At 36.1% G+C, this 57,671-nt stretch carries 46 protein-coding genes (2 of these 46 cut by a window edge); 38 read left to right on the top strand and 8 right to left on the bottom strand.

The genetic code is table 11. The features are described 5' to 3' along the window. The 23 genes from ruvA to NOX80_RS05785 all read left to right on the top strand — a co-directional run. Nucleotides 1-93: the 3' portion of a Holliday junction branch migration protein RuvA gene (gene ruvA / locus NOX80_RS05675; protein WP_256552346.1), read on the top strand. The gene continues 489 nt to the left of window position 1, outside the view; only the last 93 of its 582 coding nucleotides appear in the window; its start codon lies off the left edge, out of view; it ends in the stop codon at nt 91-93. Nucleotides 94-96: 3 nt separating this feature from the next. Then, a complete protein-coding gene (gene sov, locus NOX80_RS05680; RefSeq protein ID WP_256552347.1) occupies nt 97-7,314 on the top strand; it encodes a T9SS outer membrane translocon Sov/SprA in 7,218 nt (2,405 codons plus the stop codon). A gap of 61 nt (nt 7,315-7,375) precedes the next feature. Then, nucleotides 7,376-7,756, top strand: a complete 381-nt coding sequence (gcvH, locus tag NOX80_RS05685; protein ID WP_256552348.1) for a glycine cleavage system protein GcvH — start codon at nt 7,376-7,378, stop codon at nt 7,754-7,756. After that, on the top strand, nt 7,749-8,123 hold the full coding sequence (locus tag NOX80_RS05690; RefSeq protein WP_256552349.1) for a VanZ family protein: 375 nt from the start codon (nt 7,749-7,751) through the stop codon (nt 8,121-8,123). Before gcvH ends, NOX80_RS05690 begins: the two co-directional genes overlap by 8 nt. A 53-nt stretch (nt 8,124-8,176) precedes the next feature. Continuing rightward, nucleotides 8,177-8,920, top strand: a complete 744-nt coding sequence (deoC, locus tag NOX80_RS05695; RefSeq protein ID WP_256552350.1) for a deoxyribose-phosphate aldolase — start codon at nt 8,177-8,179, stop codon at nt 8,918-8,920. A gap of 50 nt (nt 8,921-8,970) precedes the next feature. Beyond that, complete coding sequence (locus NOX80_RS05700) at nt 8,971-11,028, top strand: capsule assembly Wzi family protein (protein ID WP_256552351.1); 2,058 nt, start codon at nt 8,971-8,973, stop codon at nt 11,026-11,028. Nucleotides 11,029-11,074: 46 nt separating this feature from the next. Beyond that, nucleotides 11,075-11,617, top strand: a complete 543-nt coding sequence (locus NOX80_RS05705) for an SRPBCC family protein (protein ID WP_256552352.1) — start codon at nt 11,075-11,077, stop codon at nt 11,615-11,617. Nucleotides 11,618-11,747: 130 nt separating this feature from the next. Further along, nucleotides 11,748-12,662 carry a heme o synthase gene (cyoE, locus tag NOX80_RS05710; RefSeq protein WP_371926080.1) on the top strand — a complete coding sequence of 305 codons (915 nt, stop codon included), beginning with the start codon at nt 11,748-11,750 and terminating at the stop codon, nt 12,660-12,662. Between the two features lie 6 nt (nt 12,663-12,668). Beyond that, nucleotides 12,669-13,268 (top strand): cytochrome c oxidase subunit 3, encoded by a 600-nt coding sequence (locus NOX80_RS05715; RefSeq protein WP_256552353.1) that lies wholly within the window; start codon nt 12,669-12,671, stop codon nt 13,266-13,268. A gap of 44 nt (nt 13,269-13,312) precedes the next feature. Continuing rightward, a complete protein-coding gene (locus tag NOX80_RS05720) occupies nt 13,313-14,290 on the top strand; it encodes a cytochrome c oxidase subunit 3 (RefSeq protein WP_256552354.1) in 978 nt (325 codons plus the stop codon). A gap of 24 nt (nt 14,291-14,314) precedes the next feature. Then, a complete protein-coding gene (locus NOX80_RS05725) occupies nt 14,315-14,665 on the top strand; it encodes a cytochrome C oxidase subunit IV family protein (RefSeq protein WP_256552355.1) in 351 nt (116 codons plus the stop codon). 80 nt (nt 14,666-14,745) lie between these two features. Further along, nucleotides 14,746-15,396, top strand: coding sequence for a hypothetical protein (locus tag NOX80_RS05730; protein ID WP_256552356.1), 651 nt, complete (start codon nt 14,746-14,748; stop codon nt 15,394-15,396). A gap of 53 nt (nt 15,397-15,449) precedes the next feature. Then, entirely contained in the window at nt 15,450-16,076 is a 627-nt protein-coding gene (locus tag NOX80_RS05735; RefSeq protein ID WP_256552357.1) for an SCO family protein, read from the top strand. Nucleotides 16,077-16,081: 5 nt separating this feature from the next. Beyond that, a complete protein-coding gene (locus NOX80_RS05740; protein ID WP_256552358.1) occupies nt 16,082-16,621 on the top strand; it encodes a DUF420 domain-containing protein in 540 nt (179 codons plus the stop codon). Continuing rightward, entirely contained in the window at nt 16,611-16,847 is a 237-nt protein-coding gene (locus tag NOX80_RS05745) for a hypothetical protein (RefSeq protein WP_256552359.1), read from the top strand. The genes NOX80_RS05740 and NOX80_RS05745 overlap by 11 nt, the downstream gene beginning before the upstream one ends. Before the next feature lie 292 nt (nt 16,848-17,139). Next, nucleotides 17,140-19,035 carry a T9SS type A sorting domain-containing protein gene (locus tag NOX80_RS05750; RefSeq protein WP_256552360.1) on the top strand — a complete coding sequence of 632 codons (1,896 nt, stop codon included), beginning with the start codon at nt 17,140-17,142 and terminating at the stop codon, nt 19,033-19,035. Between the two features lie 30 nt (nt 19,036-19,065). Continuing rightward, the gene (locus NOX80_RS05755; protein ID WP_256552361.1) at nt 19,066-29,685 is read left to right on the top strand and encodes a SpvB/TcaC N-terminal domain-containing protein; all 10,620 of its coding nucleotides are present in this window, start codon (nt 19,066-19,068) and stop codon (nt 29,683-29,685) included. Between the two features lie 3 nt (nt 29,686-29,688). Then, nucleotides 29,689-30,168, top strand: a complete 480-nt coding sequence (locus NOX80_RS05760) for a hypothetical protein (protein ID WP_256552362.1) — start codon at nt 29,689-29,691, stop codon at nt 30,166-30,168. A 73-nt stretch (nt 30,169-30,241) separates the two neighbouring features. Further along, nucleotides 30,242-31,390, top strand: coding sequence for an IS4 family transposase (locus tag NOX80_RS05765; RefSeq protein WP_256552363.1), 1,149 nt, complete (start codon nt 30,242-30,244; stop codon nt 31,388-31,390). Between the two features lie 400 nt (nt 31,391-31,790). Then, nucleotides 31,791-32,078 (top strand): hypothetical protein, encoded by a 288-nt coding sequence (locus NOX80_RS05770; RefSeq protein WP_256552364.1) that lies wholly within the window; start codon nt 31,791-31,793, stop codon nt 32,076-32,078. Between the two features lie 299 nt (nt 32,079-32,377). Continuing rightward, nucleotides 32,378-32,743, top strand: coding sequence for a hypothetical protein (locus NOX80_RS05775; protein ID WP_256552365.1), 366 nt, complete (start codon nt 32,378-32,380; stop codon nt 32,741-32,743). 240 nt (nt 32,744-32,983) lie between these two features. Next, nucleotides 32,984-33,415: a hypothetical protein gene (locus NOX80_RS05780; RefSeq protein WP_256552366.1), complete on the top strand. Its 432-nt coding sequence runs from the start codon at nt 32,984-32,986 to the stop codon at nt 33,413-33,415. A gap of 183 nt (nt 33,416-33,598) precedes the next feature. Beyond that, the gene (locus tag NOX80_RS05785) at nt 33,599-34,078 is read left to right on the top strand and encodes a hypothetical protein (RefSeq protein WP_256552362.1); all 480 of its coding nucleotides are present in this window, start codon (nt 33,599-33,601) and stop codon (nt 34,076-34,078) included. A 183-nt stretch (nt 34,079-34,261) separates the two neighbouring features. Here the strand turns inward: NOX80_RS05785 and NOX80_RS05790 are convergent, their stop codons facing one another. Further along, complete coding sequence (locus NOX80_RS05790) at nt 34,262-35,602, bottom strand: IS1182 family transposase (RefSeq protein ID WP_256552250.1); 1,341 nt, start codon at nt 35,600-35,602, stop codon at nt 34,262-34,264. A gap of 443 nt (nt 35,603-36,045) precedes the next feature. Here NOX80_RS05790 and NOX80_RS05795 point away from each other — a divergent pair, with 443 nt between their 5' ends. From NOX80_RS05795 to NOX80_RS05840, 10 genes are all read left to right on the top strand, one after another. Beyond that, nucleotides 36,046-36,690 (top strand): hypothetical protein, encoded by a 645-nt coding sequence (locus NOX80_RS05795; RefSeq protein WP_256552367.1) that lies wholly within the window; start codon nt 36,046-36,048, stop codon nt 36,688-36,690. Nucleotides 36,691-36,933: 243 nt separating this feature from the next. Then, nucleotides 36,934-37,659: a DUF4347 domain-containing protein gene (locus NOX80_RS05800; protein ID WP_256552368.1), complete on the top strand. Its 726-nt coding sequence runs from the start codon at nt 36,934-36,936 to the stop codon at nt 37,657-37,659. A gap of 5 nt (nt 37,660-37,664) precedes the next feature. Beyond that, on the top strand, nt 37,665-38,384 hold the full coding sequence (locus NOX80_RS05805; RefSeq protein ID WP_256552369.1) for a hypothetical protein: 720 nt from the start codon (nt 37,665-37,667) through the stop codon (nt 38,382-38,384). Between the two features lie 218 nt (nt 38,385-38,602). Continuing rightward, entirely contained in the window at nt 38,603-38,974 is a 372-nt protein-coding gene (locus tag NOX80_RS05810; RefSeq protein WP_256552370.1) for a hypothetical protein, read from the top strand. A 24-nt stretch (nt 38,975-38,998) separates the two neighbouring features. Beyond that, nucleotides 38,999-39,421, top strand: coding sequence for a hypothetical protein (locus NOX80_RS05815; RefSeq protein ID WP_256552371.1), 423 nt, complete (start codon nt 38,999-39,001; stop codon nt 39,419-39,421). 206 nt (nt 39,422-39,627) lie between these two features. After that, entirely contained in the window at nt 39,628-40,713 is a 1,086-nt protein-coding gene (locus NOX80_RS05820) for an RHS repeat-associated core domain-containing protein (protein WP_305880320.1), read from the top strand. Nucleotides 40,714-41,483: 770 nt separating this feature from the next. After that, nucleotides 41,484-42,089: a hypothetical protein gene (locus NOX80_RS05825; RefSeq protein ID WP_256552372.1), complete on the top strand. Its 606-nt coding sequence runs from the start codon at nt 41,484-41,486 to the stop codon at nt 42,087-42,089. An 8-nt stretch (nt 42,090-42,097) separates the two neighbouring features. Next, nucleotides 42,098-42,565, top strand: coding sequence for a hypothetical protein (locus tag NOX80_RS05830; protein ID WP_256552373.1), 468 nt, complete (start codon nt 42,098-42,100; stop codon nt 42,563-42,565). Between the two features lie 419 nt (nt 42,566-42,984). After that, nucleotides 42,985-43,431, top strand: coding sequence for a hypothetical protein (locus NOX80_RS05835; RefSeq protein ID WP_256552374.1), 447 nt, complete (start codon nt 42,985-42,987; stop codon nt 43,429-43,431). Between the two features lie 464 nt (nt 43,432-43,895). Next, the gene (locus NOX80_RS05840) at nt 43,896-44,309 is read left to right on the top strand and encodes a helix-turn-helix transcriptional regulator (protein WP_256552375.1); all 414 of its coding nucleotides are present in this window, start codon (nt 43,896-43,898) and stop codon (nt 44,307-44,309) included. A 21-nt stretch (nt 44,310-44,330) separates the two neighbouring features. On the opposite strand, the gene NOX80_RS05845 is transcribed toward NOX80_RS05840, so the two are convergent. Then, entirely contained in the window at nt 44,331-45,071 is a 741-nt protein-coding gene (locus tag NOX80_RS05845; protein WP_256552376.1) for a zeta toxin family protein, read from the bottom strand. Continuing rightward, nucleotides 45,061-45,303 (bottom strand): hypothetical protein, encoded by a 243-nt coding sequence (locus NOX80_RS05850; protein WP_256552377.1) that lies wholly within the window; start codon nt 45,301-45,303, stop codon nt 45,061-45,063. The genes NOX80_RS05845 and NOX80_RS05850 overlap by 11 nt, the downstream gene beginning before the upstream one ends. 322 nt (nt 45,304-45,625) lie before the next feature. On the opposite strand from NOX80_RS05850, the gene NOX80_RS05855 reads away from it, so the two are divergent. Further along, nucleotides 45,626-46,006, top strand: coding sequence for a hypothetical protein (locus NOX80_RS05855; RefSeq protein ID WP_256552378.1), 381 nt, complete (start codon nt 45,626-45,628; stop codon nt 46,004-46,006). A 147-nt stretch (nt 46,007-46,153) separates the two neighbouring features. On the opposite strand, the gene NOX80_RS05860 is transcribed toward NOX80_RS05855, so the two are convergent. Beyond that, on the bottom strand, nt 46,154-47,545 hold the full coding sequence (locus NOX80_RS05860; protein WP_256552379.1) for a DUF4403 family protein: 1,392 nt from the start codon (nt 47,543-47,545) through the stop codon (nt 46,154-46,156). A gap of 142 nt (nt 47,546-47,687) precedes the next feature. On the opposite strand from NOX80_RS05860, the gene NOX80_RS05865 reads away from it, so the two are divergent. From NOX80_RS05865 to tsaB, 3 genes are all read left to right on the top strand, one after another. After that, a complete protein-coding gene (locus tag NOX80_RS05865) occupies nt 47,688-49,121 on the top strand; it encodes a TolC family protein (protein WP_256552380.1) in 1,434 nt (477 codons plus the stop codon). Nucleotides 49,122-49,127: 6 nt separating this feature from the next. Continuing rightward, a complete protein-coding gene (locus NOX80_RS05870; protein WP_256552381.1) occupies nt 49,128-50,447 on the top strand; it encodes an efflux RND transporter periplasmic adaptor subunit in 1,320 nt (439 codons plus the stop codon). A gap of 145 nt (nt 50,448-50,592) precedes the next feature. Beyond that, nucleotides 50,593-51,267 carry a tRNA (adenosine(37)-N6)-threonylcarbamoyltransferase complex dimerization subunit type 1 TsaB gene (tsaB, locus tag NOX80_RS05875; RefSeq protein WP_256552382.1) on the top strand — a complete coding sequence of 225 codons (675 nt, stop codon included), beginning with the start codon at nt 50,593-50,595 and terminating at the stop codon, nt 51,265-51,267. On the opposite strand, the gene NOX80_RS05880 is transcribed toward tsaB, so the two are convergent. The 4 genes from NOX80_RS05880 to NOX80_RS05895 form a co-directional block, all read right to left on the bottom strand. Then, the gene (locus tag NOX80_RS05880; RefSeq protein ID WP_256552383.1) at nt 51,254-52,027 is read right to left on the bottom strand and encodes a mechanosensitive ion channel family protein; all 774 of its coding nucleotides are present in this window, start codon (nt 52,025-52,027) and stop codon (nt 51,254-51,256) included. The two genes, tsaB and NOX80_RS05880, sit on opposite strands and share 14 nt — an antisense overlap. A gap of 12 nt (nt 52,028-52,039) precedes the next feature. Next, nucleotides 52,040-54,085 (bottom strand): thioredoxin domain-containing protein, encoded by a 2,046-nt coding sequence (locus NOX80_RS05885; protein ID WP_256552384.1) that lies wholly within the window; start codon nt 54,083-54,085, stop codon nt 52,040-52,042. 18 nt (nt 54,086-54,103) lie between these two features. Further along, on the bottom strand, nt 54,104-54,304 hold the full coding sequence (locus NOX80_RS05890; RefSeq protein ID WP_256552385.1) for a dodecin family protein: 201 nt from the start codon (nt 54,302-54,304) through the stop codon (nt 54,104-54,106). Between the two features lie 81 nt (nt 54,305-54,385). Continuing rightward, a complete protein-coding gene (locus tag NOX80_RS05895; protein ID WP_256552386.1) occupies nt 54,386-55,285 on the bottom strand; it encodes a NifU family protein in 900 nt (299 codons plus the stop codon). Nucleotides 55,286-55,418: 133 nt separating this feature from the next. On the opposite strand from NOX80_RS05895, the gene NOX80_RS05900 reads away from it, so the two are divergent. Continuing rightward, nucleotides 55,419-57,671 carry the 5' portion of a T9SS type B sorting domain-containing protein gene (locus NOX80_RS05900; protein ID WP_256552387.1) on the top strand. Its footprint extends 3,924 nt past the window's final position, so the window shows 2,253 of its 6,177 coding nt (coding positions 1-2,253); it begins with the start codon at nt 55,419-55,421; the stop codon falls past the right edge of the window.

The following is a 57,671-nucleotide window of genomic DNA, read 5'->3' on the forward strand; positions in this document are numbered from 1 at the left end:
AAATCAGCTGAAAAAGTAGTTGATAAAATTGTTAAAGATAATCCTGAGGCTTCAGTAGAGTCAATCATTAAACTAGCTTTAAAAAACTTATAATTCTTGGAAACATTTTACTCTCATGATTTTTTTAAGAAGATAAAGACCGGATTCACGATTTTGGTTTTATTCTTTTGTTTTTCTGTACAGGCTCAGGTAGATGAAGAAGAACAAGACTCGATTAAAACCGGATCTTCGCTGGGAAAACTTAATATCTCGAATCCGAAAAGTATTTTGGAAGCTTATACTTATGATCCGGTAACCAACCGATATATTTATACCAAAACATTTGACGGTTTTAATATTAATTATCCGATCATCCTGACACCGCAAGAATATGAAGAACTGGTGTTAAGGGAATCCATGAGAGACTATTTCAAGAAAAAATCCAGTGCTATCGACGGTAAAAAAGAAGGAAGTGAAAGTGCGAAAAAAGACTTATTACCGCGATATTATGTAAACTCAAGTTTCTTTGAAGCGATTTTCGGCGGAAACACTATCGATGTTAAACCGTTAGGGTCTGTTGAAGTTGACTTAGGAATGCGATATACCAAACAGGACAATCCGGCATTCTCACCAAGAAACCGTTCTACTTTTACATTTGACTTTGATCAACGAATTAGTTTGAGCTTACAAGGGAAAGTGGGGACGCGTTTAAATGTAAATGCCAATTATGATACCCAGTCGACTTTCGCTTTCCAGAACCTGATTAAACTGGAATATACACCAACGGAAGACGATATTATTAAAAAGATTGAAGTCGGAAACGTAAGCTTACCATTAAATAGCTCGTTAATCCGTGGTGCGCAAAGCCTTTTCGGGGTTAAAGCACAATTCCAGTTTGGAAAAACAACAATTACCGGGGTTTTCTCCGAACAAAAATCACAAACTAAAACCGTTACAGCTCAAGGCGGCGGAACCATTCAGGAGTTCCAGTTATTTGCTTTGGATTATGATGCCGACCGACACTATTTCCTATCACAATATTTCCGTAATCGATATGACGATGCGTTAAAACAGTATCCGCAAATCAACAGCCGTGTACAAATTACCCGTGTTGAAGTTTGGATTACAAACAAACAGAACCGAGTAAGCGGAACAGATAATAACCTGCGAAATATTATGGCAATACAGGATTTAGGGGAAGCACAACAATTGGGTGTGAATGACACTGAAATCATTGGTATTCCTTCAGGTGGATTCTTTAACCAGCCACCGGGATCTCCGGTAGACAACAAAAATAATAAATTCGATCCGGGAGCAATCGGAACGAATTACCTGAATTCCGGTATCCGTGAAATCGTAAACGGAAGTGCCGGTTTCAATATTCCGGCATATAATGCCGTGGAAGGTAAAGATTACGCCAAACTTGAAAATGCCCGTAAGTTATCGCCAAATGAATTTACTTACCATGCACAGTTGGGATATGTCTCATTAAACCAACGTCTGGCTAATGATGAAGTTTTGGCTGTTGCGTACCAATATACCATCGGGGATAAAGTTTACCAGGTAGGGGAATTCGGAACGGATGGTATTGATGCTACCCAAGTTCAGAACGGAATTCCGTCAACACAAAGTCTTATCGTAAAATTATTAAAAAGTAACCTGACCAATGTGAATCAGCCGATCTGGAACTTGATGATGAAAAACATCTACCAGATTCCGGGTGCATACCAGTTGTCGCAGGAAGATTTCCGTTTCAATATTTTATACACCGATCCGTCTCCGTTAAACTATATTACGCAGGCCGGACCGGGTGGAGCAACACAACCGGCGATTCCGTTACCGGGTGATGTTGAAAATACACCATTGATCAAAGTTTTTAATGTCGATCGTCTGAATTATACCAATGACCCGCAGGTTGGAGGTGACGGATTCTTTGACTTTGTTCCGGGTGTAACTGTTGATCAGCAAAACGGACGTATTATCTTTACAACGGTTGAGCCGTTTGGAGATCACCTTTTTGAAAAACTTCGATCTTCCGGAACTGAAAATTATAACGGAAGTTATGATAGTGGTATTGATTATAATGCCAATCAGCGTAAATATGTATTCCGAAACCTGTATAAAACAACTCAGGCCGGTGCTTTACAGGATAGTGATAAAAACAAATTCCAGTTAAAAGGTAAATTCAAATCATCCGGTGGTGACGGTATTGCTATCGGTGCTTTCAATGTACCTCAGGGATCTGTTGTAGTTACAGCCGGTGGTCGCCGATTAGTTGAAGGTGTGGATTATACGGTGGATTACCAAAGAGGTCGTGTGCAAATCCTGGATCCGTCATTACAGGCGTCCAGTATTCCGATTGAAGTATCATTGGAAAATAACGCAATCTTTGGTCAGCAGACGCGTCGTTTTTACGGTTTGAATGTGGAACATAAATTTTCAGATAAATTCTTGATTGGAGGTACTTTCTTAAGATTATCCGAACGACCTTTTACACAAAAATCGAACTACGGACAAGAATCAGTTAATAATACGATTTACGGTTTAAATACGAATTTCTCAACTGAAGTTCCGTTCTTTACCCGTTTAGTGAATAAACTTCCGAATGTAGATACAGATGTTCCGTCTAATTTATCATTCCGTGGAGAAATTGCTTACCTGCAACCGGGAGCTTCTACTGCCGATCAGTTCAACGGTGAAGCAACTACCTATATTGACGACTTCGAGGGATCGCAAACCACTATCGATATGCGTTCGGCACAAGCCTGGTCATTAGCAAGTACACCGGTAGGTTACGGAGATGAATTGACAGCGCCGGATTATGGTTACCGAAGAGCAAAATTATCATGGTATTCGATTGATCCTACATTCTATGCTTCTTCACAATTACCGGCCGGTTTATCGGTAGATGATATTTCATCGAACAGAACCCGTAGGATTTATAGCCAGGAATTATATCCGGTTACCGATATCGCACAAGGACAAAGTACAGTGATAAATACATTGGACTTAACATACTACCCGAGAGAAAGAGGACCTTATAACTTTAGCCCGTTAGCCAATCCTGCAGATAACTCATTAGGAAATCCGCAAAATAACTGGGGTGGTATTATGAGAGCGATCAACTCAACTAATTTCGAACAGTCTAACGTTGAATATATTCAATTCTGGATGATGGACCCGTATTATGGATCTGATGTTCAGGGAATCACAACTAACGAAGGAAAACTAACATTCAATATTGGTGAAATTTCTGAAGATATCTTAAAAGACGGAAGAAAATTCTATGAAAACGGACTTGGTCCTAATCAGGTTCTGGTTCAACCGCAAGGACCATGGGGGAATGTTCCGGCTTCTCAGTCGTTAATTTATGCTTTCGATACAAACGAAGGAAACCGTACAGCTCAGGATGTCGGATTTGATGGATTAAACGATGGAGAAGAAGCTGCAAAATTCCCGGCATTTGCCAGTAATCCCGATCCGGCTGCGGATAACTATCAGTATTTCTTAAATGCTCAGGGTGACATTATCCAACGTTATAGAAATTATAACGGTGTACAAGGAAACTCACCGATTGCCGTATCTGACACTAACCGTGGTTCAACAACATTACCGGATGTGGAAGATATCAACCGGGATAATACAATGAATACAATTAACGCGTACTGGAAATTCGAAGTGCCGGTTAAATATTATCCGGGAGAAGTTCCGGTAGGTCAGGACTTTATTGCCGATGTACGTGAAAATAATAATGTTGACTTAGCTAACGGAGGTACAGGAAAAGTACGTTGGATTTTATATAAAATTCCAATTCTTGAAGCTACAGATGCGAATCGTGAGGGTTCTATTTCCGATTTCCGTTCCATCCGTTTTATGAGAATGTTTATGTCGAACTTCTCCGATCAGATTACACTTCGTTTCGGAGCTTTAGATTTAGTTCGTGGTGAATGGAGACGTTATTTAGGAACATTAGATCCGAATGAAACGGAACAACAAAACGAAAATGATAATACCGGATTTGATGTGGTTGCCGTAAACATTCAGGAAAACGGAAACCGCTTACCAATTCCATATGTAACACCTCCGGGTGTAACTCGCGAACAGTTATACAACAACAATACAATTATCAACCAGAACGAACAATCGTTGTCGTTACGAGTGTATAAAAAAGATACTGGCTTACCGGGAGCAGGTGGTTTGGAACCGGGCGATTCAAGAGCAGTATTCAAAAATGTAAGTGTGGACATGCGTCAGTTTAAAAAACTAAGAATGTTCCTTCACGCAGAAGCACTACAGCCACCGGCAGAAACTCAGCCGTTAATGGCAGACCAAATGGTAGCTTTCATTCGTTTTGGTAATGACTTTACGCAAAACTTCTATCAGGTTGAGATTCCGTTAAAACCGACTGCTTTTTCAGCGCGTTCGGCTGAGGAAATCTGGCCTTCGGATAATCAAATCGATTTAAGACTGGAATTGCTAACCAAATTAAAAGTGTTGGCATTGCAAGGAAACTTACCGGTTCCGGTTGATCCGTTAACAGGTATTGCGTTTGTAAGAGAAGATGCTTTAGATCCTTCACTATCCGGAAAACCGAATATGCTGACATTAGGTATTAAAGGTAATCCGAACTTTGGTCTGGTACGTACGTTAATGGTCGGAGTAAAAAATATCAGTACGCAGGAAGTAAGAGGAGAAGTTTGGTTCAACGAATTGCGTTTGTCTGAAATGGATAATAAAGGAGGTATGGCTGCTATCGCAAACTTAGATACCAACTTTGCCGACCTGATGAATATTTCCGCTACCGGTAGAATGAGTACCATCGGTTTCGGAACTTTAGAACAAGGACCAAACGAAAGAAGTCGTGAAGACGTAAAACAATATAATATCGTAACCAACATTAATTTAGGAAAACTATTACCTAAAAAATGGGGTATTAACTTACCGTTTAACTACGGTGTGGGAGAAGAGATTATTACACCGGAATACGATCCGTTTAATCAGGATATTAAATTACAGCAATTGTTGGATGTAACAGCCGACGGTGCTGAAAAAGATAACATCCGTAACCGGGCAATCGATTATACTAAACGAAAAAGTATCAACTTTATCGGAGTGAAAAAAGACCGGGCACCGGAACAAAAACAACACGTTTATGATGTAGAAAACTTAACGTTGTCCTACTCATTTAACGAAATGGAACACCACGATTTTGAGGTGGAAAGTTTAGTGGATCAACAAGTGAAGACATCCGCTGATTATGCTTATACGTTTAAACCAAAAGCAGTAGAGCCATTCAAGAATACCAAATTCATGAAGAAAAGCAGCTATTGGAAAATGTTGAGCGACTTTAACTTTAACTTCTTGCCGACAAATATTTCATTTAGTTCTACGATCTTACGTCAGTATAACAGACAACAGTTCAGACAAGTTGACGGTATTGAAGGAATCGGAATTGATCCGTTGTACAGAAGAAATTATTTCTTTAATTATCAGTACGGATTCAACTATAACCTTACAAAATCACTACGTATCAATTACAGTGCGTCGTCTAATAATATTGTTCGAAATTATCTGGATGAAAATAAAATACCGGATCCGAATAATACAATCTGGGATAGCTATTTCGATATCGGAGAACCGAATAACCATACGCAACAGTTGAATGTTAATTACGATTTACCGTTAAATAAATTACCATTCCTGAGTTTTGTAAAATCAACTTATACGTATACCGGTGATTATAACTGGCAACGTTCGTCTGATGCATTCTCATCTATCGATGGTTATGATTTAGGAAATACAATCCAGAATGCCGGATCACATCGATTGAATACGGTATTATCAATGGATAGCTTCTATAAATATATCGGGTTAACAAAACAACGTAAAAAAGTAGCACCGAAAGCTCCGGCTCAGGCACCGAAAGCTCCGGTACCGGGACAAAAAATTACGCAGATGCAACAGGCTCCGGAAGACAAACCGAATATCATTATCGATGGTTTGATCGGATTGGCGACCAGTGTGAAAAATATCCAGATCAATTATACCGATAACGGAGGTACTGTACTTCCGGGATATTTACCGAAAGTAGGATTTTTCGGAACGACACAACCGTCCTTAGGCTTTATTATGGGTAGCCAGTCGGATGTGCGTTATGAAGCGGCTAAAAACGGATGGTTAACCAATTATCCGGAATTCAACCAAAGCTTTACGCAGGTAAAAAATAAATTATTAGATATTACAGCTCAGGTAGAACCGTTTAATGATCTGAAAATTGACTTAAACGCAAACCGTACCTATTCGCAGAACTTCTCCGAACAGTACGATGTGGATGCATTCGGAAATTACAATGCCCGTTCACCTTATGATTTCGGTAACTTCTCAATTTCAACAGTGTTGATTAAAACGGCTTTCTCCAGAAGTGATGAAACCGGATCAGATGCTTTTAATGATTTTAGAGATAACCGATTGACGATTGCAAGACGTTTGGCAACGGAAAGAGGATTGGATCCGAATAATACAACTGCCGACGGATATCCGGTTGGATTCGGAAGAAACAGTCAGGCAGTATTGTTACCGGCTTTCTTAGCAGCGTATACCGGAACGAGTGCCTCAAGTGTGTCGACAGGTATTTTCCGTGATGTGCCGATTCCGAACTGGAATATAAAATATACCGGATTAATGCGTTACGGATTCTTTAAAGAAAACTTCAAACGTTTCTCGTTACAACACGGATACCGTGCGTCATATACTGTAAATTCATTCCGTTCGAATTTTGAATATGATGCAGATCCGAATGCATTAAATCCGACGACAGGAAACTATCCGGTAAAAACCATTGTAGCGAATGTCAACTTGGTGGAACAATTTAATCCGTTGATGCGTGTGGATTTTGAAATGAAAAACTCATTCAAAATTCTGGCAGAAATGAAAAAAGACAGAAGTTTATCATTAAGTTTTGATAATGGTTTGCTGACAGAGGTTAAAGGAAATGAATACACATTAGAGTTCGGATACCGATTTAAAGATGTTACAATCAACTCGCGATTAGCCGATAATCCGATGGGTGTGATTCGAAGTGATATCAATTTAAAAGCCAATTTAACGCTACGTCAGAACGAAACCATCGTACGTTATCTGGATTACGATAATAACCAGTTGGCCGGAGGTCAGGATATCTGGTCGTTAAAATTAACAGCGGATTATATGTTCAGTAAAAACCTGACAGCGATTTTCTATTATGATCACTCGTTCTCACAAGCGGTAATTTCAACATCGTTCCCGATGACGAATATCCGTTCCGGTTTCACATTGCGTTATAACTTCGGAAATTAATAAAGAAAACATTTTAAAGTTACCGCTAATAAATATACATTTGTCAATAAAAATAAACACAATGAATATACCATCTAACTTAAAGTACACAAAAGATCACGAATGGGTAAGCCTTGACGGCGAGATTGCAACGGTTGGAATTACTGATTTTGCACAAAAAGAATTAGGAGATATCGTTTATGTTGAAGTAGAAACATTAGATCAGACGCTAGACAAAGACGAAGTTTTCGGAACCGTTGAAGCGGTTAAAACTGTATCCGACTTATTCTTGCCTTTAGCAGGTGAGATTGTTGAATTTAACGATGCTTTAGAGTCGGAGCCGGAAAGTGTAAACTCTGATCCTTACGGAGCTGGATGGATGATTAAAGTAAAAATCAGCAACCCGGCAGAAGTAGATGGACTTTTGTCAAGCGAAGATTATAAAGCCTTAATTGGTGCGTAAACTTAATCTTTCATTAGCATTAATCTGGTCCTTACTGATAGGAATTGCCTGTTTGATCACTTTTAATGCCGATGTAGGAGGGAAACTTCCGTATAAAGATAAGTTTGTACATTTTGTTTTTTATTTCCTGTTTACAATTCTGTGGTTTCGTACAATCGATGAAATCGTACCGCGGCAAGCACTGTTAAAGAAATTGCGTAACGTGTTTCTTTTGGGTTTTGTTTATGGTGCCGGCATCGAAATATGCCAGGGATTGTTTACCAAAACAAGATCCGCGGATATATTTGATGTCTTAGCGAATAGTGTTGGAGGATTAACAGCAGTATTATTACTGTATTATTACAGAAATAGAAAACGTAATGGCTAAATTAATTAGAAGATAGTAATCCCACTTTTGTGGGATTTTTTTATTTTTATACCATGGATATTAGAAATTACTTAGACTCGACTTATTTAAAAACCGCCGAACAGGCTGGTGTTTCAGAAACGGAGAACAGAAAAATAGTAGCCGACTATGTGGCGGAAGCGATTCAGGAAAAATTTAAACTGATTATGATTCGTCCGGATAGGGTAGCTATGGCTAAAACGATGATTACAGAAGCCAAATCGGCTGTAACTATCGGAACGGTTATCGATTTTCCTAACGGAAACGGAACATTGGAAGAGAAGTTAAATGAAGCGGAACAAGCTATCCGGGACGGAGCTGATGATCTGGATTTTGTGCTGGATTATGAAGCATTTAAAAGAGGTGAAACGGATAAAGTAAAGAAAGAAGTTTTGGAATGCACCCGTTTAGGACTTGCGAATGCCAAAATTGTAAAATGGATTATTGAAATTGCGGCTTTAAATGACCATCAAATCGTACAGCTTTCCGCATTGGTTAAGAACATCGTAATTGCTAACTTTAAGGAAAATCAATACGAGTCTGTTTTCGTGAAATCATCAACAGGATTTTATAAAACGGATGATGGAAAACCAAACGGAGCAACGGTACCGGCTATCAAACTAATGTTGGAAAATGCTTTTCCGTTACCGGTAAAAGCGGCCGGTGGTGTGCGTACCGAACAGGAAGCAATCGAAATGATCCGTCTTGGAGTAAAACGAATCGGAACTTCTTCTGCTAAAACAATTGCAACAGGAGGAAAATCAAATAGCGAATATTAAAGTAGCATTACATGAGGTATTTAGGGTGTGTTCTAATGCTGTTCCTGGGAATGGCAAATTCTTTCTCACAAACCCAAAGTGAGCAGTTTCCGGTTTTTAAAGACTGTAAAAATAGTCCGGCAAAAGAGCAGGAATCCTGTTTTAATACAAAAGTTCAGGACTTTTTCTTCTCCCATTTTAAAGTTCCGCAACAACTAACGGATGCTAATTATAAAGGAACTGTCATTGCCTTGTTCGAAGTCGATTCAACAGGAACGTTTAAGCCGCTTTATATCGATGCGGCCACGCCGGAACTGAAAGAAGAAACCAAACGGGTTTTTGGTCAGTTTGAAAAAGTAGAACCGGCTAAGTTTGCCGGAAGAGCCACTTATGCTAAATATACGGTGCGTATCGCTATTCCGTTGGAAAAAGCAGTTGGTAGTGAATTAACAGCAAATACGGATGACGGAAAAACGGAGGCGAAAGTGAAACAGGAATTGGATGAGTTTGATAAAATCCTAAGCAAACCATTTCGTAATCCTAAATTTAAAAGTAATCTGAATATTCCTTTTTCGCATCAAAATTACGCTGTTTTCGATGCTGCAGTAAATCAGGTAGGAAGTAATAATCATTCCGCTTCTAAACCGTATTCTTATGCTGAAGTAGTAAAATACTATAACTTCGAAGCAGAACAGCAAAAACTGTTGAAAAATAAAACATCCTGGTGGGGTCGGAAACTATGGAATGAAAATCTTGTTGCGATACAAGGGGAAGGGTATTGGTTTACCATCAATCCGATTTTTGACCTGCGTTTAGGAAAAGATACGAATAGCGATTTGAAATATACTTATGTGAATACAAGAGGTGTTCATATCGAAGGAGCTTTAGGAGAACAGTTTAGTTTTTCGAGCTCGGTATATGAAAGTCAGGGGCGCTTTGCCGATTATTACAACCGTTATGCCGAATCGATAAAACCATCCGGAGGGAATCCTGCCATTATTCCGGGAATTGGTATCGCTAAAGAATTTAATGGCGATGGTTATGATTTTCCGTTAGCGGAAGCAAATTTATCGTATTCGCCAAATCAGTTTATCAATCTGCAATTGGGTTATGGACGAAATTTTATCGGAGACGGTTATCGTTCGTTACTATTTAGTGATGCAGCAAGCCCGTATCCGTATTTTAAGATCAATACCACTTTCTGGAAGATCAAATATACCAATACCTATATGTGGTTAAAAGATGTTCGGGATGAAGTAACCGCAGAAAAATCGTATGCGACCAAATACATGGCCAATCATTATCTGAGTTGGAATGTTACAAAGCGCTGGAATATGGGCTTCTTTGAATCGGTTGTTTGGAGTAATGCAAATGATCGCGGTTTTGATTTTAGCTTCGTGAACCCGATTATTTTTTATCGTGCGGTTGAGTTTACCTCTTCTTCAAAAAGCGGAAATGCCGTTTTAGGATTGACTTCAAAATATAAACTGAATAATCAAATCAATGTATACGGACAATTTGTGTTAGATGAATTCTCCTTAAGTGATGTTAAAGCCGGAAACGGAAGCTGGAAAAATAAATACGGATTCCAGATCGGCGGGAAATATTATGATGCGTTTAAAGTGAAAAATCTTTTACTTCAGGCAGAATATAATTATGTGCGACCTTATGTGTATGCCCATAGTAATGTTTTAACCAATTATGGACACAATAACCAAAGTATGGGACATCTTTGGGGAGCGAACTTAAAAGAAGTAGTCGGAATCGCCCGCTATTATTACGGACGTTGGTTTGCCGATGCAAAACTTATTTACGGACAAAGAGGATTGGATTTTAATACGGCAGATAATACGTATAATTATGGAGGTAATATTTACAGAAACTATGATGAAAACAGACCGTTTGATACCGGAGTAGTAACCGGTCAGGGGAATAAAACCAATATTTTGATTGCAGATTTGCAGGCGGGATATTTGGTGAATCCGGCGATGAACCTGAAATTATTCGGAAATATTATTTACAGAAATTTTGATCCGGCAACAGAAACGGCGACAACGGTGAAAAGTACAACAACCTGGTTTTCCGTTGGTTTAAGAGTAGATTTGTTTAATTGGTATTACGACTTCTGATAAAATTTCGTAATTTTAAAATACTAACCAGATAAACAGATTATTTATGAAGATTTTGAAAAATATTATATTGTTTTTCCTGGCAATCATTGTATTGCTGCTAGTGGCCGGTTTATTCGTGAAAAAAGAATATGCCATTGAAAGGGAAATTGTAATCAATAAGCCGAAAGCAGAGGTTTTTGATTATATCCGACATATTAAAAATCAGGATAATTATAGCGTCTGGAATCAAAAAGATCCTGCTATGAAAAAAGAATACAAAGGAAATGACGGAGAAGTAGGATTTGTATACGCCTGGGAAAGTACCAGTAAAGAAGTAGGAAAAGGGGAACAGGAGATTGTTCGTATTGTTGACGGTGACAGAGTAGATATGAAACTCCGCTTTAAAGAACCTTTTGAAGCCGATGATGATGCATATATGATCACAGAAGCGGTATCGGAAAACCAAACCAAAGTAAAATGGGGTTTTAAAGGATCGATTAATTATCCGATGAATCTGATGTTACTCTTTATGGATATGGAAAAAGAACTCGGAGGTGCTTTGGATACCGGATTAAAAGACATGAAAGCCATATTGGAAAAACAATAAAAAAGGGATGAGAGTGGTTGTAAAACCGCTCTTTTTTGTTAAAACTACTCTTTACGGTTGATTTTAAGGGTTTACTTTTGATGAAAAGTAATTTTTGAAGTATATTTGCACACCGTTTTTATAAATAATAATGAAAACTGCCTTGAACGCTTCAGAAAAAACAATTTCGCTTACCTCTTTATTTACGGATTTTAAAGAAATCACCAAAGCAGGATTGGCTATTAGTGTTGTTTTTTCATCTATAGTAGGCTATTTATTGGGTGTTTCTGATGAAGCTCCTTTTAGTTGGGTTACTTTTATTCTGTTAGCTGTTGGTGGATATTTTATGGTTGGAGCTTCTAATGTTTTCAATCAGATCATTGAGAAAGACCTCGATGCCTTAATGGATCGTACCAAAAACAGACCACTTCCGTCCGGAAGAATCTCAAAACAAACTGCATTTATCTTAGGAGCTGTGTTAACGGTAATCGGAATTGCAATCTTGTATTCGATTAACCCTAAAACAGCTATGTTTGGTGCCATCTCCATATTCTTATATACCAGTGTTTATACACCGTTAAAAACCATGACACCGCTTTCGGTATTCGTTGGCGCTTTTCCGGGTGCAATTCCGTTTATGTTAGGGTGGGTAGCGGCGACAAATGAATTCGGTATCGAAGCCGGAACCTTGTTTTTGATTCAGTTTTTCTGGCAATTCCCGCATTTCTGGGCTATCGGTTGGTTTTTGTATAAAGACTACGAAAAGGCAGGATTTTTTATGTTACCAACCGGAAAACAAGATAAAAAGACAGCATTGCAAACCATTTTATATACGGTTTGGTTAATTATAGCATCATTGATTCCTGTTGTAGGATTTACCGGTGATTTAAAACTGAGTTATATTGCTGCGGCTGTAGTATTGCTGTTGGGACTTTGGATGTTGTATTTTGCAGTAAAATTATATAAGGAAATGGATGAAAAAGCAGCTCGTAAACTGATGTTGGTGAGTGTTTCGTATATCTCATTGCTGCAATTGGTATATGTTATAGATAAATTTTTACGATAGGATAGTATGAATACGGTAGGTAATATTAAAATGTCAGTACAGGAGCATAACGAACGAAAAGCGAAATCGTATAAGATGATGCTTTGGTTTGCAATGATCAGTATTGTAATGGTGTTTGCAGGCTTAACCAGTGCTTATGTGGTAAGTAAATCCAGACCGGACTGGTTGAAAGATTTTACATTGCCAAGTGCTTTTGTAATCAGTACAATAGTGATGTTGTTGAGTAGTGTGACATTTCATCTGGCGAAAAAAGCCATTCAAAAAGATAACAGAAAAGCAACAACCAATTTCTTAATGCTGACATTAGCTTTGGGGATAGGATTTGTTGTGCTGCAATTTGTTGGTTTTAATCAGGTAATTGAAAGTGGTTATTTTTTTACCGGAAGTGAGAGTACCATCACAACTTCGTTTTTATATGTGGTTGTAATTGTGCATTTGGCTCACTTATTCGGGGGCTTAATCGCACTTTTAATCATAATTTATAATCATTTTAAACAAAAATACAATTCAGGTCAAACCCTTGGAATAGAGCTAGGTGCAATGTTTTGGCACTTTCTGGATTTTCTTTGGGGATATTTGTTTTTATTTTTCTATTTCTACAAATAGAAAAAAAATGTAAATTTGGGAACTTTTTAACTAATTACTTTATAATGGGAGCGACAGTTACTACAACAGCTACTAATGGAAAAACTTGGGACGGCGGAAACGAGCCGATGGGAGCCAGCTACGGTAAGATGATGATGTGGTTTTTCATCGTATCGGATGCTTTGACTTTTTCTGGATTTCTTGCAGCCTACGGTTTTTCAAGATTTAAATTTATAGAATCCTGGCCTATTGCCGACGAGGTTTTTAACCACTTCCCGTTCATGCATGGCGTTGATGCACCAATGTACTATGTGGCATTGATGACATTTATTTTGATTTTCTCATCTGTAACCATGGTATTGGCAGTAGATGCAGGACATCACATGAAAAAAACAAAAGTTGCTATTTACATGCTTTTAACGATCATCGGAGGTTTTATCTTCCTTGGATCTCAGGCATGGGAATGGAAAAACTTTATTCAGGGTACTTACGGTGCTGTGGAAACCAAAGGAGGATTAATTCTTCAGTTCGTAGATAAAGACGGAAAAAGAATTGCTTTGGGAGATTTCGCTGCTCACCTGCCTAAAGAAAGAGAACAATTAACAAGAGATAAAGGAGTTTGGTTCATGAAAGAATCGTCTATTCCAAGCCATTCTGTTAAAGAAGTAGTGGAAGGATTCAAAGCAAACCCGGATTTATTGATCCGCTCCGAATTCAATACAAAAGATAAAACGAAGACTGTATTGTCAAGAGAAGAGTCTTTGAAAAAATTAGAGGAAGCAAAATATGTAGTGGAAGGAGCTAACCTGATCCACAACGAGTATGGTCACAAATTATTTGCTAACTTCTTCTTCTTTATTACCGGATTCCACGGATTCCACGTATTCACAGGAGTATTAATCAATATCCTTATTTTCTTTAATGTTCTTATCGGAACATATGAGAAGAGAAGAAGTTATGAAATGGTTGAAAAAGTTGGATTGTACTGGCACTTTGTAGATTTAGTTTGGGTGTTCGTATTTACATTCTTCTATTTAGTTTAATTGATTTAAAAGAATAAGAATATCATGGCACATACACACGAATCAAATACAAAGAGAATCTGGGTTGTTTTCGGAATTTTATCCCTAATTACTATCGTTGAAGTAATCTTAGGTATCGATAAACCTAAAGCATTATACATGACAAATCTTTTGTCAATGAATTTATTAAACTGGATTTTCATTATCTTAACAGTCGTGAAAGCATATTACATTATGTGGGCTTTCATGCACCTTGAAGGAGAAAAAGGTAGTTTCAGATGGTCAATTGTTGGACCACTGGTTTTTTTAATTATCTATTTAGTGTTCATCTTACTGGTAGAAGGTAATTATATCTTTGATGTGTTTAAAAATTCACCATACAGATGGATTTTTTAATAGCATATTAAATTATAAAAAAGGCGGTTATTCAACCGCCTTTTTTTATTTTTGTGGATACTAAAATTAAGGTATATCCAATGAAAAAATATATTGTTCTTACCGTTCTTTTTGCTCTGCCAATCTGCGCTTATTTATTCTTCGCTTCCGGTGTAAACAGCTTTGCAAAATTACCCACCGTTACACCCAATATCAAAGAGCTTTCCGGATGGAAATCACTCGAAGGTGACACTGTTCGCCTGAAAAATAAAATTACCATTCTGGGCTTTCCGGGAATGGAAATGCTTCACAATAAAGGTGACGCCTTTAACCTCGATCAAAAAATTTACAATAAAAACAGAGAGTTTGCCGATTTTCAGGTTGTGATGATCGCTCCGGAAGGAACGGAAGATCAGGCACGCCAGTTAAAAAGTGAATTAAGCGGGATTTCCGATTTAAAAGTATGGCATTATGTTTTTGCCAAACCGGAGGAAATAGAAGCGTATTATAATTCATTGAAGCTTGTCGGGAAACTGGATGATAAATTGCGCACCCCTAATGTTTTTATTATCGATAAGGATCTGAATTTACGAGGACGCAAAGGGAAAAATAAAAAAGGAGAAGAGGAGTATAAAGAAGGATATAATACCATCTCAGCAGCCGATCTTCATAATGAAATGAGTGATGATGTGAAAATTATCCTGGCCGAATACCGATTGGCACTTAAGAAGAACAACAAACGAAAAATATAATGCAATACGGATAGCGCTATTATAGCTGTTACTTCCACTTTAATAACAACCTTATGAAAAATAAATCGTACATCGGGATTTCATTTATCGTACTGATCTTCGGTATTTGGGCGGTTCCGAAAATCCTGGCCAAATTTCAAAAAGCAGATTTAGTTACCATCGGACCGGTTCCAAAGTTTGAACTGACCGATCAAAACAATAAAAAAATAAGTAATGCCGATTATCTGGGGAAAGTTTATGTTGTAGAATTTTTCTTTTCAACCTGTCCGACGATATGTCCTATCATGAATCAGAACATGTTGAAATTACAAGAAGAATTTTACGGTAATCCGAAATTTGGAATTGCGTCTGTTACGATTGATCCGGAACATGATACACCGGCCGTTTTAAAAGCCCATGCAGAACAGTTAGGGGTCAAAAATTACAATTGGCATTTCCTGACCGGCGATAAAAAATATATTTACGATCTGGCTTTAAAAGGTTTTAATCTGTATGCGGGTGAAAATGACAAACAAGCCGGCGGATTTGAACATTCCGGTTTATTTGCTTTAATTGACAAAGAAGGAAATATACGTTGTCGTAAAGACAGTTTCGATAACCCGATATTGTATTACGACGGATTGGAAGAATCCGGAATTAAGATGTTAAAAGAAGATATTAAAAAATTACTAGAAGAATAGTTGTAATGGAAAATACAGTTGAAAAAAAATATAATAAATGGATTATAGTACTTTCAGTAGCTATCCCATTAGTGGTTGCTTTGTTATTTGGAGTTAATCTGAGAAAGTTAGGGTATGATGTACAGCCGTTATCTTTTTTACCGCCTATTTACGCAACGATCAATGGAATTACAGCGGTTTTATTAGTAGCTGCGGTTTGGGCGATTAAAAACGGAAAAAGAGCCTTGCATGAAAACCTGATGAAAGTGGCAATTGCCTGTTCGGTGGCTTTCCTGGCGATGTATGTGGCGTATCATATGACTTCTGATTCAACTAAATTCGGTGGTGAAGGAGCAATCCGTTATATTTATTATTTTATTTTGATAACCCATATCCTTTTATCGGTGATCATCATCCCTTTTGTTTTGATTACGTATGTAAGAGCGATAGCAGGTAGTTTTGAGCGTCATAAAAAGATAGCGAAGATTACCTTCCCAATGTGGTTATATGTAGCCGTTACCGGTGTGATTGTTTATCTAATGATTTCCCCTTATTATGTACATTAAAAAAAAGGTGTTAACGGCATTATTATTTGCGGTTACCCTGTTATTTTCGTTTACAACCAATGCGCAATGTGCTATGTGTCGGGCAGCATTGGAGAGCGAAGAAGGCGGAGTGAAAGCAGAAGCGGTTAACGATGGTATTGTCTATTTGATGGTAATCCCTTATGTATTGGTTGGTGCTTTGGGGTATGCGATATATCGGCTAAAGACAAAGAAGAAAGAAAAATAAAAGATTTTTATAGTATCGGATAAAACCGGAATTTTGTCACTTATATATATGAAAAAGTGATAAAATTTCGGTTTTTCTATTTTTTACTTTTTTAAATGATTTTTAAGTTGAGTTATTGTTAAAATCTTGGTTTTAGTATTTTGAAGCTGTAAGTATTGTGTTTTTTATAATGTTTTGTAATGAAAAGTTTATGTTTTTATTAATAATGTAAAAACAAACCGAAATTGCTGTTATAATTTATAGTTTTGCTGTTTTGTTTAGAAAACAGTATTAAATTTTTGATAAAATAGTAATGAAGACAACTTTTTTTGTAAAATCCTTACTGATATCACTGATCATTTTAAATTTTCAATCGGTTTCAGCCCAGAATAATAAAGGCTTTTCTTCAAGCCGATTGTGGATAAAAGGTGTGCAGGATACTTTGCCAACTTCTCGTAATGCAGGGAACAATGTTCCGCTGTTTAATTTTAATCCGACTATACTAAAAACGGAAAGTCTGTTCAAAAACAAGTTGACTGATCAGTCTTCATTGTTTGTGGTTTTTAAATCAGATGTAGAAGAAGAAAAATCCGTTTTGACACTTAAATACGGTAAAGAAAAAACGTTTGTAACCAATAAACAGATCCTTAGTGATAAAGCATTGGAATATAAAGAAGTTGATTCTAAAAACGGGATTGTATTAAGTTATCTGTATGACAAAACAGAACCGTTTGTAAAAAAGAAAAACACCCTTCTTTTTGATATTGTTGATGATATTCAAAATAGTAAAGACAACAAAGAGCAATTGTTGGAATTTATTTATTTTCCGAAAGTCGTAAGTGCAATAGAACGCCGTAAAGTAGAAACCTATCTTTCTATAAAATACGGTATTTCCTTAAAAGGGAATTACGATTATATCAATGCTACACATGATACGATATGGGATTATAACAAAAACAAAAGTTATAATAGCCGGGTAACCGGTATTGGCCGTGCTGATTCTCAGCAATTGTATCAAAAACAATCCGGTAATGCAGAACACGATGGATTGTATATCGGTTTAGGGACGATCGAAAAAGAAAACAGTACCAATAAAAATACGCTGAACAATAACGCGTATCTTATTTGGGGAGATAACAATAAGATGTCCGGCATTCCGGTTAAAAATGATGCGGGAGTACAAAAAATGGACCGAATCTGGAAATCAGTCGCTTTTAATAAAAAAGCACAGGACACCATTTTTACTCAGGTGAGAATCCTGAAAAAAGAAATGAAAATTGATTCCGGTCGGGCTGAAAAAGATAAATTTCTTTGGTTAGCTGTTTCCGCGCAAACAGAAGGGGAATTCGATTATACTTCAGCTACTTATTACAAACAAGTACAGTCGGTAAACAATGATACCCTTCATTTTAATAGAATTCCATGGAAAGATACAGCGTTGTTCACCTTTGTAAAAGCACCGGCTTTCTTTGCCGAGATAAAAACTACGGATCCTAATTGTATCACACAGGAACAAGGTAAGATTGAAGTTAAATTTATCGGTGGTCAGGCACCGTATAATGTGACATTGCTTTCCGGAAATCTGAAAAAACAATATACTACAACAGAAACGTCTTTATTGTTGGAAGATGTTCGCCCGGGTACTTACCGTTTAACGATTGTAGATTATACAAAACAGCTATTTGAAAAAGAAGCCATCATAAAAAGTTTGGATAAGTTGGATGTACAGCTTGCTGAAAAATGGTATTTAAGCACTGATGGATCAATCGATATCATGCCTATAATTGCCGAAGGAAATGAAAAAGAGCTTACCTATGAATGGTTGCATGATGCGGATATAATTGCAACCGATAAAAAAGCAACCATCACTCAAGCTGGAAATTATTCACTCCGTATTCTTAACAAGGAAGGTTGTTCAAAAGTGTTGCCTTTTAAAGTACTGACAAGCGATAACAGCAACGGTGAACAATTGGCATTATATCCGAATCCGGTTGGTGTAACCAGTGATTTTTCTATAGTGTTTAACTTATTAGAAAAAGCCGATGCTCAGATTAAAGTATACGATCTGAACGGAAGGCAAATTCGCGAGAAAAGCTTCAAAAGTATAAAGTCCTATACACATAAAGATAATATTAGTGTAGAAGGAACTTATATGATATTGATCAATATCAATGGTGAAACATCAGCCAGAAAATTAATAGTTAGATAATACAATCACACCCTACTCATATTTAGAAGCATGGATTATAGAAATACCCGTTATTCCGGGATAAAGAAAAACGTTTTTCAAACGGTGCATTATATTGTTTTGATCGGTATGCTACACAGTACATTTGTAGCACCGGCTCAAGGAATTTTAGAAGCCTATTTTAAGCCGTCGAATATCCAATATTATGCCGGTTCAATGGCAAAAAAACATCCGGAAAGATTATTCGGTAATTCGGATACTACAGCTTTGTCTAATCAACCCGGACAAACTAAAACCGAATCGGTTCGTGTATCAAATGATGTTACAACAGTAAAAACAGCAACGTCTGCTGCAAAGCAATGGGCCGCAGATATCCCGTCGGGAATTATTGGAAGTTCAAAAGAAATGCCGATGGATAGTCCTTCGGATAACGTTTTTAAATTCAATATCGATGCATTGCCGGATAGTCGTAATTATAATATCTATCTGACATATGATGTATATGGTGTAGACGGTGTTAATGCTGTATCAAGATCCATTAACGACCGCTTGGCAACAGGTGGTTATATAGTTAAAGGAACTAATAAATGGAGTCAGCAAAAAGAAGAAATCGACGGTAACTGGTTAAAAAACGGAGAGAACAAAGTTGTTTTTGCGACTCCGGAACGATCAACCTATCAATATAGTATCAAAAATGTGACGATTGCGGTTGAGAAAAAGAAACCGTTAGAAATCGCACCGACGGTTATTGTACATAATTCAGATATTACACTATCAAAAGATAATAAAATCTATATCAAAGGATTTCTAAAAGGGAAAGAAGAAGCGATTGCTAAGGTAACTGCTAATGGAAAAACATTGCGCTATAATAACGGTGAATTTGAAGGTTTTATTGAGTTAAGTGACCGAATCAAAAAAGACCAGCTTGTTGTGATTAAAGCGGAAGATGAAGGAGGATTAATCGGACAGGAATTACTTACGCTTGGTGCTGTTTTGGAAGCTGATCAATCTTTTGAAATCGAAAAATCGAAAGAATATTTATCCAATCGTTTTGAAGCCTACAAAGGTGGCATGTTAGCAGTATCCGGAGCTAAAATTACAATACCGGACAGTGCATTGGTAAAATCCAGATTGGTTTCGATTCGGGAGTTACGAAAAATCGATATCGTTCCATTAGGTCCCGGATTAATCAACGTAACAAAAGGGGGGAAAGCCTATCGTTTCTTACCCGATGGAACCAAGTTTGAAAAACCTGTAAAAATCGCATTGGAATATGACAGCTTGTTAATTCCGAAAGGATATACGGCTGCCGATATTAAATCTTTTTATTTTGACACTCAACAGAAAAGATGGATTGAAGTAAAAAGAGATCAGGTGGATACGGAAGCAAAAAGTATTGTATCCGAAACAACCCATTTTACAGATTATATCAACGGAATTATTCAGGTGCCGGAAAGTCCGCAGTCAACAGCATTCGCGCCAACAATGATGAATGATATTAAAGCCGCAGATCCGTCAGCAGAAATAACAATGATGAGCCCACCGCAAGCGTCATACGACGGTAACGCGAATGTGAGTTATCCGATCAAAATACCGGCCGGAAGAAAAGGAATGCAACCTAATCTTGCCGTACAATATAGCAGCGAATCCAAAGGAGGATGGTTAGGAGAAGGATGGAATATTTCAGTTCCGGCGATCACATTAGATACCCGTTGGGGTGTTCCGCTTTTCGATGCGCAAAAAGAAACGGAAATTTATACATTGGCGGGCGAACAGTTAATGTATCCGAAAATGGCTAACGGAGAGGATTATATGCCGAACCGACATATGGATGCCGGTACAGCATCAAACGGATCACCGGTTTACAGTACGGAAAAACAGTTGCGTTCCTATGCTTTATCTGCAAATAAAAAAGCATTTTCATTCCGGAAGAAAACGGACAATACATTAGTTGAAAGATTTGGGTCAACACCTGCAAATTACTTTTGGAAAGTAACCGCAACGGATGGAACTATAAGTTGGTATGGTGGAAAAGATGGAGCGATAGACGATAATGCAGTTATTAAAAATGATGATGAAAATATAGTGCACTGGGCGCTATATATGACGGAAGATGTATATGGGAATCGAGTGAAATATGTCTATAATCAAGCAAATTTACCTGTGCAAAGCGGTAATAATGCCAATTTGACTTCCAGACGTTCTTTTTATCTGAAAAACATCTATTATACCGGTAAAGGTACTGATGATGGTAAATATCGTGTTGAGTTTATTAATGAAACAACATTGCGTCCGGATGTAACGATAAATAACCGTTTAGGATTAAGACAGGTTGAGCCATATCGATTGACAAAAGTTAATGTCTGGTATGATACAACTAAAGTGAGAAGTTATGATTTTGCATATGCGATCGGGAAATTCAATAAATCATTGCTTAAGACAATTACTGAAAAAGATGCGACGGGACAGATTGCTTATTCTCATAATTTAACCTATTACAATGATTTACCAAGTAATAATAATGTTTTTGATCAGGGAATTAAAGTAATATTGCCTACTGTAGCACCGAACTATCAGCTTAATTTCGGAAACCTGCTCAATGCATCTAAAATGAATTCTTCTCAAAATGTTGAAAACGGATGGGAAGTAGAAATGTCAGGTGGAGCCGAATTACGATTTTGGTCGCATAGTCAGAATGAATCGGCTACATTTATGGGAGGTATGCCTTTTGGAGAATCCAAATCAAAAGAGGTAGGGAAAGTCACATTGATTGATATCGATGGAGACGGATTGGAAGATGTGGTATATCAGAATAGTGATGGCTTATGGTATCATGCACACCAGGTAAGAGAAACGGATATAAAAGATCACACTTTTGTTACTGCGAAAAAGATAAATAAAGCAAAAGAATTTTTTAGAAGCGAGAGTATCACTAAAAATAAGTTCGGAGAGTCATGGAATGCAAAATTTCAATTTTATAGCCCAGCTTTTTATTATGGTGAAAAACGATTCGTTGGTCATTCGGATACGATGACGTATTTTACGGATGCAAACCGAGATGGCTTGGTCGATATCGTAAGTAACGGAGTCGTATACTTTAACCGATTAGACACGAATGAGACCCCTACGTTTTTAGCATCGAGTGAATTAACACCAAATATGCTAATTACAGCTGAACCGGGTGTAAGACCCGCGCCGGAAGCACCGGACGAATTACAGAATGTAATGGTTGATTATGATATTGTGAGGGTATGGGAAGCTCCGGAAAAAGGGATGGTAGTTATTAGAGATCAGATTTCACTGGAAGGAAACAATCCTAATGATAAAGCAGTATATTCGATTGAGAGGGTAGATAGAGATCAGGTTGCTTTTAGACTTTATTTAAAAGAGTTGGTGGCTGGACAGGCACCAATAAATGTACTGGTAAATTCTTATGATAACAGTGTGCCATTGTCACAAAACCGATATTTTGGTGGTGATGCCATAGCGGTATATAGACGAGATAAAATCTATTTCAGATTGCATAAAAATACAGATGGGAATAATCCTGTTTTAAAGTCAAATCCAAGTATAGAATATGTAGCAGGTCCACAACCAGTGCGTATCGATCAAAATGGTATCGACCATAATAATGTTAATTATAAAGATTCCTTTATTTTGAGTCATGACGATGAGATCGGATTGCAAGGTACCGGTAAAGTGAAATTTGAATGGTCGAATTTTACCGTGTCCAATATGTCGGATGATGTGACCTACAAAATTGTAAAATATACTTATACTCCGAATTTTGCAGTTGCGCCTACAGAAGAGGTGATTTATCAAAAGGTTTGTCCTCAAAATGCAAGTACAGTAGTATCGATGGCAGGAAATGCTATGCCGAATGATATCAGTAATTATGTGGTGTCCAACCTGAACAATCAGGAAGTTTCGTTTAAATTGATTGTAGAGTCAGATTCAAATGTAAACTGGAAAACGATAGAATGGAAGCCTAAATTTACATATATCCCGGATGCTAATGCTATTAGCTCGGGTGTTGCCGAGAGAAGTGTTTATAAATATCCTGTAGCTAAATATTCGATTTTTAGAGGAGCTTATAATGGTAAATACCGATTAAGTGGTAATAATGCCAATTTGCCTAATGGAGGAATGGTATGGAATGTGCCAAATACAGTACAGACATTCGGATTGAAAGTAAACACAGGATTAAATAGTACCCCGGCACTCACCAGCTCGGATAACGGTTCTTTTACATTAGTTGTAAAAAAAGACGGGAAATATATCGGGAAAAGAAAAATTACAATTCAAAACGGAGTAGTTTCTGTTTCGAATAATAATGATCCGATAACACTTTATACCGGGAATATTAATTCAATATCACCGACTGTAGATATTACAGCGGAGTTTTATATGAACGGAGTCGAGAATGATATCCTTTTTCAAAAATGGATGCAGTCTGCAATAGGACATAATTATACTTATTCAGAACCGGGTCAAACACCTGTGTCTGAATATTCAACCCTAGGAGCATTAATATATATCGGATATAACTGGTCACTGCCATATCAAACAGGTGATAATTATAAACGTGACGTTATTTACAGTAGTTATTATACCAGTAGAAGTTACGGTAATGATATACTTTTTGCTCCGTCACAGAACCATTCATTAGAGCATCTTGGTCCACTTTATAACGGCTGGGGGCAGTTTATGTATAATGAAAATCATGATCCGAATGCGAATACACCATCTGATACTTATGGAAAACTAATTAATACGGAAGTGGTAAATAATCCTTCATTGGGAATGCAAAGCGATGTATTAGAACAGATGGGAATCGATACCAGTCAGTGTAATAATGCACCGGATCCGGCTGCCTGTATACAAAATTTATTTGTGAGTACGCTGAACCTGCCGGGACAAAATACCGATTTTTCACAGTATACTATTGCAGAATTACAAGCTCTGGGGAATTCGTTACAGCAACTTGTTGTTGACCCTCCGGCAATATGCTTGTGGGCAGCGAAGCCGATCCGAAGTGTAAACGGAGATAATGTAATGACAGAGAAGTGGCAAGGAATGTTTGATTCGAATTATACAGCAAATACAACGATGCGTGCCGGTGATTTCGAAGGTTCTGAGTTTGATAATTTGTTTAATGAAGATGATAGTGATACGCATTTTACAGAACAGATTGATCTTCAAACGGGAATGTATGCGATTAATAAACATCATCAAAATGCATCTAGATCTTATACCATAGGATGGGGACCTCTCAACTTTAGTCGTAGCAGCTTACATGATGAGGGATATAGTAGAGTAACTCAAGAGTTTATGGATTTAAACGGAGATGGTTATCCTGAAATATTCTGGTCGGAGAATCTACAAACAACAACAATGACCGGTGGACACAATGCCCAGTTAGGCGGAGATCCGGGTTATGGAAATATATCGGTAAATCATAGTGAAAATAGTGGTATTACCTTGTCACAAGGATCGATTATTGCCGGAGCAAAAAGCGCAGGAGCTGATAAGAATAGCGATAGTAACGGAAATGGAGGTGAAGAAAAAAGAGCTCTTAATATAGGAAAACCATCCGGAAGGATTGGAGTTTCGGCTAGTTTGGATGGTGAAAATTATGGCGAAGATTTTTGGCAGGATATCAATGGTGATGGGTTAGCGGACAGAGTTAATATTAACGGCAGTATTTTTACTGTACGATTTAATAAAGGTAAAATAGAAGCCGGAGCCGGTATAAATGCAGGAGGGTTGGAAAATCCTATGAGTTTTACCAATCTAAGCCCTTATGTAAGTTCACCGAGTCCGTTAGGTATAAATTTAGGTTTTAGTATTGACGGAGCGATTAACAATATATTAGGGTCATTGTCAATGGGGTTCAGTATTGATATCGGAGCGAGTATGAACGGTGGAAATACAAAGGTCACTTTTGATGATGTTAATAACGACGGTTTGGTGGATATTATCACAGAATCAGGAATTCGTTTTAATGAAGGAAATAAATTTTCCGGAACGGTATACCCGATTACACTAAACCTTAATAATGATTCTAGAAGTACAGCATTAGGAGTGAACGGTAGTCTTTCAGTATTTGGAGGTTTCCCGATTTGCTGTCCAATTTTCTTCGGAATTTTTCTTCCTATTATTCATGTTAAATATGGAGGTACAACCCGCGGAAGTGCTAACTTATCAATAGCTGAAAGTTTAAAATCCTACAGGGATTTTGATAAAGATGGTTTTACCGATATGGTAGCTAAAGACGGTGGTGACTTTTTGGTTTTTCACTCTAATATTAAAAGAACCAATTTGTTAAAAACGGTTCAAAACCCATTGGGAGGAACTTTTACAGTCGACTATACACCGAAAGCTGTTGATTATAACAACCCGCATTCCCGATGGGTAATGTCAGGACTTGTAATTCATGATGGAAAAACATTGGCCAATGAAGGAATTGATGTTTATAGAAAAAGCTTCGAATACGAAAGAGGTCGTTATGACAGACGGGAAAGAGAGTTCTATGGTTACGGAATGACAAGAACACTAGATTATAAATTAGGCGAAGAAGCTTATCGAACGACTGTAACGGAATATCATAACGATAACTATTTCTTAAAAGGATTAGTGAAAAAATCGTATGTAAAAAAAGGGCCATATTATGGTACAGCCAGCGGTCCTGTATTTTCGCAAACGGAGAATTTCTATGAGTTAAGAAAAATATTGGCAAACGGTCAGATGGATATTAATTCTTCGTTACCGCTAACATTTGACGTGGGAGGAAAAGAAGGTAGAAAACAGGCCGGTGTGGTGATGGTTAAAACCCGAAATGAGGTTTATGAATTAGGAACAAACACGATTGTTTCGGAAAGCCGTATGAAATATGACGGTTATGGTAGGGTTACGGATTATATCAATAATGGAGATCTGGCAACCACAGCCGATGATTATTCGTCTACGGTTTCCTACCATAATGATGCTGCTTTAGTTGCTAAAAATATCCTGAATGTTCCGAAAGAGATTAAGGTGTTCGATTCCAGTAGCGGTTCTTCTGTGTTGAAACGAAGAAGAATGACGGATCAAATCGACCCGAATACAGGAGCAATCGGTGCGATTCTGGCGTATAAAGACGCGGGTAGTTTTGTGAAAACTACTATGGAATATGATGGTTTTGGTAATCTTATACGGGTGGAATTCCCGCGAAATCATAATAATCAGGCTTTCTGGTATATGTACGGATACGATACAGCAACCAATAAGTATGTGACACAGATCGATGATGCCTTTGGTTATTATTCGACTACAGAATACGATCCGAAATTTGATAAAATATTGGAATCTATTGATATAGGTGGAAGTATCGTCCAATATCAGTATGATACCTTCGGTCGACTAGTTACAGTAAAAGGACCGAAAGAACTCGTTGCGGCTATTTCGGATTATACGATTAGATTTAAGTATTATCCTACATATGCGGATTTAGGAGCGAACCCATGTGTTTCAAGTACCGACTTCCTTCCGGTGGCGGTAACAACGCATTATGACGAACAACACGATCCGAATGCGATTGAAACGTTTACGTTTATGGATGGATTGGGAAGACCAATACAGGTGAAAAAGGATATCGAAATCAATACAGGAACAGTTGATAAACCGATGTATGAAGAAGCGATGTCGGTTTCAGGATGGGTGTATTACGATGATTACGGACGAGGAATCCGACAGTATAATCCTACTTATGAAGGTAAGAGCTGTACGGTAAATTATAAGATTAACCAACAAGTGGTTCCGTATTTCTCAAAAACGGAATACGATGAATTAGACCGCGTGGTTAAAACTACTGATCAGGATGGTAAAGAGGCAACAATAGCTTATACGATCGATACGGATCAAAATGGTAGTATGGCATTAAAAACCCGATCAGTTACAGATCAAAACGGATCACAACTGGTGATATCGGAAATATTTAAAGATGTCAACGGAAGAGTGAATATGACTAAGAATGTAGGGCCATCAGGCGATATCTGGACAAAGTTCAACTATAACGGAATTGGTGAATTGTTGAGCTATGTTGATGCGGAAGATTTGACTACAACTTATGACTATGACGATTTGGGAAGAAAAACGGAAGTAACACATCCGGATAACGGAACAACAAAATATGCATATGATGATTCTGGCAACCTTACTAAATTGGAAACGGCTAATTTAACAAATGCTGGAACTGCTATTTCATATGAATATGAATACAACAGACCAATTAGAGTTAAGTTCCCGCCAACCGCAAGCGGAGCCAATATTAGTGATGTGACCTATAAATACGGAAATGGCGGACCGATAACAGGTAGGCTAACCTATCAAAAAGATGCTTCCGGGGAGCAACATTTTGATTATGGTAGTATGGGTGAACTGATTTATAACAGACGTACAGTTGTGGGACCGAATATCCCGACACGTGTATTTGAAACGTATTTTGAATACGATAGCTGGAACCGATTAAAAAAGATGACTTATCCGGATGGAGAAAGAGTATCGTATTACTACGATCTTGGCGGAAATCTAAACCGAGTGTTAGGAAATGTAGCCAGTACGGATTACGAATATATTAAACGTATCGATTACGATCACTACGAACAGCGAATGTATTTGTTATACGGAAATAACACGGAAACCAAATATACATATAGTCCGTCATTACGACGTTTGAATAATCTGAATGTTAAAACGGCAGACCAACAAAATATGTTTAACAATAATTATACATATGATAATGTCGGAAATGTCAGAGCAATTACAAACAATGCAGTATATAATCCTACGAATCGATTAGGCGGGACTTATGAGCATAGTTTTAAATACGATAACCTGAACCGACTGGCATCAGCTAGGGGTAGTTTTACTGGTTTTGTAAACCGGGAAACAAACAATAACAGTAATTATGCATTGGACATGGAGTATAATGATACACATGGTATCAAAGTGAAAAATCAGGGACATACCATTCTAAGCTATTTAACCAATCAGGATAATACGTATAATAATAATTACGAATATGTTTCCGGATCGCATAAAGTGAAGAGTATTGTCGATGCGAATACCGGAAATACGGAAGACTTTAAATATGACTTAAACGGAAATATGACGGTACGATCGACATCGGCAGGAATGAATACTTCGATGTATTGGGATGAAAGTAACCGTTTACGTGTGGTAGATAAGGACGGTCAGATGCAACATTATATTTATGATGCTACCGGAGAGCGTATCTTAAAAGGAACTTCACGAGTGGAACAGGTGTTCGAAAACGGAACATTAGTAAACGGAAGCGGTGTAAGTTTTGAAGCCTATACAACTTATCCGAGTGCCTATGTTGTAGTTGACGGAAGAGGAGAATACAGTAAGCATTATTATGCCGGAGCGCAACGTATTGTTAGCCGAATCGGAGAAAGCGATGCCAGTATTTTTGAACGTTTGGATAAAACGGAGTTGGATGTTAAAAAGCTACAACAGGCTCAAAAAACGGATTTGGAACAAATGGTTTCGAAATCGGATAGCGGAAAAGTGTACTTTAAGGATTATCAACCGGAGACACTTACGGAAGAAAAAGACAGTGAAAAGTCGGAGAGTGAACGAGCCTCGCAGGTAACGGAGCAGTTCCCGTATACAGATATTTATTACTACCATCCGGATCATTTGGGATCAAGTACGTATTTAACAGATGCGAACGGAATGCCGTACCAATTTTTCTTAAATTTACCATTCGGAGAAACAATGGTGGAAATGCACAGTTTTACAGAAAACTATGCGTCACCTTATAAATTTAACGGTAAAGAACTGGATAGCGAAACGGGAATGTATTATTACGGTGCCCGTTATTATGATCCTAAAGTTAGTATTTGGTTAAGTGTGGATCCGTTAGCTCAAAAATATCAGGGATGGAATCCGTATAATTATACGATGCAAAACCCGATTAATTTGATTGATCCTGATGGAAAACAATCTATTGATCCACCTTTTAAAAGAGGTTCGTTAGCTAAGCCAGTTTTTAAATACGATTCAGGATTTTCTAAGTTCCCAAAAAATAAAGGACAATCAATTTGGGATGAAGTTTCTTATGGATTTTGGAATCTAGCAGGTAAGGCCGCGAGTTATACCTCATTGAAAGATGCTTCGAAAGCATATTTACATTATATAGGTGCAACAGGAACTGATTTGAATTTTAACTTAGGTAAATATTTTAAAGAGGACTATAGTGGTAAAATGACTCTTTATGAGTTGAGAGAAATTGCTAAAAAGAGTGCAATGGAAATTCAACCAGGAGTTGGGCAAACTGAAATGACAAGTAAAGGTTTTTCTGCGGGTAGAGCTGCTGATTTTCCTTATCCAGAAACACAGAATTGGCAAAAGGCAATAGGAGCATTTAATTTATATATGAGAGCAAACGTTTCCGTAGCTGAACAGAAAAATGGAGATTTAGAATATACAATGCAGCTTACTATTTTTGGAGAAGATTTATATAATTTTAATCCAGGAGCTAAAGATATTGCAACCGGCGTTAGTGACGATTCTAATGGTAAGTTTGAAGTTCAAGGGCTTGCTAAGCAATTTATGTCAAAAGGAAAGCATAAAGAAACTATACATTGGTCTGTAAAAAAGAAATAAAAAATGAAAGAGAGAATAAAAATAGTTGTTTTTAGTGTGTTGGTTATAATATGTTTTTCATGTAATCTAAAAGAAAAAGATTACAATGAAAATATTAATGAATTAAATGAGTACATTAATAATATAGAAAAACCAAGAAATGTAAAGTTTAAAATTTATGAGTTAAATTCGAATGTCTCTAGAATTGGCCCTTCAGATAATTGCTTAGTTGCAATTTTAACCTATTCTAAAGATGACTTTTTAAGGATAAAGAATGAAATCGTAAAAGAGGAGCCTGTTGATATAAAATTTATTAAAAAAGATGATAAATTAGCATGGTTTCCTAAATCTGTTACTGATGAATTTGTTTTAAAAGGAGATTTGTATTATAGTATTAAAGCCAAATCCTATAAAGCTAATTGTTTTTATAAAGATCCATATATACATGGTTTTTGCTTTTTTACAGATCAGAATGAGATTTTTTTAAGCTTATATGCTTTATAAAAAAAATAGATCGCTCGGATTTGCAATCATAAGTGTTCGAAACCTTAAAAGCTATATTTTTGAAATAAAAAAGATGAATGTTTCAGAAGTGCTGAATTATATTCCAAAAGAAGAATTGTCAAGATTATCATTGGAATACAATATTGATTATCAAGTTAAAAAATTAGATGGGCAAACCATGTTTCAATTACTCTTGTTTTCAATGCTTAATGTGAGGCATAACAGTTTAAGGGTAATGGAACATTTTTACCATTCTTTAGCCTTCAAAAGTATTGCCAATCAAAGTTTTGACGGCGTTAAGTATAATTCACTAAGAGATCGATTGGTTACAATTAATCCCGATTATTTTGAAGCTATCTTTAAAAAATGTCTGGAACAATTTCAAGACAAATATTTACAGAAAAAACATAACATTATTTCGTTCGATTCGACTCTTGTAAGTATTTCTTCAAAGCTTTTAAAAGAAGGTATGCGAATTAATAAGCAAGGAGATAAAAGGTTCGTAAAATTTAGCATGGCATTTTCAAATGTACCTGTTCACTCGAAAATATTTACTGAACAGGGTTTTGTGTCAGAAGATTTTGCATTAAAGGAGCTAATAAATGAATGCGTGTTAAGCAAAGAAAATATTCTGGTTTTTGACAGAGGTCTTCAGTCTAGATCTAGTTTTGAGGAGTTTAATGAAAATGGTTTTATTTTCGTGACCAGGCTCAATAATTATACGCGTTTTGAAGTGATTAATGAATTTGAAGTCAAGGAGCAAGAAACGGAAAAATTGACTATAAACAGAGATATAGAGGTAAGACTTTATGACAAGAGTAATAAAAAAACACAATCCTTCTTACGCTTGATAATAGCTACTGAAAAGCAAAGCAAAGAAGTGTTTTACTTCTTGAGTAATAGTGATAGTTTAACCGCTAAAGAAATAGTTGCTATTTATAAACAACGATGGGAAATAGAAGTATTTTTCAAATTTATCAAACAGCATCTTAATTTTAACCATCTAATATCGAGAGATATAAATGGAATTAGAGTTATGATGTATATGACCTTGATTACGGCAATTCTTCTTACTGTTTATAAAAAACTTAATGAGTTAAAAGGCTATAAAATTCCAAAATTAAAATTTGCGAATGAACTTGAAGTGTTGATAATTAAGGATATAGTGTTGAAGTGTGGCGGAGATCCAAACAAAATGCAGAATCTTTTTGGTACAAGTTAAGGTTTCGAACACTTATGATTTGCAATCCGAGCGAATAAATAAAACAAAAACCTAACCGTATACATATACATGGTTAGGTTTTTTGTTTTTTTGCAGTAGGATAAGATTTTGAATATACTATTTTTGTTTTACTTGTTGAGCTTTGCGCGGATTACAAATCAGCGTCATCCAGACTTTAATGAACAAGCTAAAAAGATGTTATGCGCTACAAAAATATAAAGTGATGAAGAAGTTTTTATTTATAGTATTATGTGTGTTCTTTTTTAGTTGTAAGAAAACAGGTGGGTTAATTGCTGTTAACGATCAGAAAAAATATACTTGTGATATTAAATATGAATCAAATAATATATTGTTTTCTTTTAAAGATTCAAATGGGAAAATGTTGTAAGAATGGGTTTTTTTGAAGAAAAAAGATTGTTATGTTGTTAAAAATGGCCTGCCAAAAGAATATAAAGACTGGGTAGAAATGGAAGTAGTTTTGTCGAAAAAAGACACTAGTTATTCTTATAGCTTTTTAGGAATAGATTATTTAAAAAAAATAATGAAATTAAGCGAAAGGCAAGGATATGTGAGTATTTATGAAATGAAAGGTTTAGCAGATTTTAAAAGGGAAATATATTATAATTCACAATTTGAAATTGATAGTATAATTGAAATGTATGATGATGATTTGATTAGATATAAATAAAAGTAAAGCCTAGCCGTATAAGGGTTAGGTTTTTGCTTTTTTGCAGTAGGATAAGATTTTGGATATATACTATCTTTGTTTTGCTTGTGGAGCTTTAGGCGGATTGTAGATCCGCGCCATTTACATTTTACAAGAGTAACACTTAGTTCAACTATATATGGTGAAAATGGAGAGTCATATAAATCAAAGTATACAAAAAATAATGAGAAATAGTATTCTGTTGTTTGTCGTGTTTTATTGTTTTTATAGTTGCTCCAATGGGAAAAGCCAATTAGAGGATAAAATTATAACTAAGGAGAATGAGTATTGGGGGACTCTACAATGAAAATAGATTTCATGGCATCTATTATAAGTTTAATAAAGATGGAACTTATGATAAGTATTCTTTGGGAAATGACGGAAAATTATCTTTGTTCAATAATGACGGGGATCTTATAGATGACTATAGACCATGGAAAATAACTAAAGATAGTATATTGTTGTGGCGTCACCATAGAGGAGATGTTGTTTTAATCAATGATAATGTCATTATTGTGCGGTATGGTAAAGAGAGTAATGTGATATTGATTAAAGAAGATATAGGAAAAATGAGAAAGAGTGATACTTTTTTTGATCAGAAAATGCGTGCCAATCCGGATAAATATAAATCATTCGATGACAATTAAAAAATAAAAGGAGTATAGTAGATCCGCTCTGTTCAGATACTTAGGCTATAAACATCATTTCAAGTTTGATCAGGCGGAGTATTAAAAACAATAGCACTTCCTAGTGTAATAAGCGCTACAGGAGCCACCATGTTTAATAAGTATAAGCATGAAAATTCACAATCAGAGAAAAGGGCTAATAGATTAGGAGGAGGATGGACTAATGATAAGGTTTTAAAAAATAAGTATAGAAAATAAATTATGAAAAAGCTAGTGATTATTTTAACACTTTTGTTTTGTTTTTCATGTGATCCAATGAATGATAAGATGAGTTTTTATAATAATTCTGATTCGGATGTTTATGTTAGAATGTTGTTTTTTCAAGATACTGCAATTACCGGTACCATGGCAGGATTGCGAGATGTAAAAGCGCGTGAAATTGAAGAAATTGGAAAGTTATATAGTTGGGAATCTGAATTTGAAGATGCAAAGAATGATAGTTTATGTGTTGTTGTGTATCAGGGATATGATTTTTTGAATGATCCTTACGAACAGAGTAATAAAATTAAAAGTGATAGTCTTTTGAATATTGGTGATTTTAAGTATAAAAAATACACAATTAAAGATTTTGAGAAAAAAAAATGGAGAGTAACTTATCCTAATGACGGCTTTAAAGACGGAAAATTCCGATAGCTAGATCGCTCGGATTTGCAATCCCAGAGAATAAATAAAAGTAAAACCTAACCTTATACAGGGTTAGGTTTTTTGGCAGTAGGATAAGATTTTGAATATACTATTTTTGTTTTGCTTGTTGAGCTTTACACGGATTACAAATCCGCCTCTGCTAGCGCGAGCGCCTGTAAAAAGAAATAAAAAATGAAAGAGAGAATAAAAATAGTTGTTTTTAGTGTGTTGGTTATAATATGTTTTTCATGTAATCTAAAAGAAAAAGATTACAATGAAAATATTAATGAATTAAATGAGTACATTAATAATATAGAAAAACCAAGAAATGTAAAGTTTAAAATTTATGAGTTAAATTCGAATGTCTCTAGAATTGGCCCTTCAGATAATTGCTTAGTTGCAATTTTAACCTATTCTAAAGATGACTTTTTAAGGATAAAGAATGAAATCGTAAAAGAGGAGCCTGTTGATATAAAATTTATTAAAAAAGATGATAAATTAGCATGGTTTCCTAAATCTGTTACTGATGAATTTGTTTTAAAAGGAGATTTGTATTATAGTATTAAAGCCAAATCCTATAAAGCTAATTGTTTTTATAAAGATCCATATATACATGGTTTTTGCTTTTTTACAGATCAGAATGAGATTTTTTTAAGCTTATATGCTTTATAAAAAAAATAGATCACTCGGATTTGCAATCCGAGCGAATAAATAAAAGTAAGGGGCTGTCTCAAAAGGACATCCCCTTTTTTATTGCCGACAATCTTCTGATTTATTTTTTCTGATTTAGCTATTTTGATGTCTCTTTTAGCCAGTAAAAGCATCTACTTTTCAAAAAAGAGAAAATTATCCCTTTTATGATGTCCTAACAGGGCATTTTTTGAGGTTATGAGCCATAGCAAGTAATGCCGTTTCCACTTCGGCCTTGGCTTTGCTACGCAGATTATACCTGCGGAAGCCTTTGTTGTTTTTTATCTGGGCAAACACGGTTTCTACATCATGACAGCGTTGCTTTCTGAGTTCCTTTCCCCTGTCGGTTACGAGCAGGTTATAAGCTTTTGTTCTTAACTGGGCTACTTCGGGATTAGATAAAGAGATACTTGGTATTCCTGTTCTGGTGTCTTTGTCAAAATGATTATATTTTACATATGCTTCAACACCTTCATTATCAAGTAATGTGTAGTTTTCCTGCGAACCATAACCTGCATCAGCCACAAGTTCTTCAGGTAGTCTATTGTAGTGTTCTTTAAAAATTTTTATATGTTCGGGTAGCGTCCTTGTATCATTGGGATTAGGGTGTAAAGAGTAATTTACAATGAACTGGTTGTGTGTGCTTATCTGTAAGTTATATCCCGGTTTTAACTGTCCGTTCTTCATGTGGTCTTCTTTCATCCGCATAAAAGTAGCATCAGTATCGGTCTTACAAAAGCTGTTTCGCTTACCCATTATATCTTCTTGCTTAGCATACTTCTGAAGGTTTGCAGGCCAGTTCTTACGGGCATAGTTAAGCTTCTGCCGTACTTTAGGGCATATCTTTTTGCCTTTAAGGGCGGTGTCAATCTTCTTAATAGTCTTTTCAACAGCTTCCTTGTCAATAGCCTTAAACTCAACTTCTGTCTTGTCTTTAGATTCAGTAGCGGCAACTTGCTGCGTATACTCCCATAAGTCCTGAAGCTGCTCTTCTATGCGCCTTTTATTCCTTTCGATGGATCTGCCCCATACAAAAGTGTACCGGTTGGCATTGGCTTCTATTTTTGTACCATCGGTAAAAACAGTTTTAAGGCTCACATGTCCCTGGGATTCTAAAAGCAATACAACCTGGGTAAAGATGCTGCGTACCTCATCTTTAAGGCGTTCACTCCTAAAGCGGTTTATAGTATTATGGTCAGGACGGCTCATACCGCTTAACCACATAAAATGGATATTCTGCTTCAAGGCTTCCTCAAGCCTGCGGCTGGAAAAAATATTGCACAAATAACCATAAACCAACACTTTAAGAAGCATGCGGGGATGGTAACTGGAAGTGCCGCCTGGTTTGTAATTCTTAATAAGGCACTCCAAATCAAGACCGTCAATCACATCGGAAACGGTTCTTACTGGATGGTTGAGTTCTATCAGCTCCTCTAAACTCGGAGGAAGTAGAAAATTTTGCTTGGGATTGTAATCTTTAAAGACTACTTTTGATTTATTATACACACCGCAAGTTAACAAACTTGCAAAATATAGGGAGCTCTCGGGCTCCCTTATTTGTATAAAAAAATTGAGGCTGCCTCACTTTTGAGACAGCCCCATCTGTTTTTTGGCAGTAGGATAAGATTTTGAATATACTATTTTTGTTTTACTTGTTGAGCTTTACACGGATTACAAATCCGCGCGATCTGGGGCTGTAATTTATGCTCCAATGACATGGGGAAGAGGAAGTGCTAATTTGTTTAATAATTCTAGTTTTCTGCCATGGGGTACTAATTTTGGAGTGGTTGTCAAATACCTGAAAAATATAAAGATAATTGGTCTAATATTAGGGTGAATTCAGCGTTTATGAATCAATATAAACGTTATGATCCGAATTTGAATTGTAATAGATTTTCAACAATTAATGGTGGATATTACACGTGGAAAGGTAATTTTAAGTTTTAATTATGAAAAAATTATTTGTATTAATTGCGGTTTCTCTTTTCTCGTGTAAAGGAGAAATTAAAAAAGAAATAAATGGAAATCTTAAAAATATTTATAATAATTCAAGAATTGACTCTTTAATAAGAATGGGCTTCACCATATCAGATAATATTAATTTTTTTGAAATGAAAGTAGATAATGTTATAACTAAAGGGAGTGAATTTTTTGCATTAAAAGATGAAGGGGATGTTGTTGTAATTAATGAGTTTGACAATGGGAAAATAAAAAATAGGAAGATTAAAAAAGTTGGAAACTTTTATTTTGAAAAAATTGAGCAAAGTTTTACGGGTGATGAGGAAGAGTTGTCAACTTATTTTGTTTATTATAGGAATGATAAAATTGTTGTTTTTGATATTAGAAGAAATGTATTTTCTAAGACCGAGTACCTCACGGACGTTTTTTTTATTTATAAAGATAGGATAAAACATTTTTCACAAGAAGATATGGATAATGTTTCTATTCATGAGATCCCGATTGATTCAAATGTGTTTAATGAAGGTTGGTGTAAACAACAGTTCTTAAAGAGTAAGCATATAAAGGAGGAGAATGTTTCTTATAAGGATAGGATTCCATCATTTTATTGTGATTTCATTTTTCAGATTCATTAAATATCCCAGACCCAGATCGCTCGGATTTGCAATCCGAGTGAATAAATAAAAGTAAAACCTAACCGTATACATATACAGGGTTAGGTTTTTTGCTTTTTGGCAGTAGGATAAGATTTTGAATATACTATTTTTGTTTTGCTTGTTGAACTTTACACGGATTACAAATCCGCGCGATCTGGTATTTGGTTAAGTGTGGATCCGTTGGCTCAGAACTATCAGGGATGGAATCCGTATAATTATACGATGCAAAACCCGATTAATTTGATTGATCCTACGGGTATGGCACCTGAAGATGGTGATCCTAAACGGAGGAATTCTGTTGTCATTGATGGTTCAAAAAGTGATAAACATGATAAAGCGCTTAAGGCAAATAAAAAAGCTGTTCAAAAGCTAGATAGTTCAGTGACAGTAATAAGCGCAAAATCAAGAAAAGATATGATGAATCAGATTAGTAGTCATCTCGAAGATAGTGAAAAAATGGGTGATGTATCAATTCTTTCTCATGGAAATTATGATGATACTGGATTTTATATAGGAAAAGATTATATAAATACTAAATCGAAAATGGAAAGTTTAGGTGTCGAATTAGCAAAATATTCCGACAGTGATACGAATATAGCTATAACAGCTTGTCATTTAGGAGCAGGGCACAACCCTGAGTCAAGTAAAGATATGTTGCAGATATTGTCAAATTCGACTAAAGCTAATGTGTTTACTAGTATGACTTGGGGGGCTGCAACAGAAAATAGGTTTAATAATAGTGATGTGCCATATTTCTTTTCAGATCCAACCTATACTGTGTTTGATAAAACACCATTAAGTCCTGTGAATTATAAGGATAAAGAGTTAGGGAAGACGAGGTTGAATTCAATTAAGAACTTAGGGAATACATTATATCTGAGGCCTAATAGTAATCCCAAAATTATTAAAGATGTTTATTTTACAAGAACAGGTTTTATAAAATATTGATGTTCATGAAAAAGTTATGTATATTATTATCGTTATTGTCAGTTTTTTTGAGTTGTCAAACAAAACCCCAAAAAGATAATGTGTTGAAGAATAATGAGTATTTTAGTGCAAAAGACTCTTTATATGAAGATTACGATTTATTTAGTTTTAGGCCTATAAATCATGTGAAATATCAAGACAAACATTCCTCATTTTTAAAAGTTATCAATGAAAAAGATGAATCAAAAATTCTGATGTCAATAGATAATGATATTAAAGAATTACTTTTGAAGAAAGAGAAGAACTTAGGGTACTATATACATACTCAGAGTTTTGAACAGGACTATGTAAAAGAGTATTTATACACGGTTTTTTCAAAAAATATAATTATAACGTTTGTTTTGAATAGGTATGAAGATCAAGTAAAGAAAACTTTAACGAGCTATCGTGTACTTTTCCCTTTAAATAAGAAAACGTTTTTACAAAGAGAATTAATATTTAAGCTTAAGGATAGTATTGTTATTACTGAATTTGAAGAAATTGATATAGAAGGATTTTTGAAAAAAAAAATAGCCGATTATGAAAGTGAATATTTTTATAAATTTAATACTGATAATAATAGTTGTGTCAAATATTATCATGACGTTGAGAGTGGAAAGTTGATATTTGAATCTGAATACAATGTATTCAATTCAAAAAGTATGGCAAGCCCATATTATTATTATTATTGGAAAGTAAAAAAATGATAACCATCGCTCGGATTTGTAATCCGAGTGAATAAATAAAAGTAGAACCTAACCGTATACATATACATGGTTAGGTTTTTTGCTTTTTGGCAGTAGGATAAGATTTTGAATATACTATTTTTGTTTGACAAGTGGAGCTTTACACGGATTATAAATCCGCGCGATCTGGTTTTCTGACATTGGATGAGGCTAATAGTTAGGCAAGAAGTGCTGCTAATTTGAGTACTGCTGAGAAAAGTCTGTATGTAGATATAGGCAAGATTGATTTAGGTAGTCTTACCATGTATGATTTTACGAAGCCTACTATACAGGTTAATTTTGCTGATCCAAGAAGTGCTAGGATGGTTGGAAGTACTGGAGCTGTTTACGGAACAATTACGTTAACCTTGCTAAATCAAAAAGGTGATTTACGAATAGGCAGAAAGAAAGATAACTTGGTTGATATATATGATTTTAATATGGATGGAAGATGGATGAGAGATAAATTAACTAAGTTAGGTATATATATAGCTACTGTTAACGGTAAATATAAAATTACAAGTTTTAATATATATGGTTATGGAAAAGCAAAAATTCCAAATATGCGATAATCATATAATTTATAAAGTCAGACTATGAAGCGAATTTTAGTATTGTGTGTGTTTTTTATGCTTATAGGTTGCGATAAAAACTATCACGATGGATTGTTAGAAAATTTATTTGGGATTAATGGTTTAAAGTATAAAATTATTTGTTCAAATGAAGAATTTTCCAGTGGAGGGGAGGGGTTTTATTATTGTGTTTATGAACTGGATAAGATCTCATTAGATAAAATTATAAATTCTAAACTTGTAGATTTTCCAGTTAAGCCAGAGTATAGGGCAAATTGGGAGGTGGTAAAATGGGAAAAAACACCAGTAAAATTGAACGATTTACCCTTGTATAAATATTGTTGTGAATATCATAGGCCGATAGATTTTGAGAAATGTTTTTCGGAAATATTTGAAAAAAAAAATAATAGAGAAAGTAGGAAACTATTATTCGTCTTTTTATTATGATAATAAAGAAGAGCCTGTTTATGTTGATTTTTTTATTCTGGTTCCTAGTGAGAATAGACTATATTTTGTAAGCAAAAAAACTTAACCTTGAAGACCAGCTCGCTCGGATTTGCAATCCGAGTGAATAAAGAAGTGAATAAAACCTAAGCGTATACATATACAGGGTTAGGTTTTTTGTTTTTTAACAGTAGGGTAAGATTTTGGATATGCTATCTTTGTTTGACAAGTGGAGCTTTACACGGATTACAAATCCGCGCGATCTGGTTATTTATTACTACCATCCGGATCATTTGGGATCGAGTACGTATTTAACAGATGCGAATGGAATGCCGTACCAATTTTTCTTAAATTTACCATTCGGGGAAACAATGGTGGAAATGCACAGTTTTACAGAAAACTATGCTTCCCCTTATAAGTTTAATGGTAAAGAACTGGATGAGGAGACTGGGCTATACTATTATGGGGTGAGATATTACGACCCGAGAACGAATATTTGGTTGAGTGTTGACCCGTTAGCGGAACAATTCCCGAATTGGAATCCGTATAATTATACGATGCAGAATCCGATTAACTTGATTGACCCGACAGGTATGTCTGCTGAGGATAATGATGATTGGGTATTAGGCTCTGATAACAAAATTCGATGGGACAATAATGCGAATTCGCCTGAAACAACCCAAAAGGGTGATACTTATTTAGGAAAGACTTTAACATTTAATTTTAATAGCTACATTGATGGTGAACTTTGGGATGGTCCAGGCGGGAATATGGCTGCTGGAGAAAAATTAACTTCAACTGTTACTATTACAGGAAATGAAAACGAAAAGGGGGAATTAACAAGTATATCGAGTTCCAAATCAATTCAAATTGGTGATACTCCTATTGGTGCTGCAAGAGATTTTTATCCAGGTAAAGGAGGTGATAATAACACTTTGACTGCAAAATCTACTGCTTCAGGTGTAAACATAAATTTTGAGCAGCATGCAAGTGTATCTCCGATAGAAGAGGTTGGTTTGAATGCGGGAGGGTATAAAATTGTTGATGTTGCCCAAAAGCTAAACATAAATTACAACAACAAAAATGGAGTGCTTAATGTAGATGCATATACAGGAATTTTTCCATCCGCATCTTTAAATATGTCTTCAAATAACGGATTTGTAAACGTAAAAATGATGCAATATAATCAACCTTCATTTGTTAAGACTCACAGTGCTAATTATAAACCTGTGCCTGTCAGTGGTGGTAGGGCATACAATTTTTCATACTATCCAACAACATTTTACAAAAGATAAATTATGCTTAAACCTAAACTTATAAATATTGTGTTGTATATGTATGTAAAATATTTTTTATTTTACATATTAATGATGTTCAAAAATGATAATTATGCTTTGATTTCAGTGGAAAATCTGGAAACATTTCAAGACATATTTTATTATCTTTTCATATTCTTAGCTTTGCCTACATTGTTTACAATTGTTTTGATAGCCCCAATTTATTATATATTCAAATTAAAAAACGTATATGTTTTTTCTAGTTTAATTTTCATATTGTTAGTTCTAGAATATTTGATGTATACGTATTTAGCATCACAATTAGATTATTTAAATGGTGTATACCTTGTTATTATTAGTGTGTTAGTTCTTACAAGTATATTTTATAAAGCGATTATTTCAAAACAGTCCTGATTGCCCTGATTTGCAATCCGTGCCCATAAAGCATTTCAAACAAAAAATCCTAACCGGAAAAAGTTAGGATTTTGTTTTTTTAAAAAGGTTCATTTTGCCATAAGCACCATCGATTAAGTTTTCAACAGTACATTTCGACTTATGTTCCCCCGCTCCGCGAAGTGTTCTTATGAATAGATAAATGTCGTTGTGCGGGCTGCGCAAATGTCTCCCGACTTTGCGCAATTTTAAATTGTGTTGTACATCAGATCGCTCGGATTTGTAATCCGAGTGGATAAATAAAAGTAAAACCTAACCGTATACATATACAGGGTTAGGTTTTTTGTTTTTTAACAGTAGGATAAGATTTTGGATATGCTATCTTTGTTTGACAAGTGGAGCTTTACACGGATTACAAATCCGCGCGATCGGGTGTTATAGGTCAATCACTAACGGAATATTCGTTTTTAGATGAGCAAGGTAATGGAGTGGTTGGAGCTCAAATAGATGGTTCTGATGTAAGCGGTATTAATTTTTTAAACCAAGAGATTATAAACAATAGTGAGTTAACAATTTTTAACTATATGCCAAATGCAGTCGGTGGTGCAGATTATGATTTTAAAACTAGAGATGTAAATGATAGACCAGAAGGAATGTCAAGAAATCAGTATAGTTATAGAGGTATGTTGTTTCAAAACGTAGATGGTTTTTCTCAAGGTAATAATGGTACAACAGTTTTTGCATCGGCTAGAGATTTTGGAAATGTTGCTGCGGGTTATGTTGCAGGAAATGCAGGACAACCTTGGAGAGTTTCTAGACTTGGATTTGATGGACTCCAGTCATGGCAGGAAAAAGGTATTGCAACAGAAGGCAGGCCGACCCAAATGGCGCAAAAAGTAGGTCATAATGTGGGTTCAGCAAATTTTAGTCGACGTTATCAAAATCAATTAAATCAAATCAGGGCTGCTAAAGCTAAGAATACTCTTTTAGGACCTAAATAATCTATATTATGAGACAAAACAAAAAAGCAAGTTTAATAATTTTAATTTCGATACTAGTTGTCGGGTTATTTATTTATTTGAATCAAAAAAGGTATTTTCTTGATTTGCCAAATAATCAAAGTATTACTGTATGGAAAAAAATGGGAAATGAATGTTATATAACTTCTGGAAAGTATTATGGCATAAGTGAACCAGATAATTTTATTAAGACAAGTAATGTTAATGATATTTCGCTTTTTTTTACCGACAGATTACCAAAAAAAATCCTATTAGATGGTGAAAATTGCGTGATACAAAATAAGTCTAATGAAGATGTAATATTTGATAATTACGTTGAAAATAAAAACAAGTATAGAGGTATCATTTATAAAAGCGATGCAAAAAAAAATTCTGATGTTAATGATGATGTGACAATTGTTAATATTAATATTGGGGGGATGAATGTAACTGATAAATATGGTGAAAAAATTGAATAATGTATCAAATTAGGATATAAAAACGGCATTCGGATACAGTGATGGGCGCAGTTCAAATCCCAAATCAAGCAATAACCAGCTCGCTCGGATTTGCAATCCGAGTGAATAAAGAAGTGAATAAAGAAGTGAATAAAACCTAACCGTATACATATACAGGGTTAGGTTTTTTGTTTTTTAACAGTAGGGTAAGATTTTGGATATGCTATCTTTGTTTGACAAGTGGAGCTTTACACGGATTACAAATCCGCGCGATCGGGTAATTCTCCAGCTTCTAGAGGGTATCCACATTCTTCTGAAGGTAAAGCAACTGTGAAAAATATTAAGTTATCTGGTAAAGGTATGTCACACGGTCAAATACAAAATTTAGGAAGTAAGAATATCATGAATAGGATAAAAGAAAGAATTAATAATTAGTAAAAATGAAAAAAATACTTATTTTCGTTATATCAGCAATTGTAGTTTACATTATTATGTCAATAGTTTTGTTTTTCAATAATAATACAGACGTTGAAAATGTTGTTGTTCAAGGATATATTTATGACGAACTAAAATATCCAGTTGACAATTGTAGAGTGGTAGTATTTAATAGTACTTACAAACAAAAGGATAATGATTATACTGATTATTCCTCGTATTTAGGAAATGAAGTAATCGAGACTTCTACAAATAAAAAAGGATACTATAATATTAAATTAGATAGAAGTGCATTTGTTTTGATTAGAGTTTATAAAAAAAAATACAAAATTGCAGAGTCAGAAGGTCTATATAGTAAATCACATATTGACCAATCTTTTATTTTAAATAAAGGTTTTTCAAAAGAATCTGATTTATTTAAAGAACCTACAATTACTGAAGAGGTTGAATAGTAGATAGTTTCAGGATTAGTGATAAGTTTCCAGCAATGTATTAAATAATCCTCTAGCTCGCTCGGATTTGTAATCCGAGTGAATAAATAAAAGTAAAACCTAACCGTATACATATTCAGGGTTAGGTTTTTTGTTTTTTAACAGTAGGGTAAGATTTTGGATATGCTATCTTTGTTTGACAAGTGGATCTTTACACGGATTACAAATCCGCGCGATCTGGGTTTTTTGTTTTACTGAGCCTGTTTTTTTTTAGAAAAGTTGAAACTGGTTTAAAATCTATGGCTATAGTTTATTAAGCCAATACAAAGCCAATACAAAGTCAATATAAAGTCAATATAAAGCTAATGTAGTATCAAAATTATAAGTTTTGTATTATAGGTGTCAATATTGTCCTTATCGGGGAATATTTTAGAACTATAATTTTAAGTATATTTATACCCGTTATTCATCAAAAAATAGTAATTATGTCGCATTTCGATACTTCAGGCAAAAAGGTACATCAAGGGAGAAACATCAAACGCTTTCGTGAAATGTTAGGAATCAAACAAGAAGCTTTGGCTTATGAACTTGGCGATGACTGGAGTCAGAAAAAAGTGTCGTTGCTGGAACAAAAAGAAAATATTGAAACCGATATTCTCGCACAGGTAGCCCAAATATTAAAAATACCCGTTCAGGCAATCGAAAATTTTGATGAAGAATTGGCAATAACTGTTATATCTAGTACATTCAATGATAACGCTGGAGTTGTAATCAATAATTATAATCCTATTGATAAGCTGATTCAACTGCATGAAGAAAAAATTGCGTTATACGAACGGATGCTAATGGAAAAAGACGAAATGATGGCGAAGATAGAGCAGTTGGCTAAAGAGAAATAAGACTAAGATTATGAAGACGAGTTATGTCGTATAATACGGAAGGACATAGTCAATAAACCACTGCGGAGGGGTGTCAGTTAGTAATTGCATCTCATTGTTGTAGAGTTCGGCAACCATGATTAGTTTTTTTCCCGAATTGTCAAAAAGATAAGCCCTGTAGCATAGTGGAAGTACCTGATGTAATAATTTAAGAGTTCGGGAGTATCGTTCTATAATCTTTTCATTTAAGACGGCGTGTCCTCCTTTTTTAACTCTGTTTTCTACCCGTGAGATATTAACTTCAGGGTCATCAATGCAAACAAAATAGAGATAAGGCTGATACCCGGATTTTAATAAGTCTTGAATTTCTTTTATTTTAGAATCATGACTCATTACAGTTTCAAAGCTAAAAGATTTTCCCTGTTGTATCAGTATATGTCTGATAAAAGATGCTACATAAGAAGCTTCATAGCTGTGTGAATCTTTGGAATGATCGACAATGCAATTATTGCTTATTTTTATAGTAATAGGATGATTTTCTTGTTGTGCTTTTGCTATAAGTGAAATAGAACTAGGTAGCTTAGAGAATAAAATTAGGTCGTCTTGTGAAGCAACTACGTTAAATTCATTCAAATCAATCAAACCTTTTGTAGTTAATTTGTTTTCTATTTCATCTGCATTTATAAAAGTACCTGTAGAATATACTTTGGTGAATTCCGAGAAAAGCGAACTTTTACCGGAGCCATTTGGTCCTGCAAAAATTCGTATTCTTCTATTTGGCATGGAATATCATTCCTTTGGTTAGAAGAATAGGAGTCTCTTTCTTTTCAACTCTTTTTTTTAAAGTAACTGTGCCATCGGGATGTTCTTCATAAATGGCATCGTTTTCGATATATGTGATTGTAAGATCCAATGCCTTAGATTGTCTTACAGCATTAATAGCAACTTCCTTGCTTGCTTTAACAAGTGATTTTGTTTGTAAGTTATCTTTTCTGAAAATTTTTTTTTGGCTCATGATTTTACAAATCTAATTTTAATACTCTCTCAAAGATACTAAATTTGATTTAGTCATGCAAAGTCTCTCGGATTTGCAATCCCAGAGAATAAATAAAAGTAAAACCTAACCTTATACAGGGTTAGGTTTTTTGTTTTTTGGTAGTAGAATAAGACTTTGAATATACTATTTTTGTTTTAATTGTTGAGCTTTACACGGATTAAAAATCCGCGCGATCTGGGCTAAAGGTTACTCCTATAAGTGGAAGTTATTACAGGATAGCTCCTGCAATCGATATGATAATACAAACTTTTCATGAAAGAATTCAACAAACACAAGGATTATGGAAAATAGCGCCTTCAAATCGAAAATAGAATTTGAAAAATATTTAGAGGATAATTTTAATTATCATACTGTATCGAAAATGAATTTTGATGATTATAGGATTTTTGTAATTGAATTATTTTCAAGATTGTATGAATTGAAAAAAAATGGACTTGAAAAAGAGCATATCTATGATTTTGTAAATAAGTATTACAGTAATGTAATGGAAAACGCAGATGATTCAGATATAATGTTTGAAAGAAGATTCTCTGCTGTCATTGAAGAACTGTCAGAATTTTGTTCATCGCCATTTTTTTGGGATTCCGATTTAGACGTGTATTTTAAAAAGTGGGATAAGCTATTTCAAATAGACTGGTTTAAGAATATTAATTTGGGATAATGTATCAATTAGGACATAAAACCCCGATCACTCGGATTTGCAATCCGAGTAAATAAAGAAGTAAATAAAACCTAATTTATAACTATCTAAATGAAAAACAAAACCCCGAACATGTCGTTCGGGGTTTTGTTTTTTTATTGTTATCAATTAATCCATTCCGTCGATCTTGATACTCATTTGTCCGGAAGTTTTAATAAAAGCAATAATCGCTTTATCCGTTAGTTCGACCTTATCAAAAATAAAATCATTGATATTTCCGTTTACAAAAACACCTTTCATCGGTGAATAATTATTCAGATACGGTAACATATTCTTTTTTCCTTCTTCCAAATTATCCTTAATCGAATAACGACAGCTTTCCTGAATCTTATTCAGAATATAACCCTGCATTAGCCAGTTGGCCGTTTTCGTTAAAATACCCTTTGTGTTTAAAACATAATCCATCTGATCAAAATAAATCTCCTTTGTGATCGCGTTGTAATTTGGTATACCCGACAAATAAATGGTGCCGTCAAGACTACCCGTCATACTTAACGAAATGATCATTTTACCGTCCTTATGCCATAAATCCACTTTTTGTACCGTGATTTTTCGGCTGCCGGAAGCAAACTCCTTACCCTGGAAATTTTTGGTTATAATACGTGAAGCACTTTCATAAGTCGAAACCGCTGCAACAGTCGCTTCAATTTTATTCGGCATTTTGGCAACCGGTTTTAAAACAATCGATTCCTTTTTAAACGAGTTTAACGGCTCCTGACCTACGATGGTTTGCATTTTACATTTTAATCCCATATCCATCGTAATCTTGCTTTTCGAAAGAATAGCATCCGTTACATATAATTCTGTTGGAACAACTTTAAACCAGGTTTCGTAAATTTCACTGGTTTTAAATGGCGTACTGATCTTCTCCAGAACAGCTAATACCTGTGGTTTAAAATCGGTAGTTTTATTAATCGCATCATCAATCGTTTTGGCAATCTTGGCTTTAAACAAACGAATGGTTGGATTGATAATGTAAGTAATCGGTACATTCTTACCGGCAACTACAATACTCGGACTGTCTTTCCATTCGAAATCTTCAATAACCGATGTGGTAGTTAATTTCCAGTTGGATAATTTGGCGTCACTTAATAAAATAATCTGACCGTTAAGGTTGATCTCTTTTGTGTCGTTTAAACCTAAAAAGTCCGTTCCATATTTAAATTTGGCCCATATCTTAAGCGGTAATACCGATCGGATTTTACCGTCCTTTTCCGTTAATTTGATCGGAGCCTGTTTCCAGATTTTCATCTCCGTTTTGTCATCGGAAAGAATACTGTCGTTATAAATCAATCCGTTCAGTGATTTGTTCAGTTGATTCTCGATTTCCTTTAACGGAATGTCTACCGGAAGACTGATAAAGGATGTAGTGGTTTCGTAAACCGCGGGCTTGTTGTCGCTAGGTTCCGGTTTTAGCGTATTGATTTTACCGGTTGTGCCGCAGCGGGTCATTAACATTGCAAGGCCAAAGAGCGCCAGGAATGAGAAAAAAGTTTTCATATGGTTCTGCTATAAATCTTCGGTAAAAGTAGGTTTTTATTGAAATAAAATTGTAACGTTTGTTAAAGAATTGCGTCTAATCGGTACCGCATTCAAAGTGATATGTGCACAGAAATTTTATATTTGTAGGAAAATAAATAATATGAAGAACACAACATTGCTGCTTTTGGGGTTATCAATGGTAACAATCCAAATGAAAGCACAAGCTAAAAAATGGACTTTGGAAGAGTGTGTGAATCACGCAATGGAGAAGAATATTTCGATCAGACAATCGGTTTTAGATAAACAGGTTGCCGATATTTCCAAAAAAGATGCCTGGGGAAATTTCCTGCCAACCATTAACGGACAAGCGTCTCACTCCTGGAACGTTGGTTTGAACCAGAACATTACAACCGGTCTTTTAGAAAACCAAACCATTCAGTATACGTCGGCAGGATTAAATGTGGGAATTGATATCTACAGAGGGTTACAGCATCAGAATCAGTTGCGTAAAGCCAATTTGTCGATCATCGCTTCACAGTATCAGTTGCAAAAAATGCAGGAAGATGTATCGCTGAATGTCGTAAATGCCTATTTGCAGATTCTGTTTAATAAAGAAAACCTGAAAGTACAAACCAAACAGTTGGAATATGATACCAAACAAATGGAGCGTACACAGGAATTAGTAGATGCAGGAGTAGTACCGAAAGGCGATTTGCTGGATGTGAAAGCAACGGTTATGTCGGATAATCAAAAACTGATTGCAGGTGAAAATGCTTTGTTGATTTCGAAGCTGAGTCTGGCACAGTTGTTACAGATCGATAATTTCCAGGACTTCGATATCGCCGATTCGGAAACACCGGTACAAAACAGTAGCGTATTGTTAGAAAATCCGAAAGATATTTTTGAAAAAGCAAAAGAAACAAGAGCCAATCTGAAAATTGCGGAAGCCAATGTTTCAATCGCCGAAAAAGATTTGTCAATCGCAAGAGGAAAATACCATCCGTCAATTCAGGGGTTTTATAGTTTCAGTACGCGCGCTGCTTATGCCGACAGAGTTATAGGATACCAGCAGGATGCGAATAACCCGGTTATCGGGACACAGTATTTTACAGAAAACGGTTTACAGGTAATGCAAAATAATTACCGACCGATATTAGGAAGTCCGGAGCCTATTTTTGATCAGTTTAGTAATAACAAAGGACAGAACTTCGGATTCTCACTTAATATTCCGCTCTTAAACGGATTGTCTGTCAGAAATGGTGTGGAGCGATCTAAAGTAGCATTGGAGCGATCTAAAATAGCATTGGAGCAGCAGGAACTGGACCTGGAAAGAACGGTTTATACCGCCTATACCGATACCAAAGGATCATTGAAATCCTATGAAGCGGCTGTGGCAACACTCGAAGCAAGACAGGAATCATTTAACTATGCTAAAGAGCGTTATGAAGTGGGACTAATGAATGTCTTTGATTTTACTCAGGCACAAACCCTGTTTGTCAATGCGCAATCAGAAGTGTTACGAACAAAATATGATTATATCTTCAGAACGAAAATATTGGAATTCTACTTTGGAATGCCGATTATTCAAAAATAAAAAAATATGAAAAAGCGTACAAAATATATACTACTTGGTGGTGTTGTCTTGTTGATTGTTATTCTGGTTGGATTAAGTAAATCCGGAGCGATCGGAAATAAAGAAAAAGGAACGGAAGTGGAAACCACAGTGGCCGGTCAGATGACTATTGTCGAAACGGTTTCGGCTACCGGTAAGATTCAACCGGAAATTGAAGTGAAAATTTCATCGGATGTTTCCGGAGAGATTATTGATTTGCCGGTTAAAGAAGGACAAATTGTAAAAAAAGGGGATTTGTTGGTTCGTATCAAGCGGGATTTATATGAATCGGGTCTTAACAGAACTGTAGCATCATTGTCGACATCCAAAGCCGGATTAAGTCAGGCGGAAGCGCAGGTGAAAGAAGCGAAAGCAAATTACGAAAGAAACAAACAATTGTATAATAAAGGCGTAATCTCAAAATCGGAATGGGATAAAATTGTATCGGCTTATGAAGTGGCTATGGCTTCTAAACAATCGGCTTATTACAATGTACAAAGCGCTACAGCTACCGTTACCGAAGCAAGAGACAACCTGAACCGAACTACAATCTATTCTCCGGTTGACGGAACGATTTCGAAACTGGATGTAGAATTGGGAGAACGTGTTTTAGGAACGCAACAAATGGCAGGTACCGAAATGCTTCGCGTAGCTAACCTGAACAATATGGAAGTGGAAGTAGATGTTAATGAAAACGATATCGTAAAAGTGAACATCGGAGATCCGGCTAAAATTGAAGTAGATGCTTATCTGAAAAAAGAGTTTAAAGGAATTGTAACCAGTATTTCAAATTCGGCGAGTTCAGCTTTAACAGCAGATCAGGTAACGAATTTTAAGGTGAAAGTACGTATCTTAAAAGAATCGTATCAGGATTTAGTAGAAGGAAAACCGGCTAATTATTCTCCTTTCCGTCCGGGAATGACTGCTACTGTAGACATTGAAACTAAAAGAAAAGAGAATATCTTAGCAGTGCCGATTAGTGCCGTGGTTATGAAAACGGATGCTGATATTGCAGGTGAGAAAAAAGACATCGTTCAAGAACTGGAAAAAGAAGAAAAAGAAAAGACAAAAGGTTCTAACGAAAAGAAATACGAATGTGTATTTGTAAAAGTGAACGGTAAAGCGGAATTACGTAAAATTAAATCCGGAATCCAGGACGATACGAATATCGAAATCGTTAGCGGATTGAAAAAAGGAGATGAGATTATTACCGGTCCGTATTCTACTGTAACAAAAGATTTGAAACCGGGTGATAAGGTCATTATAAAAAAAACCGGAACTCAGGATAAAGAAAAAGATAAAAAATAATAGCTTAGTTTTTTGATTACCATCAGGTTTTACCTGATAACCCATTTGCCACGGTTGCACTATTTTTTCGAGCTGAAATGCAGGGAAAGTATTGTATCCGTGGCAAAAAAATATATACCTATCTTTGCCAATAATTTTTACGAAGATGGCTTACATTTTAAATATCGAAACTGCTACAAAAAACTGCTCAATAACCCTTGCTAAAGACGGCGAAATACTGGTTTGTATGGAACTGGCCGAAGAAGGTTATTCGCATGCTGAAAAACTACACGTCTTTTTTGAAGAGGCTTTACAAAAGGCCGGCTTAACGTTTCAGAATTTAAATGCGATAGCGGTAAGTCAGGGGCCGGGTTCCTATACCGGACTTCGTATTGGGGTGTCGGCTGCAAAAGGACTTTGTTATGCCTTGAATTTACCTTTAATAGCAATTGATACATTGGAAACACTGGCACGACAATTAAGCGTAACGGAAGGGAAAATTATTCCGATGATCGATGCCCGTCGAATGGAAGTTTTTACAGCCGTTTTCGATTCGGCGTACCAAAAATTGCGTGCTACTGAAGCTGAAATTATTGAAGCAACTACATATGACGGATTAGAAGGAACTATTCATCTTTTAGGTGATGGCGCTGCTAAATGTAAAGCACTGCTGAATGATCCTCGATTTGTATACCACGATGCAATCATATATCCGTCGGCAAAAGAAATGAGCCGATTGTCATTTGATAAGTATCAAAAAAGCGACACGGTAGATGTCGCTTATTTTGAACCTTTTTATCTGAAAGATTTTGTAATGACTACAAAACCTAAGAAGTCGTAACCTTAACAATTTTACTGCTCTTTTCCAGAAGCTCGGAACAAACCGTTCCGTAATCGGAATTATTGGTCCAGGCACGGAGGGAGAAGATCAGATTCTTTTCACCCATATCACTGATGATTACTTCCGGTGTCGGTGTTTGCAGTATTTTCGGATGATTTTTTATCAATTCTTCGAGCTGCGCCTTAATTGTTTTAATATCGGAATCATAACCGGTCGGAACTACAAGAGTCGTTCGACGAATGGTTTGTTGCGAAAAGTTTTTAATCTTACCGTTTGATAAAATTCCGTTTGGAATATAAATAATCTGATTTTGAGCGGTCAGGATTTTAGTTGAAAAAATCTGAATGGCCAATACTTTTCCGTTTTCCGTTTGTGCTTCGATAGTGTCGCCTACTTTAAATGGTTTGAAAAGAATGATCAATACACCGCCGGCAAAGTTAGAAAGCGATCCTTGTAATGATAAACCGACAGCCAAACCGATGGCACCCAGAATAGCAACAAATGAGGATGTTTCGATACCTAATTTAGAAATTACCGATACGAATAATAAGACGCGCAGTGCCCAAATCAGGAAATCAAGTAAAAATTTGATCAATGTCGGTTCCAATTCTCTTTTGGTCATTACCGTTTCGGCAATCTTACGAATAAAACGGATACCCCAAATCCCGAGAAACAGGATGATGAGAGCCGAGATTACTTTAGGTGAATAATCCAGTAGTACGTTAAAATAGTGAATAAAAAAGTTATTCATTTGTTCCATGGGGGAGGTCTTTTATTTAATTGCTAATTCGTTTAAAGCGGTTGTTATTGTATTGACAGGAAGCTGGCAATTTTTGTTTTCGCAAATATAAAACAGCGTATCGTTATCATCAAATCGATTTTGAAGAAAAGGGATATCGGATGCTGTTGTACTTCCGGCGACAATAACATGCGGCAGATAGTTTTGGTTGATCAGTTGGATCATCGATAATGCATCGGAGCCGCAAACAGCCAGTTCTTTATTATCAGTTGACAAGTTCATCCATAAATTAAGCCAATTGGAAAAGGCAGAACCGTAATCGATGTTCGGGATAACGTGGTTGAGCATTTGCATAGCTGTTTTCTCATAATGACTGTTATGGAATAAAATACCCAACGTAAACAGATTGCCGGCCATTACCGAATTGGATGAAGGGATAACATTGTCTTCAATCTCGTAATGTTCGGCGATTAAGGCTGAGGTATTTTTGGCTTTAAATAAAAAGAATTGCTGCGTTTCATCATAAAAATGATCAAAACAATAATCGGTTAATTGCTTAGCATGGTATAAATACGATTCTTCTAACGTAGTTTGGTATAAAGCAATAAATGCGTCAATGGTAAAGGCATAATCTTCCAAAAAGCCGATAATCGTACTTTGTCCGTTTTTATAAGTGTGCCATAAATGGCCTTCATCTGACCAAAGGCGTTGTATGATAAAGGAAGCATTGTCTTGAGCCAGTTTTAAATAGTCTTTATTGCCGATAGCATTATAGGCATCAATACAACCTTTTAGCATAATGGCATTCCAGGATGTCAGAGACTTGTCATCCAAACGCGGTTTAGGCCTTTTTAGTTGTTCCTGGAATAATAATCGTTCCCATTGTTGTTTTTTGTGTGCCAGTTCGGCTACCGTCAATCCGAATTGATCTGCAATATTTTCGAGTGATTGACTTTGAATCAGAACATAATTATCGTGTTCCCAATAACCGAAATCATTAATATTGAATAGTGTAGAAAAGATGTCGAAATCACTTTGTAAAAGTTGTTGCAACGTTTCTTTTTGCCAAACATAATAAGCGCCTTCTTCCAGTTGCTGTTTCGGATTTATACTGTCGGCATCCAAAGCTGAGTAGAAACCGCCGTCAGGATTTAAAAGTTCCCGTTGTACAAAATCCATTGTCTTTTCAATTACTTCTTTGTAAAGCGGACTTTGAGTACGTTTGTAAGCTTCGGCATATAAGCTCATCAATTGACCGTTGTCATACAGCATTTTTTCAAAGTGCGGAACATGCCATCGCATATCAACGGAGTAGCGGGAAAAACCACCGCCCAAAACATCGAATAATCCGCCATAGGCCATTCGGGTTAATGTAAGGTCAACAAAATCCAGCAGGTCTTTAGATGACGTCTGATAGCCGAATCGTTGTAAAAAAAGATAGTTATTCGGCATCATAAATTTAGGAGCTCGGGCATAACCTCCGAATTCCCAGTCAAAACTTTTGGACCACTTCTCAATCAAAGCTTTAATGTGAGCCGGATCCTGTTCTTCCGGATTAGCATTGGTATGATTGACGATTCCGAGAAATGAAATCCCTTCGTGTAATTTTTCGGCATATTCCGTAACCTTGGCCGGGTTGGATTGATACAGGTTGTAAAGCTGATTCAGAATGTCGATCCAATTGTCTTTTTTAAAATAGGTACCACCCCAAACCGGTCGGCCATCCGGTAAGCAAACTACATTTAGCGGCCATCCGCCGTGTCCGGTCATTAGTTGAACCGCTTTCATATAGATAGCATCCACATCGGGACGTTCCTCGCGGTCCACTTTAACAGCAATAAAACCGGCATTCATTACCTGAGCCACCTCATTGTCTTCAAAACTTTCGTGTTCCATTACATGGCACCAGTGACAGGCAGAATAACCGATACTTACAATCATTAGTTTGTTTTCGGTTTTGGCTGTAGCCAAAGTTGTATCATTCCACGCTTTCCAATGTATCGGATTGTTGGCATGTTGGAGTAGGTAAGGACTGGATTCGTGTTGGAGTTCGTTCATGGTTTTAAAAAAGGCGTTCATTTGAACGCCTGTATTGATTTATTTTATTTCAAAAGTGAGTTTCAGATTTACTCTGAATTCGGTTACCTGATCGTCTTTAACAACGGCACTTTGTTCCTGAACATAAACGGAACGAATGTGTTTTAGTGTTTTCGAAGCTTCGGCAACTGCTTTTTTTGTGGCTTCTTCCCAACTTACTTCCGAGCTGGAAAGTAATTCGATTACTTTTAATACGCCCATAATTTGCTAAATTTAAAGGTTATAGCTATTAAAGATAAGTATAAAAGCTTAAAAAACAATGAGTAGGAAGAAACGTTTAAATTAGCCGTTTATCGCTTCCACTTTGATATTTTGATCGTGTAACATCTCCTTCAGCATATTTTCGATACCGTTTTTCAAGGTAAAGGTCGATGACGGACATCCGCTGCAAGCACCCTGAAGGACCACTTTAACGCGTTTTTCCGTTTCATCATACGAATCAAAAATAATGTTACCGCCATCCGATGCAACAGCCGGTTTTACATATTCATCCAGGATATTGATAATTTGTTGTGATGTTACATCCAGACTATTAAAATACTCTTCCTGTTGTTTTTCGTGACCAGCCGTTTTTACGATCTGTGTTTCATCAATTATCGTTTTTCCTTCTTCAACATAGTTTTTGATAAAAGTACGAACCTCCTGTGTGATCTCTTGCCACTCACTGATGTCGTACTTGGTGATTGAGATATAATTTTCATCGATAAAAACTTCTTTTACAAAAGGGAGCTTGAATAATTCCTTAGCCAATGGAGATGCAGCCGTTTCATCAATGTTTTTAAATTCAACACTGGTCTTCGTAAGTAAGCGACTCGCTACAAATTTCAGAACCGATGGGTTAGGAGTAGTCTCTGCGTAAACGGTAACCGGTAATTTTTTGCTTTTGTTTTCCTCAATGTTAATGATCTTACCGCCTTTGTCAACAAAACTTTCGATTTGTTCGGCTAATAATTCTTTTACCTCATGCCATTCTACGATCGAATATTTTTCGATAGCAATAAAGTTACCGGAAATATAGACGGTCTTTACAAACGGAAGGTAGAAAAGCTGTTTAGCTAAAGGGGACGGCGCCGTTTCGTCGATGTTTTTAAACTCGAAACTTTCACTTTTTGTTATGAAATCCGGAAATTCAAACTTCACAATGGCAGGGTTTTGCGTATCTCGTATTGTTACTTTTAACATTTTTTTTGTGATTTTTTGCAAATTTAACGAACATATATCGTTTGAATAAGTATATTTGGAAATTTTAAAGGAAAAATTAACATAAAGGAACCGATTAACCCCAAAATAGGCGATCTTTTAAGCTTTAGCACATATGAAAAAACGCTACTTTTTACTGTTTTTACTGTTTTCTGTTGTGGCCTTTTCACAGCCTATTACAGTAAATTCGAATACTTATACCGTTCCGCAATTGGTGCAGGATGTTTTAATCAATTCCCAGTGTGCACAGATTTCCAACATTAGTTGGAGAACCGGGAATACGAACGGACAAGGGTCTGAAAACGGAATCGGTTATTTTCAAAATACAAACCCTAACTTCCCGATTCAATCCGGTGTTATTCTAAGTACCGGTAGAGCAACTTCAGCACCCGGACCGAATACCAGTATTTTAAGTCAGGGTAGTTCGTCTTGGACAGGGGATGCCGATCTGAAAACACAGATGATTCAGGCAGGTGTTATAACGAATTCGTTTAACTATACCAATGCCAGCTATATCCAATTTAACTTTACGCCGTTAACGGATAGTTTTAGTTTTAATTTCCTTTTTGCTTCAGAAGAATACGGAATGTACCAATGTAGTACTGAATATTCGGATGCCTTTGCTTTTATTTTAACAAATTTGGTTACGGGTCAGAGTACGAATCTGGCTGTTGTGCCGGGAACGACGCAGCCCATTTCTGTTTTTACGGTAAAAGACGCTGTAAATAATACTGATTGCCCTTCTGCAAATTCAAATTATTTCGGAATGTATTATCCGGAAAACGGTTTTCCGCCGGCTCCGATTCAGTTTAATGGTAGAACAAAAGTAATGAGTGCTTCCGGTACCGTTATTCCGAACACGCCTTATAGAATTAAAATGGTTATTGCTGATGGAGGAGGACTAAGTGGAACTGATACATTATACGATTCTGCGGTATTCTTACAAGCAGGAAGTTTTAATGTTGGTCAGGCTTCTTTAGGAAGTGATTTAACAGTTGATAACCTTGGTGCATTATGCCCGGGAGAAATCAGAACTTTATCAACAGGATTAGATCCTGCTTTTTATACTTTTCAGTGGACACTTGACGGAGATAATATTCCGGGAGCGAACGGACCATCTTATGGGGTTTCTGCACCGGGGTTATACGGGGTGATTATTACTAATAACGGAGGTGCATGTGTACAGCAGCCGGATCCGATCCGGGTCGAAGTCTTCCCGCAGATTCAGGCAGGTACTCCGGTTGATCTCTTTAAATGTGGAGATGGTACAACTCCTGTTAGTTTTGACCTGAATGAGAACCATGCAGCTATTTTAGCCGGACTTGATCCGGGTACGATTATAACATACCATCTTGATGCTAATGATTTACCAGGTGGAGGTGGGTATATTCAAGATCCATCTAACTACATGACTGCGATTACGAGAACAATTTTTGTTAGGGTTTCTACCGGAGAAAATGATTGTTATGTTACCCGTCAATTTGATGTGAATGTTATGTCTTGTACTGCCGATCCTGTTAGACCGGATGATGTGACAGTTTGTGATACAAACAATGATGGTGTTGAAACGTTTGATCTGACACAATTTTATACTACAATATTAGGCGGACAAGCTGCTGCTGATTATAATATTACATTCCATCTTACGCAAACTGCGGCCGACAATAATACAAGTCCGATTACACCTGCGAATGCATTCACTACAGGTACTCAGACGGTTTATATCCGTATGGAAAGAGCGGATGATCCTACGGTTTTCGGAACAACCAGTTTCCAGTTAATCATTAAGGCATTACCGATTGGTTTTATGACTGGCCCGGAAGGCATTTGTAGTGGTAGTTCAGCTGTTATCAGTTTCGAAGGTACGCCGGGAGCAACTATAAATTATAAAGTTGATGGACAAGATGCTAGTATTACTTTAAGTGCTACGGGTGGCGGATCAGTACTGACACCTCCATTAACTGCAAATACAGTTTACAGTTTAGTCAGTGTAGTGAGTAACGATTCACCGCAATGTACTCAAAATTTAACTGGGAATGTTTCTATTACGGTTTTCCAACCGCCTACAGTTACATTAACCGGTGACGCAACAATTTGTTCCGGCGGAACAGCTGTGTTAACGTTTAACGGAACACCGGATGCTGTCGTGACTTATAATAACGGAACAACTGATTTGTCTGTGACATTGGATGCTTCGGGAGAGGCTAACGTAACAGTAGGACCTTTAACAGCAAATACAACTTATAGCTTGGTGAGGATCATCTCTTCGGGAACACCGGCTTGTATGACTTCTTATACTAGTGGGGGTGCTACTATCACAGTAAATCCATTACCAACTGCTACGATCAGTGCGCCGGCTTTAATTTGT

Origin of the sequence: Flavobacterium cerinum (genome assembly GCF_024496085.1) — a bacterium.
GTDB lineage: Bacteria > Bacteroidota > Bacteroidia > Flavobacteriales > Flavobacteriaceae > Flavobacterium > Flavobacterium cerinum_A.

Bases quoted from the DNA above. Each gene is read 5' to 3' on its own strand.
- gcvH (WP_256552348.1), top strand. From the start codon at position 7,376: ATGAATATACCATCTAACTTAAAGTACACAAAAGATCACGAATGGGTA.
- deoC (WP_256552350.1), top strand. From the start codon at position 8,177: ATGGATATTAGAAATTACTTAGACTCGACTTATTTAAAAACCGCCGAA.
- NOX80_RS05700 (WP_256552351.1), top strand. From the start codon at position 8,971: ATGGCAAATTCTTTCTCACAAACCCAAAGTGAGCAGTTTCCGGTTTTT.
- NOX80_RS05705 (WP_256552352.1), top strand. From the start codon at position 11,075: ATGAAGATTTTGAAAAATATTATATTGTTTTTCCTGGCAATCATTGTA.
- cyoE (WP_371926080.1), top strand. From the start codon at position 11,748: ATGAAAACTGCCTTGAACGCTTCAGAAAAAACAATTTCGCTTACCTCT.
- NOX80_RS05715 (WP_256552353.1), top strand. From the start codon at position 12,669: ATGAATACGGTAGGTAATATTAAAATGTCAGTACAGGAGCATAACGAA.
- NOX80_RS05720 (WP_256552354.1), top strand. From the start codon at position 13,313: ATGGGAGCGACAGTTACTACAACAGCTACTAATGGAAAAACTTGGGAC.
- NOX80_RS05725 (WP_256552355.1), top strand. From the start codon at position 14,315: ATGGCACATACACACGAATCAAATACAAAGAGAATCTGGGTTGTTTTC.
- NOX80_RS05730 (WP_256552356.1), top strand. From the start codon at position 14,746: ATGAAAAAATATATTGTTCTTACCGTTCTTTTTGCTCTGCCAATCTGC.
- NOX80_RS05735 (WP_256552357.1), top strand. From the start codon at position 15,450: ATGAAAAATAAATCGTACATCGGGATTTCATTTATCGTACTGATCTTC.
- NOX80_RS05740 (WP_256552358.1), top strand. From the start codon at position 16,082: ATGGAAAATACAGTTGAAAAAAAATATAATAAATGGATTATAGTACTT.
- NOX80_RS05745 (WP_256552359.1), top strand. From the start codon at position 16,611: ATGTACATTAAAAAAAAGGTGTTAACGGCATTATTATTTGCGGTTACC.
- NOX80_RS05750 (WP_256552360.1), top strand. From the start codon at position 17,140: ATGAAGACAACTTTTTTTGTAAAATCCTTACTGATATCACTGATCATT.
- NOX80_RS05755 (WP_256552361.1), top strand. From the start codon at position 19,066: ATGGATTATAGAAATACCCGTTATTCCGGGATAAAGAAAAACGTTTTT.
- NOX80_RS05760 (WP_256552362.1), top strand. From the start codon at position 29,689: ATGAAAGAGAGAATAAAAATAGTTGTTTTTAGTGTGTTGGTTATAATA.
- NOX80_RS05765 (WP_256552363.1), top strand. From the start codon at position 30,242: ATGAATGTTTCAGAAGTGCTGAATTATATTCCAAAAGAAGAATTGTCA.
- NOX80_RS05775 (WP_256552365.1), top strand. From the start codon at position 32,378: ATGAGTATTGGGGGACTCTACAATGAAAATAGATTTCATGGCATCTAT.
- NOX80_RS05780 (WP_256552366.1), top strand. From the start codon at position 32,984: ATGAAAAAGCTAGTGATTATTTTAACACTTTTGTTTTGTTTTTCATGT.
- NOX80_RS05785 (WP_256552362.1), top strand. From the start codon at position 33,599: ATGAAAGAGAGAATAAAAATAGTTGTTTTTAGTGTGTTGGTTATAATA.
- NOX80_RS05795 (WP_256552367.1), top strand. From the start codon at position 36,046: ATGAAAAAATTATTTGTATTAATTGCGGTTTCTCTTTTCTCGTGTAAA.
- NOX80_RS05800 (WP_256552368.1), top strand. From the start codon at position 36,934: ATGCAAAACCCGATTAATTTGATTGATCCTACGGGTATGGCACCTGAA.
- NOX80_RS05805 (WP_256552369.1), top strand. From the start codon at position 37,665: ATGAAAAAGTTATGTATATTATTATCGTTATTGTCAGTTTTTTTGAGT.
- NOX80_RS05815 (WP_256552371.1), top strand. From the start codon at position 38,999: ATGAAGCGAATTTTAGTATTGTGTGTGTTTTTTATGCTTATAGGTTGC.
- NOX80_RS05820 (WP_305880320.1), top strand. From the start codon at position 39,628: ATGCTATCTTTGTTTGACAAGTGGAGCTTTACACGGATTACAAATCCG.
- NOX80_RS05830 (WP_256552373.1), top strand. From the start codon at position 42,098: ATGAGACAAAACAAAAAAGCAAGTTTAATAATTTTAATTTCGATACTA.
- NOX80_RS05835 (WP_256552374.1), top strand. From the start codon at position 42,985: ATGAAAAAAATACTTATTTTCGTTATATCAGCAATTGTAGTTTACATT.
- NOX80_RS05840 (WP_256552375.1), top strand. From the start codon at position 43,896: ATGTCGCATTTCGATACTTCAGGCAAAAAGGTACATCAAGGGAGAAAC.
- NOX80_RS05845 (WP_256552376.1), bottom strand. From the start codon at position 45,071: ATGCCAAATAGAAGAATACGAATTTTTGCAGGACCAAATGGCTCCGGT.
- NOX80_RS05850 (WP_256552377.1), bottom strand. From the start codon at position 45,303: ATGAGCCAAAAAAAAATTTTCAGAAAAGATAACTTACAAACAAAATCA.
- NOX80_RS05855 (WP_256552378.1), top strand. From the start codon at position 45,626: ATGGAAAATAGCGCCTTCAAATCGAAAATAGAATTTGAAAAATATTTA.
- NOX80_RS05860 (WP_256552379.1), bottom strand. From the start codon at position 47,545: ATGAAAACTTTTTTCTCATTCCTGGCGCTCTTTGGCCTTGCAATGTTA.
- NOX80_RS05865 (WP_256552380.1), top strand. From the start codon at position 47,688: ATGAAGAACACAACATTGCTGCTTTTGGGGTTATCAATGGTAACAATC.
- NOX80_RS05870 (WP_256552381.1), top strand. From the start codon at position 49,128: ATGAAAAAGCGTACAAAATATATACTACTTGGTGGTGTTGTCTTGTTG.
- tsaB (WP_256552382.1), top strand. From the start codon at position 50,593: ATGGCTTACATTTTAAATATCGAAACTGCTACAAAAAACTGCTCAATA.
- NOX80_RS05880 (WP_256552383.1), bottom strand. From the start codon at position 52,027: ATGGAACAAATGAATAACTTTTTTATTCACTATTTTAACGTACTACTG.
- NOX80_RS05885 (WP_256552384.1), bottom strand. From the start codon at position 54,085: ATGAACGCCTTTTTTAAAACCATGAACGAACTCCAACACGAATCCAGT.
- NOX80_RS05890 (WP_256552385.1), bottom strand. From the start codon at position 54,304: ATGGGCGTATTAAAAGTAATCGAATTACTTTCCAGCTCGGAAGTAAGT.
- NOX80_RS05895 (WP_256552386.1), bottom strand. From the start codon at position 55,285: ATGTTAAAAGTAACAATACGAGATACGCAAAACCCTGCCATTGTGAAG.